The organism is Proteus vulgaris, assembly GCF_033708015.1.
Taxonomy (GTDB): domain Bacteria; phylum Pseudomonadota; class Gammaproteobacteria; order Enterobacterales; family Enterobacteriaceae; genus Proteus.
Genome location: NZ_CP137920.1, coordinates 2,709,588 through 2,762,214 on the forward strand (window position 1 = coordinate 2,709,588; position 52,627 = coordinate 2,762,214).

Genomic DNA, 52,627 nt, shown 5'->3' on the forward strand with positions numbered 1-52,627 from the left:
GAGATATTCACCTTTAGCTACTCGAGTAACCGTAGCGCCTTCGGATTCGTCGTTAGTGGTGAATGTGCCATCGGGATTGATGTCGATAATAGGGGATGCGCGTTTAATAAACCCGTTACTGTCTACCGTTGTATTTCTGTCAGTCCATAAATTATGAACATATTCAGATGTAGCATTACCCGCAACAACTCGGCACGAACCACCATTCCAAGAGGACACTAAAGCCTGATAAGTGTCCTTTGATTTAAAATAAGCGATTGGTGAACCACCAAGCCCATATTTTGTTGTTTGCTCATTTCTGATAATTTGCGTAACCGTATTTCTATTCATTAATACAGCACGAAGTTCAGCTTCTGAAATATTTGTTGATGGCGTCTCAGAGCCTCCCCAACCGTAATCACCCACCAGCATCATTTTGCCAGTCTTTCCAGGAAGCGTTGCCCTATAATATGTTCCATTTATTTTATATAAAAATGATGGTGAAGGGTCTAAGCTCAGAAATAAGTCATAGCTACTATTTCTTGAACCTACAGCACCCGCCGAAACAATACCCCCTTTAAAATCTTGAGGAGTCGTTTTTGTTAAGTCTGCCTTATTTTGTATATCCCCCTGCATCTTCTTAATACTATCGAGCGTAATGACTTCACCATTTGGCATCTCAATTTTTGTCTGCCCCGTTTGAGTCATCCATGTATTCATTGCATCAAGAAAATACTCAACGTAACTATTAATAGCGACCATGGTTCTTGCTGCATCACTATTATTATCTGGCTCAGTAATATGAATTGAGAATGTGGTGTTAGTTGCTGTGGCTAATGCCGGTTGTGCTAATACTAATTCAGTGTCGGAATTAACAGATTTAATCATATACGGAATATTTGTTGTTCCCGATTTAATTAAAATCGTCATTCCGATATTAATAGCTGGATTATTATTTTTAAATTTAGTGCCAGTGCCTTTGACAATAGCAGACCCTGACACTGTATTAACAGTGCCTGTTGTGTATATCATGATTTATTTCCTAGCTTAATTAATTAGAAATTCTTCGCTTGAATCAGGAAATGCAAAAACTCTCCCCCTGAGAATAAACTCCGTCCACTCTCCAGCAACCCCTCCGGTCGCATAAGGTATTTTTATACCAACACTACTAATTCCCTTTCCCGCTGGTATTTTTACGACAAATTCGTTGCAAACATATTCATCTTTTCTAGCATTCGATGTATTTCCTGACCAGACCGAGACTGTTTTGACATTAAAAATTCCATCAACATAAATTTCAGCAACCCCTCTACCATCTCCCATGAATGGAGCCATATACCCCATTAATGCCCCGTTTGGTGTTTTTGTTCCAAACCAGTCAGGGATATAATCTTCTTGATGTAGTGAACCGCTAACCCACAAATAACATGGGGTGTCTCGTTGTTTAAATTTAAACAACTCTTTTATTCCATCGCCTTTCCATCTATCATTTATATAAATCTCATCAGAAATTGAAACAATATTTCCTATTAGCTTTCCGGCCTTAACTGTTCCATTAAAATTTCCATCCGCACCATCGATAGTTCCCCGAAATGTCGCATTATTAAATTCAGCATTACCCGTATTAGCATCAATATTAAATCCCGTCTTACCTAATTCGTAATTCTTGGACTTTATAGCTTCAGATAACACCATTTCACGAACATTCGCTTTATCTAAAAACGCTTCTTTAATAAAGAGTTGCCCATTTTTGGCATACATGAATAATTCCATCTTGCCATTTGCAGGGTTATACCAAGCAAAGTTATTTGCGTTGTAACCAAAGAATGATTCCAGTTTTCCATTCTTAACCTGAGCACTAATTACTTGTCCTGCTGCATTGTATTTCCCGTTGTTATGAACAATCGTGATATTAATTGAGTGAGTGACAATACCGTCACCAGACTGCTCAAACGTAGCTTGCATCTTCTCCTGAATCATGCCCTCTTGCTCATCAAACTTAGCTTGAACTTGCGTTTTGTTTTCAGCAAATGCCTTGTTTGTGTTAGAGATGGCTTGAGAATTTGAAACAGTATCGGCCTCAGCCTGATCAACCTTAGTACGTATCTCAGTAAAGCGCTGACCGATAGCCTCATCAAGCTTGGTAATTGACGTTTGAGTCTCTTTAATTGCAGACTTGTTGTCACCAACAGCGGAGTAAATTTCTTTAACTTCCTGCGCCCATGCTTCGTTATCCGTCGCACGAACTTGCCATAGCTCTTTGATTCCAGCCTGTGATTGACCGTGTTTCGCTAACAAACTGCGTGATAGTTGAGAGTCAGCATTACCAAGAATAAGCGCGGTTTCTGCATTCCAATCCAAGCGTTCACTGAGTTGCTTACCAGCATCTGTTGTCATGAAATGACCGTCTAACTCATCGAGAATGGCTTCCGTATTGTCATCAGCCTGCCCCTTCACTTCCACAAAATGAGACTTCCCATATTCATTGACGCTTCGTATATAAAACCAGTAATCACGACCAGCTTTTAACTGACCTTTAGTCCAGAATTTAGCTCTACCTAAAAAGTCAGCCTTTGACTCTATCTCATTGATATTATCTATTCTGTATTCACCAGAAAACCAGAATTCAAACTCAGTATTTAAAGTGTGTGGTGTGGAGATATGAGGGATCAGTTTTATTTCAAAAAAACCAGACTCAACAGTTATTGAACTAGGTGCGCTGGGCGCACCAATAACCATCTGCACTTTTGATTCATCTCCAAGCATTCCATTAGCATCTTTACCTCGCACGCCAACAAGATATTCTCCAGATTCAAGCCCGTTGAAGTAGTATTCTAAATCTGTGGTGCTTCCAGTAGAGACAACCTTTCCGTCTCTATAAAGAGTGACGTTAAATGAGATGTTTCTATTAATGGTTGTTGTTACCCACATAGCTCTAGCTTGCACCTGTGAGCTATCATCAACGTAAGCAATAGAAAGACGCTCTATATTAGGAATGCGAATAACATTCTGTGTTGGCGGGTTTCCAGTAAAATCAACACCATTATCAACAATGCTTTCTTTTTTCGGCTCATGCTGAATGCAGTTGTATAGGTAGTTCCCTTCATTATCCTCAGCAATGGAAATTACACGAAATAGTCTAGTGGTTAACGTACTCTTGGAAACAGAAAATACACCATACTGTTTCAGCCCGTTCGGGATCTCACGCAAAGTAACAGCATCGTCATCAATAGATTGAATTTCTATTTTTTCAAATTTACCTGACGCCCCTAAAAATGAAAAAGTACCTTTATCGTCATATTTCCACTCAATAGGCGCATCGATAATAATAGTTCGTTCATTAACTGATAAAACTCGCCCGCCTACCTTCACTCCCGCAAAACTATCATCTGCAACTTCAATGATATCGCCAGAGATACAATTGATCCCCTCGCGCCCTGTTGAGAATGTAACGCTATCTTTCTCTAACTTCTCTGTCTGTAATATCCATTTACCCACTCTATGAGCCTGTCCACGACTAGTGCAACCAAAAGCAGTGACTTTCTTGACGTTTACACCACTGAAGCGCTGAATGAGATCATCATCTTGAATGAACTCTCTTTCTTCACTCCAACCATTACTAGGATTTATCCATGACACCTCAATAGCGTTGTGTCTTGCTGATTTCGCTGTTGATGTATATTTAAATTTCCCATCAATAACATTTGAGTTTGTGTACGTCCATACTGGGTCAGACGGTCTATCTTGAAAGCAAGTTAATTGTTGTCCATCCCATAAAGGCATGCCACGAAATACAGATGCTAAGTCATCAAGCACTTCTTTGGCTTTTCGCTGAGAGGTTATGTAGGCATTAAAAGTAAAACGAGGCTCTTTATTACCAAACCCATCATCAACTAGTTCGTCACAGTAACGAGCAATGGCATATAATGCGAATTTATCAACGCCAAACGAACCGATCATCTCTCCTATGCCGTATCGTTCATTGGTGACTAAATCGTAAAAAACCCATGCAGGGTTATTAGTCCACGCCGGCTTGAAGCGTCCAGTCCAAATTCCTGTGTAAGTACGCGTTTCTGGATCATAATTATCAGGAACTTGGATAATCATCCCTTTGATATGGTAGGTTCGATTGGGTGTATCACCGTATTGGGATTTATCGATTTTCATCCCGACGACAGCAGAATTAGGGTAAGAAAATTTAGCGTCGGTTATTTCTGTGTAACTCGCCCATACCGTTCCGTTTTTCAGCAAATCACTTTTACTATCGTCAGTGATACGGGAAACCCTGATTTGGAATGGTTTTTTTGTCGGCGCATTGATGATATGAGACTCAAGATATTGACCGCTTATTTTACCTGGCCCTATTGTTACCTTTTCCGCATGCATCCAACCAGAGCCATCATTAATTTCAATAAGCATTTCCACAGTAGCATCGTACTGATTCCCCTTATCGTCTTGACTAACAAGAGCAGAAACACCCAAAGTAAATCTAACGCGATCAGTTTCCTGATCTGAAATGGTGCGTAAGATTGGTGTGCTTTTTTTCACCTCTACATTGACAGGAATTTCTTTTTCTACAAAGGGAAAGTCCTCTAATGGCTCCTGTGTCGGTGTTCCTGCTCGCCACTGAACCTCAACACCATGAATATTCGGATTTCCCTCTTCATCTACAACAGGAGTACCATTCAATAAAAAACCTGACATACCACCTACAGGGCCTTCTATTGGCCCTTCTGAAACTAAATCGATGACATTAAGAAATTGTTTGTTTTTTAAGTTGTCATCGAGCAATCTTGGAGTGCTTCCTCCACCGCCACCTTTGCCCATTAAACAGTCTCCAAACCTTGTGATATTACATTTGAACCCACAACCATCTCGCCATAACAGATAGGAACCGGATAACCTTGTCCGACTCTATTTGATAACGAACTGAAATACTGGTTACTTTCTGAGTTTCGCCCCTCTATGCTTGGCGCTGGCGGTGTTTTAGTTAACATGGTTGCCAATCCCGCGGCGGCCACACCTACACCAGCGGCAAATAATGCGGTCGATGTCATCGTTGCCAAAAATCCGCCCGGTATTAAAAACGATGCGCCAATTAAAGCAGCTCCACCAATAATGCCTAGCCACCCGCCGGATTTAGCACCACCAACTATGGGGACGATCGTAATAACATCACCTTCATTTAATGGCGTACTTAATCCCGTGGAAATACTATCCTCGGTCATATCATTGCCTGCGATACGAACACGAAACTGACCTTGGTTAATCTCTTTTTTCAACCCATCAATTTGATAGCAAAGACAACGTAAGGCCTCACCTGCATTACTTACCTCAAGCTCGAACCTGCGTCCAAATCTGCGTAAATAGCCTGCAAACTGTAATTTGACCATTGTTTATGCCTCCAAATGCTGTGAGTGTATTTAAACCAGTAACCACCGTAAGTATCTCGCTTACTCAATCTGTCTGGCCTGTGATGTAATATTTCTTGATTACCTAAGTACAACGCAGCGTGACAAGGTTTTGATGTGCCTAGGCAAATCAATATCATGTCGCCTTCTTGAGCCTCTTCTACTTGATAAAATCCCTGCTTATCCGTGTTATCAAGATAGAGATTTTGTTCTGTGTACCACCATTCATCGGGACGAATAAAATCATCTAGCTGAATGCCTGACAGATGATAGGCATCACGTATAATGGAATAACAATCCTGCTCACCATGCTTAAACTCTCTACCTAACAGTGGCGCTATTGGTCTGAACTTATGGATCACCCCATCACATACCAACCACCAAGGCAGATTTGTTTTCCTTTGTATTGTTCTGTCGCCAGAACTCAGGAAAGGCTTTCCGTCAGGGTGACTATGAACAATAGCTTTGATTTCTGAATAGCACTCTGCCGTCATCCAATCGTCTGGGTTAATTTCAAAATAGTTTTGCGGATCGGGATGTATGTTTCTGCAAGGGAAATACCTGTCACCCGAAATTAAGCCGCAAGACTCCCTCACTACTTCCGCTTTCGCGTGAGCGATAATGTCTTTCTCAATCATGGATTAACCTAATTTATTTGAGCCTAAATACCCGCCGAATGGCATCTTTCCTTTGTGTCTTAATTTGCACCCGCTGTATTTATGAGAGCATTTGTCTTTTAAGGGATCGGTTGTTGGTTGGTCTTTTTCATCTGCAACAGGTGGCCCATCATAACCACAATCAAACCCTCGGTATCGCCACGAGCAGATATCAGCCTGAATAACCCGTCTAGGTATCAGGGCGTTATCTGTTTCTGTTGGAAGTGCTAATATGTACGTTACAAAGTCTGAATCTGAGCTTTCCCGTTGCTCAATAACATACTTTTGAACAACTTCTCTTGTTGGATCTGTTTGTGGGTTTCCGTTGGGAAAATTAACAACATCAAGATATTGCTCTAAAACCTGCCGGCGAGTAACGATAGCGCCTAGCGCATCATCGTAATCGCTATTAATAGCAGTCAGCATTCCATCAAAGTTGGCAAATGTCATTTTTGGTCTATCTGACGCGCCCTGTGCTGTTACGCTAAAACCGGTAACCTGAACTGGATAAGGCTCATAGCGCAATCCCTGCCAGATAATAGGTTTTAATAAGCCATTCATGCCGTCATGAAAGCGATAAATATCACCACCAAAACGGCTCAAATCGACCTCATACAGATCTAACATTGCATTTTGCTGTAAGTCTGTAACGTCTATACGCATCTCTTGAGGTATATCTCTCATGCAACAACCTCCTCAAATGTGCAATCTATCTGCCATACTGATGTTCTCGGTGTTACCTGCCAGCCTCGGCAAACAAATTTACGTTTAGAGTTATCATCACTGGTTAGCCATAAGAATGATTCAACCGCACCGCGCGCCTTAAGAAATTCATCAATCTGCTTACCAATATCAGCATGTTTAATAAATGAAAGCTGATAAGTCTTTAATTGGTTGTTGATCCCATCTTTAATTCGTTGTTCGTAACCGTTACCAAACCTGGCTACTTTCACCTTAGGATCATTACCTACCTGATAAGCCGTTTCTGGTCGCCATTCAAACTCTTCCATTGGTTACTCCAATAAAAAAGGCGACACAAAGCCGCCTGATCAAATATCAGGATATTAATAAATATCCATTAGGTTATTTTATATATTCAGCCCAGAGAAACTTGCCGAAGGAATGGCTGACTTACTTCGGTGTGAGGGAAAAAATGCCTGAAAATACTAAAGAGTCATATGAAAATTCAATGTTGCAGTATCTAACAGCTTTACGAGCAGAGACTGCATTCCATAAAACTGTGTTATTTGTATTAGCTAAAAAGAACCTAAATCAGGATGATAAAGAAATAATAAGGAGGTTAATTGATAGCTCGAAACAAAGAGAAAAAGCGGCAAACACTGAAATCCTTAGTAACATATACTCAGAAGAGATAGAAAAATGCTTTGAATTATTTATGGATAATATTTAATCGTTTATGGTGCTATTGAATTAAAAAAAGCTTCGTCAGCGCTAGTTTTACATTCATATAATTTGAGTAACTTCTCTTTTTCACAGCTCGTTGCCTTTTGCATATCCGCGAGCTGTTTTTCCAGTGATTCAATTCTTTTCACTAAATCTTCCATTGATGGTGCGGATGATATTACTGCGGATTTAATCACCATGCCTTTAGCCATTACATTGCCGTTACTATCTTTCATGATCCCATTACCATCCATCATTAATATATTTTCTTGATTACTCATAACTACCTCTCTTAATTACCAACTTCTTGATTTTTCCAAAGCACCACCGCTACGCATTTCAGTGCCAAGTACGTCATAAACTGTACCTCTTACCATTTGCTGTATCTGTTGTGCTTCCTTTTGAGTGATGCCATTAGGTGCTTGAACTTGGAATGTAAAGTTCATATCCCCCATGCTGACACCGTTACCGCCTTTGCCCATTTGTCGATTACTGATAACTCGACCATTATCACCTGGTATCATGTATTGATTACCGTTAGATGCTTTGAATATTTCTGGCTTGCCTCCTTCTCCAACCTGATACATTTTACCAGCACCAACCTGACCGCCATTTTTACGAGCACCCGCAAGCGCAATCATTGCTGGTATTGCTGCCGCCATCGCAGCCATTCCCCAAGTTGCAGCAGAGCCCATTGTAGCAATACTTGTTGTTGCTGCAGCTGGAGCCATAGCATTTGTAATTGCTGCGCCAGTAGTTGTAGCCTCCGCTACCGCTTTAGTATTTGACGCTTTACGTAGAGCCTCCTCAGTAACCATATTCTTAACTTGTTGCATACCCATTTGAACCAGAGCGCCAACGGCTTGGTCTACGATGGTTAAGGCAACATTACGGAAAACATCGTTAAGTGATTGAGTACCCGTTAATAGCCCTGTAATTACGTTAGCGGAACGTTGTCCTAATGCATCCAGTCCATCAGCTAAGAATTGATTTGCTTGACTCTGATTACGCCATATATCCCATTGAGCATTCATGCGGTCTTGCTCATATTGAGTATTAGCGGCATTCATTAACGCTAAACCTTGCTGAGTGATAGCACCTTTTTCAGTCTCAAACTCACGGATAAGCGCAAGTTTACGCTCGTGTTCGTTTTTGAGTTGCTGAACAGGGTCTACTTGTGCTTTTAAATTATCTTGAGGAGATACAGCGTTTTTAGCCTTTATTTCGGCTATCTGTTGCTGATATTCCGCTTCAATTTCAGCCTTACGCCTTGCTGCCTGTTCAGTGAGAGATACATCATCTTTTGTTATCCGCTCTAAGTCTGCCAACTGTTTATCGTGAGACTCTTTAGCCTTGGCGACTAAATCAAGCTCAAGCGCGGCTTTCTTATCAGCTAGATTACGCTCAATGTTGTATTTTTCTTCTGCTAGTTGCTCCGCTTTTTCAATCTGTTCAGGAGATGCCGTATCACCCAATGCTTTAACCGCGTCATACTTAGCCATTTCAAGAGATCCGTCTTTGTAACCTTTGTTTAAAAGCTCAATTTCTTCTCTCTGGCGTTTTAGTGCTTCGTATGCTGCATCTGTGGCTTTGGTTGATTCCTTTGTTGTTTTGTTACGTTCGGCTGCTGCATCTTGAGCCTCTTGAGTTGCTGTGGCTATTTGCTTTAATTGATTTATTTCTTTTTGGTCTGTTATTCCTTTGTCTTCAGCGTAAAACTCAACTTGAAGCTTTCTTTTATCGATTTCGCTTTTTGCGTTAGCTAGTTTCATATCACGCTCTAGTGACTTTCTTAAATCAAGCCCCTCCTTAGACCACTCGAAAGATACTTTTTCAGCATTAAAGTCTTTTATAGCTTGGGTGGATATGCCTAACTTTTTAGCAAAGAAGTCTTGCGCATCAGATAGCATTTGCACTTTCTGAACACCGTTTCCAAGTTCGTCGTGAAGCTTTCTTGCTTCCTCCATTTGATCAGCAACTACTTTGTTAATTTGACGATCTATTTGCAGTAACGCATTCTCAGAGTAAGAAAGCTCAGTAGTTTTACCATCAAGATTTGCCTTAGCAATTGCCAGATCGTTAGTTAGCTCTTTTTCTTTTTCTCTTGCAGAATCAGGCCTCCAAACTCCAGACTCATTAAGTTTTTTCTGTATGCTTAACTGTTTGGTTAATGATTCCACTTCTTCTTTTAAATCAGAGATATCTTCTTTTTTCTGCGCTATGTTTTGAGAGGTCTTAACCCTAGCCGCATCAAGTTGTACCCTATTTAGCTCCTTCAATCTTTCAATTAAGTCTGGTAATTCGTTACTGTAATCTCTAGCCGCTTGCTTGGCACTTTTCATTGCATCTACTACATAGTAAACAGCAGCACCAATAAGCATCAGCGCCCCCATCGGTCCACCAAGAGGCGCTGACGCTGCATTAAGAGCTTTCATTGCATTTGACATGGTCAAAGCTGTTGCTGCAACTCTTGCTTGTGATGCACTCAATGCCTGATTTGCTTGTGTTGATGCGATAGCGGCATTTGTATAAGCGGTTCTTAATCTAGTAACGTTAGCTAATGCCGTCGCCTCAGCATTAGTTCCGATAGTTAGCTGGTGCTGATCTCTCGCTCTTTTTAGCGCGAAGGCGGCTGCCTCTTTATCTGCTAAGGCTTTCCTTGCAAGAACTGCTGCCGCATCTCTTTCGGCTATGGTTGCCTGTCTAGTTGCCATGACCGCCGTTATTGTATCTCTGGCTTTTTTTATCTGCGCTACGCTAGCCATTGCTAATGCGCCAACATATCTTGATCCTATTACCGCAGCAACCGCCGTTAAAATAGTACCCATCTCTGATAAATTTTGACTAACGGTAATTACAGCATCACTGAATACGTTAATAGATGCCTTTATTGTTGTGTTCTCGCCAAGGAACTTAGTTAAGTTATTCCCTGCTTCTTGAAATGCCTGCGACATTGTTCGAGTGGTTTTAGCAAACTCTTTGCCTATCGAGTCCCCCTGAGACAGCAAACCATTCACAACAACATCAGTGGTTAGCTTGCCTTCTGCTGCCATTTTACGGAGTTGACCAATACCAACACCCATCGAGTCAGCAAGAGCAACCATCAAGCGACTACCTTGCTCCGCTACTGAGTTAAATTCCTCACCGCGCAGAACGCCAGACGCGATACCCTGCGATAACTGAATAATGGCGTTTTCTGCTTCCTGCGCAGTAGCACCTGATACGATAAAGCCTTGGTTGATGATGGATGTTAATTTTGCCAAGTCTGCTGCTGATGTATTGTATTCTCTCGTTCCTCGCTCTAATCGTGCGTAGAGTGTAGCAGTGGCATCAAGGCTAGATCGCGTTGCTTGAGAGATATCAAATACTCGCTGTGTGACATCAATCAGTGACTCACTTGCACGAACTGAGTTAGATAGTTTATTGTTTAATTCAGTCCACGCCTCAGAATAACTTGTAACCATTGATACCGATAAATAACCAGTCAGAGCCGCCGCAACTTTGGACAGAGACTGCATTGAACGCTCTGTGTTATTTACTGACTGAGACGTTCGGTTAAAGCTACTATCCATACGATTAAGGCGTTGCTCTAACTGTTGCTGAGATGTAAGCAATTGCCGAACATCCATTTGAACTTGATAAACGATTTCGCCTACATTTGCCATTTATCGGCTCCTTAAAATGAAAAACCCCGCCGATTGGCAGGGTTACTTTGATTAATTACTGTATAAAGTTAATACTTAACGCTTCGCACTTCTCGTAGCATATCGTCAGCTTCACTACATCTATCTTTTTGTTCTTCTGGTATTTTTTCTCCAGACTCGCGCATCAAATCACAAACCATGCTAATTCTACCTTGCTCAAATGCATGACCCATTGATGCGATAACGAAACCCTCGCACGACTCTTTATCTTTGTGGTTAATACAAGCTGCCTTTGCAACATCTGGTATCTTTATATTTTCTTTAGCAATAGAACCAGCGCTAAAGAAAATAGATAAGGTAGTCAATACCCAGAGTGGTGTAACTAATATCTTTCTCACAATGCCATCCTCTATGGTTAGTTTATTTTTAAACTACCTTCTTTTTAAGATTTCTTTTATTTTCTCGTGATTTGTTTCTTGAGTAGAGTCTGCATCTAAGATGTTTCTTTTTTCTGTTGATGAGATCGATTTACCTTCAATTGCATCAACAATTGATCCACAACCAAAGAAAACAGCCCCTATTAATGATGAGAAACATCCACCAAACACAAGTAGTGTTATATTTGGCATTTGTTCAGCTATCTTATAATTAGATGTGTTAACAAAAGATATTACCCCTAAAAATATAGACACGATACCAATTGCCAATAATACCCCGCCAGCATGCTTTAAATTCACAACACCATCCTCGTTAGTTAATGTTTGAACAATATTACCTTATTGAGTTTATTACAGAAAATACAATTCCTCTTCTTTCCCTGTATTCCAACCTTCTTTTAGTAATTTATCATTCATTTCATTTAATTTACTTAAATCACCATTCTTCTTGTATATTCCACTTAATATTGAATGCGCATAATGGTTTGGGTAATAAAATTTATTATTTGATAACGTTCCGGTTGTTCTTGAATACTCATCCATGCTCTCTACGTGCCTTTTCTTCATTGCTTGCATTACAATTGATGATATGGCTATCGACTTCTCGCACAGTAAAATAACATTTTCTTGGTTATTATCAGCTTTCTGTTTTTTTATTTCTTCTAGCAACGAAAAATGGAGCGCTACAATTTCATCTTTATCCAAAAAGGCAATTTTAGATAGTTGCTCTCTAATTGCATTAATCATAATAAATATCCTGTCTTATGCTAGTAAAACGGTTAAAAGATAAAAGTATTTATTATGTTATATAGATGGTGATGCAAAAGAAAGCAAACTAACTCATTTACGCTTCCTGCTAACCAATCGGCGCTTACCACTGATCAGTTCATCATTACGCTTATCATCTTGCTTCATGATGTTGTCGTATTCTTCTTTAGTGAAGCCTTTCTCATCAGGATATTTAGCTTTAAGCATCATCTGAAATTCAGTCATGGTTAACTGTTCGGCTTCATCTCTATTCATACCAAAATGAGCGCGAGCAGAGCTAATGTAGTCAATTGCCATAAACTCATCTGAGAATTCATTTTTGCCTTCGTTACGTTGAAGTTTGCGGATCTTCGCTTTACCGATAATTCCGTGAGTGAACAACTCTCTTGCAATGACGATAATGTCAGCAATTGGCATCTTGCCGTTTTTATAGACAATACCGCGTTTACCGGATTTCCATTCGCCAATAATTTCCGAACAATCATCATCACAGCACGCCTGCATAACCATCATTGCAGTTTGTAGGATATTGCGTCCGTATGTTGGTTTGCTAATGACCTTTATTAACCACTCAGGAATAACCCTGTAATTCATTACGGCACGAGTAATTAAATCTTGCACCTCAGCGCCATTTAATTGACCGTAGGCACTCACAATCTGTTTAGGCTCACCGATTTTTGTCATATTGATGAACGATGGTCTAAATAAGTAATCCTTTTTATCAGTAGAGATAACCATCTCCCCGATTTCTAAAATAGGTGTCATAATCCCTCCTGAATATTATCAAGGGCACTCGAAAGCACCCTTTGTAATATTATTCGGTGACAGTAACGACACACTTAGCTGTCTTTGCGCCGTCCTCTGAGGTGATGGTGACGTTAGCAACACCAGTAGCAACGCCGCGAGCCGTAACGACAGTACCTACCTGTGACACTGTCGCAAATGCTGGCTTGTCGCTAACTGCGGTGCAGGTTTTGTTGGTCGCATCACCCGGAGTGAATTTCACCATGATAGATTTAGTTTCCCCGACCTTTACTGTGGTAGCAGACGGGTCAACCGAGATACTTTCAACTGCGATTTCTTCTGTTAGCCATTCAACCGTAGTTGCAGTATGAACTTTTAATTCGCCTGAATAGGTGGCAAGTTCTCTGGTTGGAAACTCCATCGACCATGACGTGAAGTTGAAGTATCCTTGGAGGATTTCCTTCCCGTCACCGCGCATGTCCAATTGAACCCAGTAGCCAGTTTGTCGACGAGCTTGAATCTCTTCCAGCAATTCCTTAGCAAAGTTCATGGCAGAAGTAGAGCCTGGCAATGGAGTGACTCTCATTTCACCATCAACACTAATTGTTAAGTCGGCTCCGGTCACGATAGCTTCTGACAGACCAGGAGTATCATCAGCATTAGAGTTTACGGTCTCCATCCCATAATCGAGACTCTTGCTTGTAACCGCACCAAAGCGCATAAAAGAACTCTGATCTGGAACTTGTGATGGACAGCCTTTTGCAATACGCAAAATACCATGATCACCTAGCATATTACCTTTATCTTCTGGGCATTGTGCCATGTTATAACCTCTTTATTTTCTTTATTTGCAAATAAAAAAGGCCGCTTATGCGACCCGTTGAGATGTGTTTAATTTAAGATGTACAGCGGAAAGAAAGCTTGAGGATAAACCGACCTTCTTCTGTCGGGATAGGTCTTGGTAGACCGCCTAAGTTATAGATTGAATTGAGTTCGCAATCTAACGAGTTGCTAGCAACGTAATTTAGAATTTCATTAGCTCTTATCAGTGCAGGTTCAGGATCATACTGCGCAGATACTAGAACAAGCGTCACGAAATCATCAGCACCCAAATCAGCAAATCGTCCGCTACCATCATCAGGCTGAATAACAGCATATTGCTGAGTCTTTTCGTCTGGTTGCTCATTCCACGTCAGATATTGAACGATGAAACCATCGAGCAGATTACCTCTGTTTAAGTAGCGCTCAAACTTCTCATGTATCATATTTGAAGCTCCCGTCTCACCGCGTCATCAATAGCCTTGCGTTCATCTTCAAAACCACGAGATAAGAACTCTTTACGAGCACTTGAACGCCTAAAGTTTTGCTTGATTCTAGGATCATGAACATAAACCGCGTAGTTTGCTGTATATCCTACGCGACCGGTTACTCTAGTGCCATTAACAGTGACTTCCCTGAATTGAGAATTGATAAGTGTTGATGTGTCAATAGGTGTGTATATAGCCGCTTGAGCGCTACCAATCAATAACGCTGACTGAATAGCTCTCATCACTTTCTTACCTTGTATGTCACCAACAAGTGCTCTAAGGTTTGCGTTAGCCTGAGAAATACCCCTTACTTTTGCGCCCATATCACACCGCCGTTATCAGAGTGTAGTCATCTGCAATATGCTCGAATAAATCCTCATCACGCCCAATGAATTTGATTTCATCAGCGCCGACAGATAACGGATCGTCTGAGTGCTTACCGATAGCAATAAAGTCACCTTTCTTTGCATCGGCATACTCAGTCCAGAAAACTAACTTGATGGTGATTTCAGAGCCAATGTCCAACTTTCCAGATTTAAGCTCGCTACCATAACCACAAAGAAAATGAACCGGATCAGAGAATACTGGCTTACCGTTTTTGTCTTTCTTTGCTTTCCATAAAGTAGCCCATGAGGTGTAAGCCCAATTTGCAACTGAACTCATTACGCCCCCCTACACATACAACCGCCTTTCGCTATCCACAAACCAGCGTGAGCAGTTTGAGTTGGATCGGTTGGTATTAAATCATTAGCACAACCGTGCTTATCTAAACCACGCAGTAGTGACGCAGCCGCTTTCCATCTATCACCAAAAGATTGATATCGAAATGAGCGTGATGCGCCGTTAGGTGCTGCTTGTGAGCTGATATACTTATCGCCTTGACCAAGTGCCATAAGTGAAAGCAGATACATCTGGATTAATAGTGCGGTTGCTGATGGATAGTGTTTATCAAGGCATTCTTGAATACTACCTACCTGCTCAACAAGTGCGTCGAGAATAAAATCAGGTAATTCTATTCCCTGCCCTGTCAGGTACTCTTTGGCTTGCTCTTTTGTGATCATGATTACCTCACAAAGCAAAGCCCCCTTTCGAGGGCATAAAAAAACCGCTTTCGCGGCTATTCGTCTTTGTCTTTTTTAGACTTGGCTTTTGGTGTGGCTGGAACCAACTCAGCGGCATCATTAGATAATGCTCTAACATTAGCCTTAAAGGCTGGATGAAGATTTTCTAACTCAACCACCTGACCTTTTTCGACACCATGCCAAGGGATAATAACCTCGTACTTTGTCATTGCAGATCCTTAACTCAGTTTAGCACCGTAAACCACACCAGACTTTCCGTCACCGTCACGAGTAATTTGCAGACCTGCTGCGCTCATGATTTGGAAGTTATAGTTTTCCTGTGGCATAAAGCGAGGCTTAGGAACAACACCTGTTGCCATACCAACTAACGGAGTCACTACATCTTTACGACGTTGATAAGCGATAAACTCAGAGCCTTTAAGCGCATAAGTAGGACGAATTTCTTTCACGCCAGCATACGGTAGTAATGTATCGATAATGCGACCATTTACCACGCTATTACCAGCACCAGCACCGACAGAAACAACCACAGGCTTAATTAAGTTACCCCATGCTTCGTAACTCACCCACATTACATCGTAAGCATCCACTTTGTTGTTGAATGCAGTCTGACCGAACGCACCACCAAAACCAAAGAACGCTAACAATGCAGGCAAGTCAGCAGTGGTTAAATCGATATTAGCACCAGAAGCTCCTAAGTCGATTTTCGCTGTGTTGCGGTGATTTTTCAGGCCTTGACCTTTGTACCCCTCAACACTAATAGATGCATCACCATTTAAGAAGTAGTTAACTACTTTCTTATTAAATTGACGCATTTTTGCAGTTTGAGAATCAAGAACAAGGTCAATACCAACTGTACTTAAACCCGCCGCATGACGCCAGTTAACACCAAAGCCAGCGGTAAATACTGGGATTGGGTCGCCGTCAGAACCATAATCGGTGTGATCATGAGAGTATGGCGCTTGACCATCAATACTGATTGATACGTCATCAGCAATGTCGCCAACCACGTTATACAGTTTTGCAGTCTTGCCAATTGGTAGCACTGTTTGAAGACCCATTAAATCATTGACGATTTCCATGCCTGTTTCTTGGTCACGCAACTGAATAATGTTGTTATCAACTTCTTTCCAAAAATCCTTAGAGAAACCGCCTGACTGGTTTGCTGCTAAAGTCTCACCATCCATAACGCTTTGATATTGGTTAATCATCAGGTTATGTTGCGTGTTATAGATATTACGTGTAGCCCATAGGCTATCCCACTGACGTTGCAGTCGGCTATTTGTTGCTAAAGTTTCAGCAGTATAAAACATGTTTTTTCCTTTTTATTGATCAGTAGTTGCAGTAGCCACAGTGCCAACACGAAAGCGAACACGAATGAAATCATCAGCTTTTAGCGTCACTTCATCTTGAGAGTAGCCAATTACTGATTCTGTATCAGCAGATGCAAGAGCGCCTTTACCATCAACACCAAGTTTGATCGGAGAGTCTTTTTTATAAGTTCCAGCAGGAACCAATACAGCCAGCTCTCGACCTTCTTCTACATACTCACCAACTAGAGAATCACCAACCGGAACGCCATCACGAATAGATAGCCCTTGGTGATATGCTGGATTGGCTACATAAATGCGACCGGATAATGCGGTGGCTTGAGCGAACTCATTGTCTGCGTTAATAACAACAAAAGTGCCTGGCAACGTAACTGCTTTTGCTGCGCGAGTTTCTGTGATTGATTTACCGTCAAGGTTTACACGGCGGTAGCGACTAGTAGCCATTATTTAGCACCTCCAAAGTATGCCACTGGATCTGGTGCGCCAGTTTGCTCTTGTTGAGCGCCTGAGTTGCCAGCCAAACTTGCTGCGTCACCAATTTGTTTATGCATGTCGATCAGCGCCTGACCTTGCAGTGAGTTTGCAACCACTTCACCGTATTTTTCGGCAATTACTTTGCGCATTTCGGTTTCTTCTGCGCGTTGGTTTGCGGTTAAAGTTTCTTTTAACTGATCTTGGTTGGCTTGCAACGTATCAATTTTTGACGTAATGCCTTCCAATGCTTTTGTTACGTTCGTAGCAATTTGATTGCCGATTTCTGAATAAAGCTCTGTTTTTTCTTCTTGAGTTAAAGGCATGTCGCCCTCCGTGCTGTTATTGATTGCAGGGCTTGCCTGCGGTTTACTGAAAGCTGATTTAAGTTTGTTTGTTACAACCTTTACCCATGACTCTTGGCGCTCAACTTCTTCGCCTTGCACATCAAAGGTGATGTTGCCATTTTCATTTGTGTAGGAATGTAGTTTTGCATTACCGCCATCGATAACGATTACTGCATGAGTGTCTGTGAAATCAGATACCCACACATAACCATCACCAACAACGAACTGTTTCTTTGCAGCCATTTCAAGGCGATGTGATTTTTCACGATAAGTTTCACCAACTAGAGCGCCACTGTTAGTTTTAACCTCTGTGGCTTGGTCAGCATTAACCATCATTCCAACACCTTGATCTGGTGTTGCTGCGCCTGACTCATAAAGCAGAATTGCGTCATGATCCATGCGGTGTATCTTTGCAATCCAGTTATAGCCCTGCGCCTTTTGTTCTTCGCTTGCTTCAATCTGTTCAAGAAAGACAGCAACGCTCGTATGAATTGGCTCTGAGCTTTCACCGCTTTCAATCGCTTCAACGCGCTGAAGAACTTCCTTGCCACCTTCTGACTCTTTGGCCTTGTCTACATCTATCCACTTTTCTAAATAGATGCGATTACCGACCTTGGAAACATTTCTGTTTGCCGCACCGATATACCCAACATTAAGCCCCTCGAAAGAAAGCGCTGATACAAACTGACCATCAAGCGTGGGATGCCCTAAAGGCGCTGGAGTTCCTTCTAACTCTCGGTAATGAGCGTCAATCTCACTGGATGGATATAAGCCGCCATTCATAATGACGTTTGCTGGTAGCGTGTAACTTGGGATAATAATGTGTTCACGACCGTTGTATGTTTCACGCCGAATAGATGCGCTATTAACTTTTGTCGTGACGTTTACTTGAATTGGCATCAGTTATTCCTCCGCCCATTGATAACCACGTTCTTTCATGGCCTCTTTTTCCTCTAACAGTTTATTGATGAGAGTCTTGTTGTAAGGCTTGCCGTCTTTATCAACAAGAACGGTTACAGTTGAGCACTTGCAGTTAATTGAATTAGCGTCACGAGCCCACCAATCACGTTGCTCATCAGACGTAAACATTTTCCCATGCCTAGCTGCGTGATTAGGCCTTGTTGTTGGGCTCAGCGCGGAGATATGAATTTCACGAGTTTCAAGGTTAAGCATCTCCTTGGCTTCGTCCGCTTCATCTAATCGCGCCCTGCGTAATGCGCTAGTTATCTCTGTTCTTGCTATTCGATTAGCTCGACGAGTTTCAATGCCAGCCTGATTGGTTAGGTTTCTAGCCACTTCACGAGGATTTCGCCCTCTCGCGATCCCGTCAGTAAGAATCCGAGCCATGTCAGCTTTAACCTGACCTGATAGCCCTTTCATCTCCTCAAATATACGAGCACGAACTAGAGCCATTCTTAACTGGTATGGCTCACTCATCAGTATCGTTGCAACACTTTGTTGAGTTGCTGCGTAGACAGTTGATTGCTGCGCTAGGTTTGCGTACTGCTGCGCTGTTCCTCTTTCGTATGCTGTACTAACGTACTCAAGGAAAAGAAAGTTGCCAAACTCGCCACCATTCAAAAGCACCTCATCAACCATTAGCTCACCATCTCTCAAAAGTATTGAAAGGTAGTTAGGATCTAAATCGAATTGGTATTTTCTATTGACGACTGGCTCAGAGGGGATTCTGTTAAGAAGTTGAATATAGCCTTTTGATATTCTTCGAATACGTTTTGCAAACTCTCTCATTGCGCCACGCTCTAGCTTATCGACTGATGTTGGATCAGCTTTCGTTCCGGGTCTTATCGCCGTCCTTATTTTCTGTACCTTCATCAGTTTCACCTAATGGCTCTTCACTATCATTTTCATAGCCAGCCGCTTCCCTAATTTCTTCGACACTAAACACTGGCTCACCAGTAGCGAGAGCGGTTTGATTAATTCGACTCATTTTCTCGGAGCTATCCAGTTTTTCAGTAGATGACTGCTCATTTAAATCATCCCAAATAACCGTTTTCTCACCGATAGGATCTAGCACCTTGATGTTAATTAGGTGATCGATGAAGTCCTCTATCTCAAATGAGAGTTCGCTTTCTCTGCGTGATTGGCATCGTGCATTGAAATACTTCTGGTCTTCCGTGCTAGCCCTTTCACCAGTCTGCATGCCAACAAGTATTTTGGATGGAATATCCATTGCGGCTGATGCGGTTTGAAGATTGACGTTATAAGTTGGTGTCGGATCAGATACAGCCGTAACCATAGGACTAACATTTGCGCCCTTCGTAACAAGAACTGAATCATTACCTGCGTTGATTTCTCTTGCTACTTCATTATAAATTTCCTGCAACCCAGCAATGTCAACGCCATACATTCTTGCCATTTCATCAAGGCTGGCTTCCTTTTCGTAGTTAATATTTAGCTGTCTTGCTGCGTTTTTAAGGAATGACTCGCCAGAACCACCCTCAACCTTTTCAAGACTTACAAAGGCGTTATAGGCAGGTTCAAGAAAGCCGATGGCGTCAACTGAATAATCACCGAGAATAAAAACCCGATCCGGATGGATATTGATATTTCTAGTCCCACCATTCGGTAGCGTCTCCGTGTACTGCCACATGCTAGGTTGACCGTAATTAGGAGAGTTAATATCCGTCACCCAATCAGTAGGCTTAATTGCATTCGCCCATGCTGGCGTTGCTTTTTTAAGTAGCTTTGATTTCGTGACGGGCTCATGCCACTTCCCACTATCATTGATATGAAGGATCAAGCCTGCATAACGACCAACAAGTCGCTTCTGATCTGCCTCTTTGAACGCCTTCCAAATACGCTTATTTACGTACTTTTTAAATGAAGCTTCCCAAGTGGTTTCTTTCTTGTATTTATCTGCTTTGTCACCCTCAATCACTTGAGGTGATGTTTTCCAGCAATTACCTACGAGTTTTGTTACCCCACCAAAGGCAATACCACCACGGCGAAATAGCTTATATAAATCCTCAAAGGTTAAATCTTGTTTGAATCCGTACTCACACCAAGCAGATGATCGCTTCGCATCAAGCCCCATGGTTGGATTAACCAAAGCCATACGGGAACGAGCTATCGCATCACTCACCATGTGATTGACGGCTAGTTTCATGTTTTCTTGCATTATCGCCTCAGTAATCGTTTTGGAACCAATAGGCCTGCATTTGATTTTTGCGTGATATACCCATCAAGCCCATATCTAACCGCATCCCAGCAGTGGTTGTTCTTATCCTCAATAATGGGAAGAACCTCACCTGTGATCCGGTCTGTTTTATACGAGTAAAGACGGGCTTCTTTTGCTGTTTCTTTACAGCGAGGATGAATGATTATTTGCTTGAATCCGCGCAGATGTGTAATGCCATCTTCTACGCTACCCTGCCATTTTTTAGCTGCGGATATATTGAAACCTTGGCGTTTTAAGTAACTGATTGTTTCGGGTCGTGCTGAGTCTGCTTTAACTGGCCACTTGCGAGATTCAGGTATCTTGTCGTAAAACGCTGGCATGTGGTCAAGCTCAACACCTATTCCGTATGCCTCGTACTCAATGTACAGGCAGTCGTTTAGAATGAATTGGCGCAATAGCGTGTTAGGGTCTTTTGCAAAACCGAAGTCAGCACCGAATAGTAATCTGTCTGCTTTCTGCCATAAATCATCAGGGAACGATTTAACAACGTATTTATTCGCTAATACCTGCTTATCGGAGTTTTCAAGATAAGCGCCTTCCCAGATCCATGCGTAAGTAGCAGAGTCCAATCTTTCCTGATCGCTTAATCGCTCTTCTTCAAGTACTGATGGAAACCACGGGTTATCATCGTAATTCATCTCGACAACGATGGCATTATCAGGTGGATTCTTTCTAAAGCGTTTATCTGTCGCGCTACCGTCTCGTTCAGGGTTCCATGTTACCCATATTTCAGACCCAGCCTCACGAACAGTGGGCGTTAATTTAGTCCATGCTATTTCTGATACTGATTCAGCTTCATCAACCCAAGCGATTAATATTCTCGCCTTAGATTTAATGCTATCTAAGTTGTGTCGTAACCCTGCAAACACATAATTGACAGAGCGGCACTTTGTGCGGATATACTTCTCGCCAAGTTCATAGAAGTCATTCAACCAAGGCACAGACCTAATCGCCTGTTTTACCTCTTCCATTGATGATTCTTCTAACGAGTTCATGTACTCACGAGCACAAAGTATTACTCCAGATTGACCATTCATCGCAGCTATGTAGCCACGAATTGCCGTCATTAATGCAAATGTTCTTGTCTTTGCAGATCCTCGCCCACCATGCGAGCATCGATAGCGATAATTACCTTCAAAAACTGGAATTAATTTAGGTGGTATTTCAATCCTTGCTACCGTCATTGTTACCTCCGGCAACCAGAACTATTTTTGTTGGCGACATCGAATTATCAGATGAGGTGTGATCAACTTCTTGCTTCTCAGAGTACCCGTGATTAGCCAGCATTAGTTTTGTGATTGTTGCGTTAAAGTCACCAGCCAATCCGCTATTAATTAGCTTCATTTCCTGAAATGCCATAATCCCGTCTAACGTGTCCGAAAACTCACGACCTAGATCACTATCTTGCTTTCCGTACTCATAAACAGTTGAACGAGCTATTCCCAAATAACACGCCAAGCCTGCAATACTAGGTATAACCTGACCTTCATTTTCTTTGTAACCGCCGTACAGGTATTCCTTTGCCTTAGCGATTAGCTCATTAGTCAGCTTGCTAGGGCAACCAACCTGTTTAGATTGTTGTCCCATACCCTTTCCTTAATATTTACTGTTCAACTACTGGCACGTATTTAATATCACTAATCTCATCAGGTGATATGTATACCCATGAGCCGTCGAGTGATGCGATACCGATTAACCCGTTAGTTACGCGAGGCTCTTTAGTGGTCATCACGCCTTCGTATGTGGTTCCGTCTTTCTTAGTTGCTATTACGTGATATTTATTCACTACTCAACTCCACTTCTTGGCCTTTAAACACAATTTCTTTCTTAAAACAGAGCTTCATTAACCAAGTGCTGTTAATTAAAGCGCCGATAATAAACAATGGATACATATAACGGCGCAGTGTCATTTTGTAATGCAGTGTTCCTGTTTTCATATTCCACCCAATAAAAAAGGCCACTAGGGCCTATTTGGTTTTCTGTTTGTTGACTAGCTTGCCTAACTCTCGCTCGACGATTTCAGCAACTATCCACCCATCATCAACCCTGCCGCAATGTAAGTATTCAAGTGATTGCTGTAATTGACGATAGAGAATGGATAAGTTTGCTTTTTCTTGTTTGGTCATACTTTCTCCTTAGCAAACTTACTTGCCCACACCTTGGCAATATGTAAGCAGTCGTCAAACATTCGCCCTTTTCTACTTGCTTGAGAGCTTCGGCGATAATGATCTACCGCCATGTAGCTCGCTCTACGACAAACAGGTAAAGAAAAGCCGAGGTTTTTTAACTCGGCCAGTACGTTCTGCTCTATGAATTGTTCGTGGTTCATGCCGGCTCTTCTCCATCTGGAAATTCGCCCATATCAGGTAAGGTTAATTGTGATAGTTCTTTAATTGCCTTCTTCGCTTTGCGTATTTTCTTTAAGTGACGCTTGCGTAAATTCATTAAGTCACTACCTTTCCTGCCAAAGTTCTCGAACGACCAACTATCGGCTGCCACTAATCTATTTTGCATCTCATTGATAGTCAGGCTTTTAAGCTCATTCATATCAAGGTTTGCTAACCCCGTTTGTGGTTTTGACTCTTTTTCTGCTAGATCAAGCAACCATCGACGCAAGGCTTTCGCTACATCTGTCTTAGATAAGATCCCTACCAAGTGAGCGCCTCTAATCGAAAATATTCTTACCCTCTTATTTTGTATCTCGTTGTTTTTATTGCTAACGGTCAAGTTGACCGTCTGAGACATACCATCGGTAAATTCATCTTTGTTTCGATTAAAGATACGAGTCACAGATGATTCATCTTTATACTCAAGTAACTCTGAAAGCTGTTTGTTGGTAAACCAAACCTTTCCATCACCATTGTCAAATGGGATAACTTCATTGCCTTTAAAAACTAATTTATCTGACATGATACTGTCCTTACTTAGTAATGAACCCTTGCCACATAGGAAATCAGCCCATCGAAGCAGTATCAGCTATAACTGATCACCTCAAAGGCTCATTCCTAAATAACGGCTCGATGCTTTTAGATGTGTGTGCATGTGGTGCACATGGTGAAATGCGATTTAGCTCGCAGCTTAGCGATACACTGCTAAGCCACTTCTAGTCTGTTCCTAGCAGTCAAGATAGTGATCACTCTCCTTAATGGATAAACGATTTATCTAACCTTGTCGGGGTTGTTCTTTAGAATCGCTCAATGCGCTGAGATAAAGTTTCAGAGTAACTGCGCATATGACCTAATTGATTGCTCAATAACTCTTGGTCGCGATGCTCTAGCGTCTTGCAGATATCGCCATTAATGAAAGTTGTCAGCTTTGTGATTTTGTCGTCTAACTCAGATTTCTCATCTACTACTCGTTGTTGATGTGGTTGCATTTGATACTCCTGTAGGCATTAAAAAGCCCCGCTATTGGAGGCTCGTTGTTCTAGTTCATTTATCTTCTTATCCAATTTAGCTAACTGGGATTTCCAACTCGCTAGAGAGATAACATTTTCAGCAGGTGTCTCATCAATGAATTCAAGAACCTTATTTTTAGCTGACTTTAAGTAAGCCAATTCAGACTCTATGCTCATTTCATCACCTGTCTTTGTTGTTCAATTTCCCGTATTGCTTTCTTGTCTGAGTTACATTGCTCAATAACCGATAACAGGGAGATGTTTAACATTAACGATTCTCCCCATGTCATTTGCTCTGGTATGTAGGGCAATAGACAATCAGCGGTTAGGTGTGCCGGTATCGCTATGTGCTCCATTGGCACGTATTCTTTCTGAATAGTCGTGCATCCTGATAAGAGCGTCATTAGGAATAGCAGTATTGGCGCAATCATTATTGATAAGAACAGTTTTGATAACCGTTTTAACTTTTTCAGAATCCACGGCTGACCTATTCCGCTCTTCGCTATTAAGTGATGAGACATTATTGATAATCCTGAATGTGCGGCTGGCGTTTTCTGTGATTGAGTTTTGGCGAGATAACTGATTGGTTGCTGTGTTGTAATCTTTTCTCAGTTTGTCGTAATCATCTGTTACCCACCATAGCCAGAATGCGGATATTGCCAGTAGTCCAGCTAATACCTTAGTTAGCGTGTTCATATCATTTAACGCCATTGTGCTCTAACGAGTAGTGATTGCCGTCATTGAATCGACCTCCCCACGTACCACCAATAGATTCCCAGTATTCACCAAGTAATTTATGGTCACTTGATGCCGTTAGATATTTACCGTCTTTAAATAGGTTGAAATCCACAGCTAGGCGTTGGGTGTGTAAGCTATTTTTAATACCGGAACCTGATTTGGCATTTAACTGCGCCTGCTCTGGTGTTCGGTATGCTTCCGAGAATGTCAGCTCATATCCGTTGTTGTAGGCAAAAATAATTAAGTCCGCAATCATGCGAGTGAACTTGCGTTGTTTCTCACCGAGTGTCATTTTTACTAACCCCTCTAAATATTTGCATCACATTCCCACGACTAAGAATTATTAGTGCGCATAGCGTGATATTGATTCCAACCTCAAATGGATCTGCATGGGCGTAGTCATTCGTTAATATGCGTAGTGGGATAGAACCAAGCATAACAATGAGAACCCATGCTATAAGTGACGGAAAAAATTTGTATTTAGCGCCGTTACGCTCATAGTTAACAAGACGAATAACAGCGAATAAGCATGAGAAAAAATTGACGTAAATCCAAAACATTGAGATGGTCATCTTCCACCTCCTCTGAATTTATCTATCAGGTTGTTAATAACGTTGTTAATACTGTCGGTGAGAGCACCAGGTTTAGATATTGTTACCAACACACCAACCAAACCAGCCGATGAGAACATTGCACCAACAGAGCGATCGACTTCTCTATCTCCGACAATGCCACTCAGCAGTGACGACATGAAATCAGCGCCTAATATCCCGATAGCAAATGCAACCGTGAAATATGCCCATCGCTTTAACAGCCGGATATCATGAGCGGACAATACAAATATCACCGCCCCTGCGAACGCACCGATAACAACGCCTGCGTCCATACCTGAATAGAGACCTACAATAGAGACACCCGCTAACGAGGCGGTTGCTGTGCCTGTTAACGGCTCTTGCATATATGTAGTCCTGATTAGTTAATAGAACGCCGACTCACAGCTCTTATGTGAAGTGATTAGTGTGTGATTGATTCTGTGGTCGGCATATACGAAAAAAGACCGCCTAAGCGATCTTCTGAATGTGACTTACATCAAATATTAAATAAAATATAAAGTAAAACACTTTACATATAAAGTAAAACGCTTTACCATATATTCATACAAACAAGATTAAGGAATACAAAAATGATTATCACTCACGCATCAGCAACTAAAATCGACGAAGTTAAAGACTCTGTTCACTACGCGCCATTCTTCAAAGGGTGTCTTTTTTTTGGCAGTGAAGATAACGACTACAATTTAGCGGGTCGTTGTAATTTTCAATACAATCTAGATGTCAATAACGTTATCCGTGCAAGTCGTTTTTTCTATGAGCACGATACTGATGAAAATGCTGTTCAAGATGTTTTCAGTATGATGCGTGATGATTTTAGTATCGATGTTGATGATAGTGAGTTAGCTGATTTATTAGATGGAACGACAAACATTAGTGAATATGAACACAGCTACGAAGATGACGGACAGGCAAACTGGGCTATCCAACAGTTTCAAGGCATTTTAGCCCACAAACTAGGCTATGACTGTGCAGAGTCATTTGATGAGCAGGGTACTGTTTATATCGCATACTGCGTTAATCGTAAATTACAAGAAGTAGAGTGCTAATCATGCCACTACAAGAATATATAAAATTGCATTACAACGGGAATAACGCTGAATTTGCTAGAGCTTGCGAAGTAAAACCACAACAAATCACGCAATGGATAAATAAGGGATTTATTGTTGTTGGCGATCAACTATATAGCCCACGCAGGGGGTTGCCTTCAGTCAGTAGTTCGGAATAACCGAACATGTGAACTATCCGGTAATTCCGGAGAGTTGGATATCCACAATGCAAATAAGCACTCTGGATAAATATCAATAACTTAACCTATGTTACCCTCATCAATGAAGGTAACACCCTCGAATTAGGGGGGATTAAAATAGTGGAATTACACCAGATTGGAAAACGAAACGGGATTAATTGTTAATTTCTTCGGCATTTGTTTGGCGACAGACCGATGAAAAAACAATTAACCCCGCCCAAAAGCACGGATGACAAGTGTGCTTTGTTATTCTTTTTTGGTACATAGCAATAGCTAGGGACACCAGATATCCGTCGACCAAAACATCATCAGGTGTCCCTAATCACACAACTCTCCAAAATGAAGAGTGTGTATATTTTTTAACCCAGCCAATGACTGAGTTCAGATAACAAAAAACCCCGCCGTAGCGAGGTCTTGAATGAGGTAAGTAAACTTAAGAGTCACGTAAAGCAACTTACCTGATTAGTATTGCTAATTTGATATTATAAGTCAATAGCAAAGTTCAGTTATTTTCTTCACTTTAGCCACACGTTTGCGATTATTCATTGCATTTCGCAGAGGTTCGTATAACAACCACTGTGCAGCTTTGAGTTTTGCATCAACATCATTTCTGCAAGTTCCAAGTGATGGCTTTTTAAATCTATTTCCCCCTCTCGTTTGCATTTTGCGTGGTTTTGCAACTCGGTGATAGTAAGATGCAATCGACAACTTAGATGAACCGTGAGCGTAATAACTGAGTAATATTCCATAAGCCTGTGTGTCAGTGGCGATGACTGAATCTACGACCTGAGAAATCAACATTCCTTCATCGTCATTGCACATAGGTCTTGATGGGGCTGTATTCGGTTCGACCGTCTTCATAAACTTATAAATCATGTTTATCATGCGTCCAGACCGACCTGATTGAACCCATGCACCCCAAAGCTCTAACCATCCATCTAGCCAGCGAAATTGCTCATCCGTTAATTCCTTTTCTCCGATATAGCTCATCTCGCCTCCGGTAATACTGTGTGATAATCATCATTCGCAGTTGTATATAAAATCCTAACACCATCCATCAGCCCGCTTACCACTTCCATATAGTCCATAACCTGCATTACACAGAAGTTAACTCGACCGCCTGATCTGGATTTTAAATATCTTGCTTCTTCAATAGCTGTGATTAAGTCAGTGAACATCTTTCAGCTCCTTTACCGTTCTATACTTAGATGCGAATATGTAAGCTCTTCTTTTTGCTTTTGCTATCCGTATATTTCGCCTATACCTGAGGTAGTTGTAAGGAATCCAAACAAACAATAAAATCCCCCAAGTTATAACTGCAAACCATGCATCAGGAGTCATTCTTCAGCTCCTTTAACTTGGCTCGGTAGTGGGATATGCAGGACTCAACGTGGGCATTTTTATATTTAGGGGTGTAGCCACTTTCAGGGATAGTTGATATGTGCGTCTCTTTTTCTCCATAAATAGCGTCATACGGTGATGAGCCATTTTTTATTCTTCTGGAAATTGTTCCTCTTGAAACTTTAACATTGGGCATTCTGCTCCACTCTGTTGCCGTCAATGTTATTCCATTACATGTAATACCCACTCTCCTTTTCTTGGTGTATTCTTTCTGATGCTTTCTAGTTCTCATCACATTACATCCGTTACATAAGAACCTAAGATTTTCTGGCGAATTATCTTTAACATCTTCATTGATGTGGTCTACGTGCACCGTACTCCAATCAATCGTTTTCCCACACTTATTGCAATTCATTGGGTTATCACTATGTAACTGATGCATAACGACGCGGTGTTCATATACATATCCGTTTTTCATTGCCAATGGATGATCTGGCAGGTATAGCATCTGATACCCTTTCGCATTATGAGTTCTGAGCGACCGTATTTTCTTTTCGTAGCTTCCGGTTCTCATCATCCTGAAATAATGCATTTGGCAAACCATCTGCGATTTATACATGGCTTGGCGATCACATCCGGCAACCTTGCACTTACACATTTAGGTCTCCTTTTTTCTTCAGTTCCTTCACTTTGGCTCTGTACTTATCGCGGATTCGGATGTAATCCTCTCGTTTCCAGTGCGGTATCTCATGCGGACCACGTAACCAGTCAACTAACTCCAACCCAAACCTTTCAACCAGCCGCAGCTCGTATTTCTGAGTGACGGTGGCATTTTTATGCGAGAATTTACCGGCTCCTGCATTACATGATTTGCATTGTTTGTATGCGTTTTTCTCCTCAAATCGGAGTTCAGGGTGAGCACCAACAGACAAAAAATGACCGCAGTCCCATTGACCACCATGGAGATCAGGGGGGGTTGGTTTCACCACAGCTAATGCATGGCTCATTACGGTCTCGAAGTCGGATGAATTGATTAAATGCTGCTTGGGCTTGTTGTCTGAAATATGAGAGGGGTTTTACTTCTAACTTGCGGGCTTTGAGTTTGTCTTTTGCTTCTCGTTCTTTTTCCTGGTTCTCCTTTTTAAGTTTTGCTAATGCTTTTTCTCTATCTTTATTCCTTCGTTGCTCGGATAATTCAAATCCATGTTCCGGGCTACACCAATTTTGAAAGCTCTGCTTTGGAATAAACCATTCTCGGCATATTTTACAGCGCCGTCGCCTTAGCTTCTGCATCTCCCTCTCCTTTCACTATTTCCATAATCTCAAGATGTGGATATTCATTTACGCACTCGTCGCAAACGTAAATTTCATCATCTGTTAGCTGTCTATTGCATGACCGGCAATAAACACAAGAGTCTTTTCCAGTAACAACAAGCCCTCTGCTAATCCCAACTTTAGCGATTAAAAACCCCTTCTTAGTCAACGCTTCAATATGGGTTTGAGCTGCATTAGCCGACTTCCACTTAAAGTGCTCGGCTATTTCCCCTCTCGTTGGAGGATATTTATTTTCAGAGATGAAATTTTTAATAAATGACAGCACTCGTCTTTGTCCGGATGGTAACGGCTTATCACTTTGTTTCGCCTTTACCTCGTTTTCAGATTGCTTATTTTGTGGCTGTAAACATTGAGGGATAACCTCCATCCACTTTTTCATGTTCTCTAATGCGTTATTTCTCTTAGCCATTGCTTCCGCCCTCCATCTCACTAACCATCCGTTCCATATACCAACGAGCCTTTTTCAAATCTTCGACTGGGTTAATTTTCTTTTCGTATCGCCAGACATATTTTTGAATATTACCTTTTAGATAGCCTAGAAACGCCTCTTTGGTCATACTGGCTTTTATGGCATCTATGCACTCAATATCACCTGATGCATAGTGTGGTGGGTTATTTACGTTGTCTGTCATTCTTCTTGCTTCCTTTTCAATTTCATATACTCACTGTTATCAGGTATCGTCACGAAACAATTTATACCTACCGACCAGCGCTCAACCTGCTCCATGAAGTGGAACATTTCACCCGTATCAAGTTTTGATGTTTTCCGAAGTGTCCTTACGCGCTCTGTAAGCTGTGTAGTAACGTCAACCATATCGACAACCTCATAACCTAGGAATGTATGCTTAAGCATTTCCTTAACGGTTTCTGGTGTGTAATTGGCGTTGTTCTTACATAGGTATTTACTTATCTCTGAGCACCACAAATGAAAAGTGGAATTCTGAGATAGTGAACGCTTGTTTTTCCAAGGCTTGATAATGATTCGGTGTGGTTGGTTTGTTGCTAGAACTTCTTTGAGGTGTTGCCATGCGGTATTTTTGGTTGATTCGTGGAAGAGAAAATCTGCTTCCAAGTTAACCTCCTATATCACTCACTGTTAGCTCTCCTGTTCCATGCTGCTATGGCTTCCTGCTCTGATGGTTGCGCCATGTCTCGATATTCACAACAATGACAAATTACAAACCACATTGGGTATTTCAGTTTTTTGGCGACACCAACTTTTGTTGATTCACATTCAGGGCATTTCTTGAGTTCGTCCATAACTATCCTCGCCTATCAAAATCACGCAGCCAAACTGAAATGTTTGTATCAACAATTTCTGTTATTTCATCTTTTTTGCTTCGCTTGCAATTTATGTACGTTACTATGCTGTAGAATGGGTAAAGAAATGGCGTTGATAGCGCAATTGATAGCATGAAAAACAACGTCAATAGAGTCATAGGTAACTCTCTAATCTCACTATCTAGCCAAAACAACCAATCACGAGTTTTCATATATTCACTATATGAATCTGCAACATACGCCATACAGTCAATGAAATTAAAATCATATCCCGCTGTTGCCGCCCATGTTGGCCTGTGAAGAAAATGCTTGAACGTTACTGGATGTTGTTTGTAATACTTCATCATTCACCCTCTGGCATTGGTGGGAGTGGCGGAATACACCAATGTGTAATTTCATTTTCGATAGTGCGACCACAGCTATAAAATAACCCTGTTTTGTGGCTGTAGTGACCACTGTTAACTTCTTCAAGGTCGGCGTCCCAAAGAATTACTTGAGTGCGGTCATCAGGCAATCTCTCGCTCACCTTAACCCAATTAATTCCCTGCATTAGATGCCTCTCTCTATTAACGTTGTTGCTTTCATTTAAAAATCCTCTTGCGTGTTAAGCGACTTGTTTTCTGGTTCGGTAGCTATCCCATGTAAAAGCCAGCGTGCAACCACCGCCGTCATTCATCCTGTCAATAACTCGCTCTCCAATGAATGCGCCTAACTCCTCTCTAGTTTGGTTGCTGATTAGGATTGTTGGTTTCATCTTCTCGTAACGAGTGTTGATGATTTCAAATAGGATCAACTTTTCCGCCTCAGTGCCAAACTGCACACCAACTTCATCAATGATTAACAAATCTGGTTTTGTGTAAATCCGAATAACTTCAAACTCTGTTTCGGTAGAGTCCTTACTCCAAGTAGATTTAAACTTTCTTGCAATTCGTAAGGCCGTCGTGAATAGCGCAGAATTTTGATAATCCTCAACGACACTTTTCGCAATAGCTAATGCCAGATGATTTTTACCAGTACCAGGCTTTCCGCACATCACTAAACCACCGCCATTTTTTAGGCGATCTTCCCATTTTTTAACATAGGCTTTGCAGACATTGAGATTGTATTGAGCGTCCTTGTTCACAGCCTCGTAGTTATCCAATGTGCAAGATTTAAAGCGCTCTGGTACATGAAGTTCATCAAGGAGTTTCTCTGTAAGTTTCTTCTTGAAACGCATGTCATAATCACGCTGTTCGATCTTCAAGGCTTCCAGCTCCTCCACGAGACAGTGTGGGCAAGGTGTTGGTCGTGATGGAATTGATATCGCGGTTTTACTTGAGCGAGTTCTGGCTTGATATGCGCCATGCTTAGAGCAGGTTAATTCAACAATCGTTACTTCGGTGTTCGGTATTTCTGCTGGCGGTTTACTTAGGTTTTCAAGTTGCCTTTCGATTTGCTCGATTTTGTCTGATAGGTTCATGATTTAATTCATCCATGTTGGCGCATCCGTTTTACCGTAGTCCTTGGATGCAAAATTCTCGTTTACAGCTCGCTTAGGTGGCGTGGCTTTCCATGAATTACCTGAGTTCTTGTTTTGGTAATTTAACTTCTGGCTTGCAGTGATAAACCAGTTTTTAGGCTTAGCGGCTCTGAACTCGATATCCAGTCGTTTTAGCTCATGCACCAAGTCGATGTTTGAATACAGCGATTGCCATTCAGCAAAGTCTTTGTGGTTTAAGCGGATCACTTCTCCCTCGAATGCATACTTGCTCGACATTTGGTGAATACTTGCAGATTGATTTTCTGGCTCACTAGGACAAGCCGTGTTTTCGGCTTGGGTGTTATTAGGAATCAGGTTAAGGGAATCAGGAATCAGGTTAAGGGAATCAGCAGGATTTGTTGTGTGCTCTTCTGGTTCTTGTACTGTGCTTGTATGGTGCTCTTCTGGTGCTCCTTTGTTTTCAGTAGGTTGCATTACTTGTTCTGGTATTTCACTAGCCGCTTCTTTTACGTGAGGGTTCTGATGTTTCTTCCAGTTGTTAATCTGAATAAACTCATTTCCATCTACTGCATATCTGGTAATAAAGTTTTTACTGTGTAGTTGTGCGAGTAATTTTTCACAATCAACGTCATCGTATGGCAAAACCATTGCTTTAATTTTACGTGGCTTATCTTCTAAGCGACCTTCTCTATCTGCAATGGTCCATAAACCAACGAATAGGATTCGTGCAAATGGATCACATTCAGCAAGGTCATCATTAGTAAAAAAGCCTGGTTTAATATTTCTTGCTCTAGCCATTAGAAAGGCACCTCCGATCTGTTTGCTAATTCAGGGTTATGTTTCTTCCATTCCTCTAAGTTTTGACCTATTAAGCTTTGCATTAAATAAGCTGTATCCTCTTTGAAGTAGAGGGCATGAGAGGTGTTAAATCTCTTCGAGCAAAAGTGAACAGCAAGTCTTATTAATCTTTCTGCTGTGGCAACTTTGCAACCAAAAACACTAACGTTAAGAGAGTCAAATAACTCGCCAAGATGTAATTTATCTAGACTTTCAGTGCATATGATGTCGTATGAGTCAGCCAACACTTCAACTTTATCCCCGACTCTCGCAATGCAGACTTCCTCACAAGTTTCAATAATTTCTTCTAAATCACATTTAAAGAACTCTCGAGACTCATTTATTCTGTATTTGTCCAGATAGTCATGAACAGTGGACTCATCATTACTAGGAAATTCAGAGTAAAAAGATGCTTCAACTTTAAATTTGTCTGGAACGCCAGTTGCGGAGGATAGCTCTTTGGCTCTGTTTTCTGGCGAGATAGTTGTCATTCCGACTTTATATATGCCCGGCATATACTCATTGCTCAGAATATAAACCCAGCCCTCAACCCTGAAGTTAGTTGGAAGAGATTCGGTCTTGGATACTTCACGGTTGAATTTCATTTCACCTAAGTGACCAACGCTCATACCTAGCGACCTCCATATCTATTTGTTAAGTAAACAGAATTCATATATAATTACTCCATTAATTAGCTGTATAAGACAAGAGAAACCTAAATTTCTCTTGTCGTAATTACTGGTTATTGATACAGTGTATTTGTTAAGTTAAATGGTTAAGTCTATTTGTTGAGAAGCCTCACCATTCGCAGTGGTTGAGGTTTTTCTTTTTGGTGCTTTGACATGTTCAAGCATCTGAATTAATGCCCTAGCCTCATCACCTTGCAATATCACTGTGTCATCTGGTGTCTCATACCCAATAGCAACTAAAAGCCTTGCACAACGTTGTATGAAGCTTAATTGCGTTTTAGATTGTTGAGATTGCCAGCGAGATATTTGTGATTCGTGAATACCCGTCCTTTTCGCTACTTCTCTAGCGCCAGTAACAAGTATCCCTTTCATGATTTTTGATTCGATTTCTCGAAATTTGCGTTCGTTTGATAGTTCCATTTGTTAAATTCCTTCTTAGATTACTTCCCATACTGGGAACAGCAGTAATGATCCGTGGCTCATTCCATATGAGCGGATTGTTTGTTTGGTGGGTAAATCTGTCGCTTTATCAGCGACTCCGTAGCAGTCAAGAACTCTGCGATTGTTAAAGAACGTGGTGAAATCAAGCTACTTTGGGTGGAAATAAATCATCAATAGTGACTTTCACACCTTTTTGATTAAAGAAAACAACGAGCTTTCTACAAACGTCTAGGTCAGCTTTACGTCTACCATTTTCGTAATGACTGACATTTCCTTTTGTACATCCAAGCTCTTTAGCTAAGTCGTTTTGGGTGATTCCCAATTTTTTTCTGTATCGACTTAAATTGTTCATTAGAACCTCCTTATTATAATTAGGTTAGTATACATAAAGTAGTCGATAACTCAACATCAAAGTATACATTTTGTGTGTCTACATATATGTATACATAACGTATAATCTTGGTATGAAAATGAAATGGTATGAACTAGCCAAATCCTTAATGAAGGATAAAGGCATTACTTATGATGATTTAGCTGAGCGCTTTTCGGTTTCGAAGGGTGCCGTTGGCCATTGGATGACAGGAAAGAGAGAACCATCTCTGCATGATATAGCGGGAATACTGGCATTTGTTGGTGTAAATAACGCAGTTATTAATTCAGATGGTTCGATTAGTATCGAAAAAGAAGATATTAGCCATCAGCCGCCAACATATGAATACCCTCTCTTCACGAAGGTACAAGCTGGTGCTTTCTCAACAGAATTTAACTCATACACTCAGAAAGATGCTGTGTCGTGGATACCAACAGCTAAGAAAGCCAGTGAGCGTTCTTTCTGGTTAGAGGTTGAAGGTCAATCAATGACAGCTCCACCGGGAGGAAAGCCAAGTTTTCCAGAAGGTATGCTAATTCTGGTTGATCCTGAAGAAGAGGTTGAGTTCGGAGATTTCTGTGTCGCCCGTTTGCTAAATGATGAGTTCACATTCAAGCGTTTAATTAGAGAAGGCGGAGTTGAGTATCTAGAGCCATTAAACCCTCGTTTCGACCTGATCCCTATTAATGGGAACTGCACAATCATAGGTAAGGTAATCAAGTCACAATGGCCTGACGACACGTTTTAGGGTATGGGAAACGAGTATTCTTATATAAAACACTATGAATAATACTATACCTGAATGGAATGAATTAGGAATTATACCGCCTATAGGAGAAACATCTTCTGTAGATTTTAATCGTTCTCCATACAAAACAACATCTATAGAATTGGTCACTAGTTATGCATTTAATAAAAAAAGAGCTAATATTTTAACTGGATTTTTAAAGTTTAGATCTCGATTGTATAGTATTGGCATAACAAATGGTTTTCAATGGGTTGATGGCAGTTTTACTGAGAATGTAGAATTAACTGAATCAAGAAAGCCAAATGATATTGATTTAGTAACATTTTTTTTCGTTCCACAAAATGAAACTCAAACTTCCTTAATTAATAAGGATTTAGAGTTATTCACTAATAGAATGAAAGATCTATATCTTGTTGATTCTTACTGGCAGGTTCTTAACAGTGACCCAATAACCCTGGTAGAAATGACTGTATATTGGTACAGTATGTGGGCTCATAAAAGAGATATGTCATGGAAAGGTTTTTTGCAAATCCCGCTATCTGAAGAAGATGATCTACAGGCAAATATTCTACTACAAAATTTGATATCAGGAGGCTTCGATGAATAAAGATGAATACATCTATGTTCTTAGTGAACGTAGCCAAATAATATCCATGCTTGAATCAATGGATGAAACTGATGTCATCAGCAGAATGAGCCTGGAATATAGGTTATCGAAAATTGATGAAGAATTAAAAAATTCCAACATAAACAAGCATTCACCTGCCAAGGCAGTTATAACCTTTAAGGGAGATCCAGTTTTTGGCACTGTAGGAATATCATCCGTATTTGGAGCGAAAATACTAAAGGCATTTAATTCAGCAATAACTAATGTCTCAACATCATTGTTAACGATCACAGGGGCTCAAAAAATAGAACCCATGGTCATTACTGGTACAGCAAAGGGATCTTTTGGTTTCATTCTAGAAGAACCTTCTCGTGGAGGTGTTTTAGATTTTGATGAAAAATCAATAACAGCATCTTCACTTGAAAAAACATATAAAATATTAAAATCAGCAATAAATAGTGATGATGACACCCTGTCTTTTGAATTAGAAGACCTTGATGAAAATGCTATAAAAAAAATAAGAGAATTTATTGATATACTGGTAAAAGAAAAAACAATATTTACTATAAAAAACAATGATTTTTCTTTAGTTGTAAGAAATCCTCAGCAACTAGAAACTATTAGCTATAAGCTAAGTGTAGATAACATAAAAGAAGAAATTAAAACATTGGCTGTTATGTTTACTGGAGTGTTACCAAATAAAAGACGGTGTGAATTTAAATTAATTAGTGATGAGACCGACGTGGAGGTGGCGACAATAAGTTCCCACATAAAATCACCAGAGGTGATCAATACCCTGATTGGCAAGACAGTCCAAGCTAAATTTTTATGCACTACCGTAGGCAACGGTAAAACAAAATACTCCCTGAGAGATTTACCTTAACTTATCAATAACCACTTCAGCCCTCTCCGCGAGGGCTTTTTTGTGCCCTCTCCCCTCCAAAGAAGTGATCTGCATTCCAATCTGAGATTTATTTGAAAATAAATTATCTGAAAATACAGATAGTTGACTTTTATTTATCTCAAATGTCTACATTTAGTATTTACATGCGTCTACTTATCGTATACATTTAACTCATCAACGGAACACAGCGCGTTGATGTTCTTTAACAACGATGATGGCGAGCTGTGTATTAGCTATCAGAACGGTGACGCTGATAAAGCGTCAACCTTCTCAGAAGGTTTTGATGAGCGCAGGGTGTTCACTCACACCAGAGAGTCCCGCCCCGACATGGGGATTATTCCATGTATAAGCAGAAATAATATAGGGTTTCGATCCTTGCGCTCACCAAAGCCAACTGTTTGGAGGATATATGGCAACTATTACAGTTAAAAAGTCACGTAAGCCTGAGTTTTTACGCGGAGCATCTGCAAATAGACGTCACGCCAGACGGAAAGCAGAAGCTATTGCAAAAAAGAATATTGAATTGAAATTAGAATCAGTATTTCCTCAGGAGAAAAGACTTACATCAGTAGAAAAAACACTGTCATTAAGTCACATACCAGTTACTAGAAATATTGAACCTAAATACCAACCATCGGTAGATAACTGTTGCTTACCTAATGTAGCAGTATTTTCAGGAGTTAAAACAAAACAGCCGAGCAGTGAGTTCGGGGTGACGGCGAGATAGGAGATTAAATATGTACGATACATTTAAGTTAATTCAGAAACATTTTGTACCAAGACCTAATGATATGACAGTAGATATTGAGAGTGAAACATTCAATAGAGCCAAGGAGGATGTAATTAAAGAATTACAAAGCCAGATTAATCATATTAATAGAGTGGAATTACAAGAATATAAATTTCACCTTAACTATCAGTAAGTAAACTAATCCCAGCTCATCTCGGTGGGCTGTGGTGAGTTGATTAACAGATAGGAGATAGAGATGGAACGCATTCCAGAAGTTGATTTTGAAGATATGGAACATGGAAAGACATATCTCTGGTATCGAAATACAAACGATATTGATTTTGCTTGGTTGAGTGACGATGGAAAGCACTTAATTACACCTGAATATTTCAATGACAGCATTCCTGACTATTGGGAATTAAGCGCTGGTCTGGTTGGCGTATTGTATGGTCCGGTAAATATCGAAACAGCCGTCAAGCCAGATGAAACAGAGGAATAACGGAGGGAGTATGACAGACAAAACAGAAGTTAAAGAATTGATGTTGGCTGATATTTCTTTTAGAGATTATCTAGCCGCCGAAGCTATGAATGCAATGATTACAACAGCGGCTACACCAGTATTAACTTCAATGGCTGAGCTAGAGAATCATATCGCTAAAACAGCTTATGTCATGGCAGATGCAATGTTAAAGGCTAGGGGGTGATGTATGGAGTTTAAGCATAGTCCAGCGCCTTGGCATTTAAGGGGTGGGGTAATTAAAAACTCTCTTTTGATTGATGATAATCATAACGTTGTAGCATCCTTTCTTGCTGAAATTAAAGAAGAAGATGCCAATATAATTGCAACAGCACCAGAGTTATTAGAGGCTTTGCAGAAGTTACTAAAATATCATGATGACTTTTACGGTATCGAGAAAGATGAAGACCCTGAGCACCCATTATCAGTAGCCAATTTAGCAATCGCAAAATCCCTCGGTCAGCAGTAACCCACCGCACCAACACCAGAGAAACTAAATAACAATCGCTATCTCAATAGTGAGAATTTCGCATGAACATAGACACTATATTCAGCGCCCTGCTTCTATTCGCAGTCATTTCATTAAGTCTAATTATCGCAAGGTAAATTATGAAAATTAACCAAGATATTTTCCGTCTGGCTCAAGCTCAGGCGCAGGTAGCTATTCGCCAGAAATGTGAGGATATCTGGTGGTTAGCAATGGAATTACTCAAAGAAAGCTATCAGGAGGGTTTATGCAAATAGCCTTCAAAAATGCTCAAGGAATGAGGGTTAACACAGACGGCAAAACAGTCATGGAATTTGACGAAAGTAGCAAACTCAGTATTGAGACAGGAAGTTTCGCTGAGCTGGCTAAATTAACGGAAATTGACCCAGTGGAAGCCCTGCAATGGATTATGCAGTTCGACAAGGAAGAGTTTGACAGGATTGTCAATGAAGCAAGCAAGGACGCACCTATTTCTAAGATGGCTTTGCTAAGGAGGGTTGCGTGATTACCAACACCTACGGACTCAGAAACGACTGGTACGAACGCCAAATGGAACGAGAAGCGTTTATTAATTCTCAGGAAGAGAAAATATCAGTTGATGAGGTTATGGATAGCCTACCAGAAGAACTACTGTGCATGGATTTAGCAAGGAAGTTAAATCCAGTATTTGAAATTAGCCCCCAAGCGCTGGATGCTGTTTTGGACGGAATTAGAACAGCTATTCAGATCGGGATAGATAAGGAGATATTGTGAGCACGTCAATTATTGAGTTTGTGCAGCAACAAGAACCATTGTTTTGTAACGCACTAACAGACCAAACAATCACATGGGCTAAGGAAAGTCAGTTCGCAATCCAAGCGTTTCAACGGAATGACAGCCTAGCAAAAGTGGCAATGGAAAATCCTGCAAGTGCACAGAATGCAATTATTAATGTGGCTGCCATTGGAATTACATTAAACCCTGCAAGTAAGTTGGCGTACTTAGTTCCTCGTAATGGATTCGTATGTCTTGATATTAGCTATATGGGTCTCATGCACCTAGCTCAAGCCACTCAAGCTATCGAATGGGGTCAATGTAAATTAGTACATGAGAATGACGTTTATGAATCTAATGGTCTAGACACCCCGCCAACCCACAAATATAACGCATTTAGTGATAGAGGTAGTGTTATTGGTGGTTATTGCACAGTAAAAACAGCAAGTGGCGACTATCTCACGGAAGAGATGCGATTGGATGAGATAAAGGCTGTTGAGGCTACGAGCAAGTCAAGAAATGGCCCATGGAAAACATGGTGGGATGAGATGGCTCGTAAAACAATTGTGAAAAGAGCTAGCAAATACTGGCCTCGTCGTGAGAGGTTAGATCAAGCCATTGATTATGTGAATACGGAGGCAGGTGAAGGAAATTATTTTGATGCGCCTGAAAGTAAAGCAAAGGACATAACGCCAGCAAGCGAGGATCAACTAAAAGCTATCACGGACTTGATGCTTAAAGTTAATGGCGAGTGGAGTGATGCTTTTTTCACATTCATTAGTAAAAAATTCAACCATCAAATATCCCATCCAGAGCAATTAACCGCATTTGAAGCCAATACCATTATCGATATGCTAAGGAAAAAGGCAGAAGGAAAATGATTAGTAATGACATCATTCTAAGCAAAACAGGCATCGATTTAACCAAAGTAGAGCAAGGAAGCGAAGAATGGATGTCTATCAGGCTTGGCGTAGTAACTGCCTCTGAGGCATGGAAAGTTATCTCTAAGCCAAGATCAGGCACTAAATGGTCAGACACAAAGAAAACATATTTAAACACCCTTATTGGTGAAGTCTGCACGGGAGTTTACAAGGAGGTATCAGCAAGGACGCTGGAATGGGGTAAAAACTACGAATTAGAAGCAAGGATGACATTCGAGTTTTACACCGGATTAACGGCAAAGGAAGTGCCAATAATATTTAAAGATGAGCAACTACGGATAGCTTGCTCACCAGACGGCATTTGCAGTGATGGCTCTGGATTAGAGCTTAAATGCCCTAATAACACGGACGTATTTATTGACTTAGCATTGAACGGAATCGATGCAATGAAAAAGGAATATGTGGCTCAAGTTCAATATTCCATGTGGGTTACAGGTAAGGATATCTGGCATTTTGCAAATTTTGACCCACGAATGCCGGCAGGAAAAGAAATCGCATATTTCCCTGTCGAGCGTGACGAAAAAATGATGAAAGAATTCAACGAATTAGTGCCTGAGTTTATTGAAGCAATGGATCAGGGATTAAACAAGTTAGGCATTCAATTTGGCAATCAATGGAGTGTATATGGCAATTAACACAATAACGGCAAGTGGAAACTTAGGTAAAGATTGCGAACAACGATGGACGCCAAATGGTAAAGCGGTTGCATCTTTTAGTTTGCCAGTGAAACAAGGTTACGGAGAACACGAAAAAGTATCTTGGGTTATCTGTAAGATGTTCGGCCCTAAAGCTGAAAAGCTACCTCCGCACCTAACCAAAGGAACAAAGGTTACGGTTACTGGTGAGTTCGTCATGGAAGAATGGACAAGCCAGAACGGTGAGAAAAAATCAGCACCAGTAATTATCGTTAACCAATTAGATTTTGGCGGTAACGGTGGTAATCAGGCGGGAAGCCAGAAGACACAGCAATCAGCGCATCAACCGCAAGCACCACAAAACGAACCCCCTCAAGATTGGGATGATCAAATACCCTTCTAACTACCCTACCCGTTTAACCAAAGGATATAACCATGAAAAGTTTACACGGTCGTTGCATTCAGAGATGGAAGCAACGATTCAAGAGTGTTTGTGATTCTAAGGTTTCACCTTATTTCAGAAAACGCGACTTAAAGGGATTTTGTCGTGAATCTGGCGTGATTACTGCTGACATGATGATTCTAAACATAGCCGAGAATAATGCAATGTTTGACTTCAGTGGATGCTGGCAAGGATGGTCGCCTGAATTTTCAAAGTTCTTTGACAAGAACCGAGAAAAATATATTACCGAAGCTCGTTTGTTTCTCAACGAAGAAGCCACTAATGACGAAATAGATGACTTAATCGAAGAAGAAATCTCTAATTGGAATTAGGACTCAGTGCAAGGATGCGACAGGAGATAGATATGACAGATAAACTCAAAGAAGAAATTAACGCACTTCAAGGTAGAGCAGCAATGGCAAATATCGATGTATGCATCATGGTCAGGCTCTCCTTAACTATTCAAGCTGCATCTTATTTAATCGATAAGGGTAAACCAGAAGAAGCTAAAGATTGGCTGTTTGGTGCTCTAGAATGGGGAACTGATACAAATATCTTTGATGACCTGAAAGATAGCGACGGAAACTCAGAAGATATTCAAGCTTGGTTCGATAAGCGAGTGGAAGGCGAAATTAGTTTAGATGAGGCTTTTAAATTAATTCGCTCGCGTTACCCTGAAATCGAAAAGCTACGGACAGCTTAATTTAACTCGCAGGGATGCAATAAAGAGGAATGAATAATGGCAATAGTTCAGTTTTATATAGCAGGCGGTAAAGGCGAAGACCCATCAGGAATTAGTGAAGAAAACCTCTATGAATTACCAGATGATCATAACTTCAGTGCTGATGATGACCTCGATTCATGTATTGAAGCATGTGCAGAATATTATCACGCTGACTGTGATGGATGGGAGGATCAATGGCCGTTGTTATTCATGTTATGGATTGACGACCAATATCTTGGCACGTTTGAAGTTGAGCGTGAGTTTGACCCAGTGTTTTCAGCAAATAAGGTGGAATGAATGAGTAAGCAGATGGTTTTAGTTGCAAGGACAAACAAGGTTGGCTCTGACTCTGAATGTGGGTTGGGCATTACTGAGAACGAATGGGATAAATTAACCGAAGACGAACAATCAGAATATATCAATACTGCAATTGATAATCTTGTTGATTGGTATGTGAAGACAGAGGGATAAGGTGGAGTGATGGATAAATCAATACCAGATTTAGCAGCTGAGTTTCATTGTCTGCTAGCGAAAATGAAAGAAGTTCACGGCTCTGAAATAATATCATTAATAAACACCACTGAAGAAAACGTCAAAGCCGCGATTAGAACAAACCGAATGTTACTTCATAGTTACTCGTATGAATTAAATAAATTAAAAAAGCAGGTTAATGATAATGGATAAATCAAGACAGCAGTTTGAAGAGTTTATAAGTAAAGGTGATTATCCTTGGGTGAAAGGTATTATCCCTGTCATGTTGATGGTGTGGGAAGCATCACGCGAGAGTTTGGAAAAAGAACGTGACGAAGCCATTAAGCATTTAATTTTAGTTTTCCGGCAATATGCAAATAACGATCATTTATTTATGTCCGCCGGTGAGGATGCTTGCGAATTTTTAGATAATTTAGGTTACGGAATTGATACTGGTCGAAATCTCGAATTAACTGATAAAGGTAAGCAATTAATTAAAGAAGATTGGGAGTGAAAATAAAAGATGAATAAAAATGAACTTCAAGTATTAATCGATTATACCAAAGGCATGATTGCAGATAATAAAGAACCAGAAAAGAAAGTTATTATTGCATTGTGTGATGAGCTGGAGAGAATAACTAAATTAGAGCCTGTCGCTTGGATGTACCCTGTATTTCATGATGAGAAAATGCAATTCACTACTGACGCAGTTGCATCTGAAAATATAGATATTCATTTTCAATCCCATGGCTCACCATTTAAAGTAACACAACTCTACCACTTAGATTAAATAACCATGCAAATAATAGGATATGTATTACTCATGCTAATACATGGTTCTGCTGTACCTGTAACGGAAGATATATACACGCAATCGGGATGCAATAAACGTGCTGAATATTTAATGTCAGTGAGGAATGTTGAAGTTATTTGTGGTGAGGTAATGAGAAATGAGCAAATTAAAAGATAAAATAATTAGTCTACTTAAAAATAATCAGTTAACCATAGATGAATTATATTACTTATGTAGTCCTGAATACTCTAAAAGTCAGGTTAGTTGTGTAATTAGTCACTTGGAAGCAGGTGGAATTATTAAGAAAAATACTTGTGAATATTGGGAGTTAATTAATGAAACAAGTTCAAGCAATGACGACGTTAGTTTTAATTGATGGTGTTACATATCAAATAGCTCTACCTAAGCAATATGTCTCTCTTCAGGCAAAGCAGGCGTTAATGTTTGCGCAGGAGTTCGGTGGTGTAATTATCCCCTGTACGTTTACTCACATAAAGCCAATGGAAGCAGATGGATTGCCTTTTAATATAGGTGATAACAAGGATGAAAGCTGACTACGGAGGTAGCCACACACCAAAGGAATTGCGTGATAGATGGCAAACTCCCCTACCTTTATTCACAGCACTGGACGCTGAATTCGGTTTCTATTTAGATGCCGCCGCTAATAAAAATAATGCACTCTGCTCTCATTATCTCACCGAAAAAGACAACTCGTTAAATTGCGACTGGGAAAGCTACGGTGCTATTTGGATTAATCCTCCCTATTCAGATATTCAGCCTTGGATTAATAAAGCCGACGAACAATGCAAAAAGCAATTGCAGCCTGTCGTGATGTTAATTCCTGCTGATACTTCTGTCGGTTGGTTTAATTCTGCATTAGAAACAGTTGATGAAGTGAGACTAATTACAGGAGGAAGAATATCTTTTATCAATGCAGGAACAAACAAGCCCGTCAATGGAAATAATAAAGGATCAATGCTTTTAATATGGCGACCATACATCAAACCACGAAAGATAATTAATACTGTCGATAGAGACGAGTTAATTAATATCGGCAATAAAATACTAAATGAATGGAAAATAGCATAGGTGAATTATGAGATTAATAATTCGCGGTGAAGTCACGCCCACAGAAAGGATTGCTATTAATAAGGCACTGGAAGCTCATAAAAAGAAATATAATCGAACTGGAATAATCGTTAGCCACAAAATAAAGATAGGAAAGAATATTTATCCCGTCGAAATAGAAAACTGTCGTAAATCATATATGGTCACTTTGCGTAATAAAAGGCAAAGACTATGAATCAGCAGGCAATGGAAAACGCACGAAGGCAAATAGCAAAGGAATGCTTAATCGAACTCAGAAGCCACGGAATACCCAGCGACAAACTTACAACTCAGATCCTCGATAAATACACACCGAAGTTTAAGCCTCTAAATAACATGAACTATCAGGACAAGATGGTCCCATCGTATTACCTGCGGAAATTACAAAAGGAAGAGAAAGATGGATAGTTTACAGCCAGACTCATGGGTAGATTTAAAATTTATTATGTCTGACACTGGGTTTAAGAAAACATTTGTTTACGATCGAATAAAAGAAGGAAAACTACCGCAATCAACATTGATACACGGCAGAGCGAGGTGGCTATACTCAGATGTGCTAGAGCTTAAAAGAAAGTTGATGTCATCGTGATATCTCATCGATGTAATCAGCAAACCACTGCATCATCTCCCTTCTCTTATCCAGATACTCAGCATGATTATAAACACCTCGAATGGTGCTTTTATCAACGTGCGCCAACTGCCTTTCTATTAAATCACGGTTGAAACCATGCTCATTCAATATTGTACTGAACTGATGGCGGAAACCGTGTCCACTCGCCAACCCATCATAGCCGATTTGTTTGATAACCATTAGCACGGAGTTCTCGCTGATCGGCTTTCTTTTATCACTTCTTCCAGCAAAAACAAAATCTGATATATCACCAGTCATTGATTTCATCTTTAGCAAAAGAGACTCAACCTGCTTTGACATTGGAACAATATGAGGCTTTCTGCTTTTCATAACCTCCGGCCTAATGTTTATAGTTTTTCCATCAAAATCTATATCAGACCATAACAGGTTTCTCATTTCCTTTGTTCTTACTGCTGTATATTGTAAGAATTCGGTGGCTAGCTTGCTGATGATGCTACCAGTAAAAGATTGAAGTGATTTATTAAAGTCAGGGATCTGCTCTTTAGTTAAGAACGGGAAATGTTTCTTTCTGTATCCTTTTTCTGCATCAGCTAAATCAGGTGCTGGGTTGTACTTTGCTCTACCTGTAATAATTGCATATCTGAACACTTCGCCACATCTACGCCTAGCCTTACTAGCTCTCTCCATCGCCCCCCTTTCTTCGAACTTCCTTATTACCTTTAGAAGCAATGTTGGTGCTATATCATCCATCTTGTAATTGCCTAAAATTGGTAAGATGTCAGATGAAAACATAGATTGAAGTTCTTTTCTGTATTTTTCTGACCATGTATCTTTTTTATAATCAAACCACTCATTAAAAACATCAACAAACAAATCTTTATTACTTTCTTCTTTTTTGGCTTGATTGATATCAATTCCTTTTGATAGTTCTTTTTTTAACTCAAATACTTTTTCTCTTGCTTTTTGGAGAGACAGTTCTGACAATTTACCAAGAGAATATGTCTTTTCTTTACCCATAAACTGATATCTCATCTGCCAAGCTTTGACACCTGTTACTGGTATAAATAGATAAAGGCCGTTACCGTCGGAAACCCTATACGGTTTATCCTTTGCTTTAAATGATGATATCTGCTTTACAGTTAGCATTTTGGGTAAAATCTCACTGGGTAAAAAAATTTACCCAATATTTACCCAATAAAGATGGCGGTTGTCAACGAACTAATGCGAACTGTAACGGAAAGGAAATTGCTGTGTGTATTGGTTTTTGCGGGATTTTACGAACCAAGGCGAACTAATGCGGACTTGTAACTGGCGTTCCCTACAGGAATCGAACCTGTAACTAGCCCTTAGGAGGGGCTCGTTATATCCATTTAACTAAGGGAACATGCGTAGGTAGGTACTGTATAACTTATGGATGACCTGTATTTTACCCCCCTCACTCTCTATTAATCAAGTTTTAACGCACTGATATTGGAAGGAATTTTTTTGTTTCTTTTTTGAACAATGTGATTTAACTTAAAACTCTCAATTGTTTTAAAAAATATTTCGGTGAATATCCCATCTCTTTATTAAACATTGCACTAAAGGCGCTCGGATTTTCATAACCCAGTTCTAAAGCAATCTCAGTCACTGAATCACCTTTTTTTAAAGCCGTTAACGCATACATTAAACACGCTTTTTGTCGCCAATCTCGAAAAGAAAGCCCTGTTTCTTTATGAAAAAGACGAGTAAAAGTACGTAAGCTCTTATTTAATTTTTCAGCCCACATTTCTGGTGTCGTACGAATATTGGGTTGTGACATAAATTCAGTACACAATTCATCTAATAAAGCATGTTGTGGTAATGGCGTAAAATAAGGTAATGGCTTGGCCTGGGCTAATTCATGACAAAGCAAAGTCAATAATGCGCTATCTCGCCCACCTAAATCGTAAAGTAAAGGAAGTTCATTAGCTGAAAGTAATAACTGATGTAGCAAAGGGGAAACTTGTAAAACCTCACAATATTCTGAGTAACGAGGAATTTTGTTAGGCTCAATATAGAGACTATAAGTACAACTTCCTAACATTAGCACTTGATGTACTTTTTCTGCTGGGATCCACACACCACTGTAAGGTAATACAATCCATTGACCATCCTCCGTTTTAACTTTCATTACCCCATTAGGGGCATATAAAAATTGTGCTCGTCGATGATGGTGAGCTTCAAGTAATGTGTCATAAGGATAATCAGAGCCTAATGCTAAAATATCACGAGGAAGATTATCCACACTGTTGATATCGATATTACGCATAATATTTAAAATGTCCTAAATTCATATGAATTTGTCATTATCGCGTGGGTAAGCCATCACATTATTCTATATTGTTAATCTCCTGACTCAACAGGAGATTTAAAATGACACTCTGGCTGATTTCTTTTGGTTTAATTTCTGGCATCACAACATGGTTATTTGGCTTTGGTGGTGGCTTTGTCACAGTTCCCTTACTCTATACACTTATTCTGACAGTCTGGGGAATAGACAGTTTACCTGCTGAACATGCTATGCAAATCGCGGTTGCTACCTCTGCATTAATTATGTTGTTTTCTGCAACAGTCACAACGATCAAACACCATAAAGCCAAAAGGCTTGATTGGAACATCATGTCCATTTTATTTGTCGGTATCGCTTTTGGCGGGATCTTAGGTGCGCTTCTCGCTTTAACGGTTGAAGGTGAGTGGATAAAATGGATCTTTATTGGTTATCTTTTCGTCACTATTTTAGACTGCTATTTTCGCCCTGGTTTTATGGCTCCCGCTCATAATCCCCAAAAAGTGACCAACACAAAAGAAAGCATCAATGGTACTGTAATTGGAATTATTGCTGCTTTTTTAGGCGTTGGTGGAAGTGTAATGACAGTACCTTTATTGCGCCGTAGAGGAACGCCAATGGCACAATCGGCAGCAATGGCTAATGCATTAACTTTACCTTTAGCACTTACAGCGACATTCACTTATATCGCACTTTCTTTCACATCACCTTTAAATAGTGAATCTGGTTTTATTGGTTATATTTGGCTAAAAGCAGCATTTATTCTGATTTGTAGTACTTGGATTGGTTTGAAGATTTCTGAGCGCTTTTTATCTCGTATTCCCGACAAATGGCATGCGAGAATTTATCCTCTGTTACTGAGTCTTGTTTTAATTGTCATGCTGTTTTAAACCCTTTCTTCTATACAGAAACAGAAGATAAAAACACAATAATAATTGCATATAAAATGGTGATTTTGAGTATTCGGGAAAACGCCATTTTTTAACATTTTGCCCCATTTTTTTCCTATGCGTCTTCACTTACAATTAATGCGATTAAGACACATAAAACAAAAAAATATCTCTCTTTGACAATCATGATACAGTTCTATAACTATTAATATAATTAATTAATATTTAAACATAATGAATAATAATTTATAAATTGTCTCACGTTTAATCTCCATCTGAATACATTTAACTGAGTGTTTTTCATACTGCTTGCCACTAATTTATTTTTCTATTTTATTTGTATTTATTATTAAAATAATAAGTTAGCTATTTTTATAAGAAGATAGGTTAAGAAAAAAACAAAGTTAAATAATATAAAAATATTATTTAATCTGATTATTTAAATAACAATTTAATTACAATAAAATTAATTTTCGATATATAAATTATTATATATCGATGGTTTTTCTTGTCAATTTTTAATTATTATTAATCATATATTTTAAATACACTTTAATAGAATAAATTAATATCATAAGTTAGTGAATTTTAAAGAACAATCTATAACTGTTATATCCCTCAAAATTCCCCATTCCTTCTCTAAATTTTTATAATAGCCATTAATAGAAGAAAATAATTATCATTTGATTCTGTCTATTTTAGTTAAATTATTTAGTGATATTTATTAACTTCTCATTCTCTATTATTTATTATTTACAACGAACTCATCACTTATAGATTAATAAAATGGAGGCACCTTCAAATATTTATTTAACCGTCCGTATATAATATTTAGCTATAAGAAGAAACTGGAGGTTATATGAGTATTAGTCGTCGTTCTTTCATTAAGGGGATGGGGATCGGATGTGTGGGTTGTACCGTGGGTAGTTTACCACCGGGGGCACTTGCATTTAATCCTGTAGATTCTCTTAAGGGTCAGTCAAAATTAACACCTAGCCTGTGTGAAATGTGTTCTTATCGTTGTCCGATAGAAGCTCAGGTTGTTAACAACAAGACCGTTTTTATCCAAGGAAATAGAAATGCGGAGCACCAAAGTAGCCGAGTTTGTGCCAGAGGTGGAAGTGGTGTAAGCCTTGTCAACGATCCCAACCGTATTGTTAAACCCATGAAACGCAAGGGTCCAAGAGGTGCAGGTGAATGGGAAGTTATAAGCTGGGAACAAGCTTATAAAGAAATTGCAGAAAAGATGAATACCATAAAACAGAATTATGGTGCAGAAAGTATCTCTTTTTCATCTAAATCAGGTTCACTTTCTTCTCACCTTTTCCATTTGGCTGCTGCATTTGGCTCTCCAAATACGTTTACACACGCGAGCACTTGCCCTGCGGGTAAAGCCATTGCAGCATCCGTGATGATGGGTGGCGACCTTAAAATGGATTTAGCAAATTCTAAATATATTCTTTCTTTTGGTCATAACCTTTATGAAGGCATCGAAGTTGCAGAAACCCATGAATTAATGACTGCACAAGAGCGAGGTGCAAAACTAGTTAGTTTTGATCCTCGTTTATCGGTTGTTTCAAGTAAAGCAGATGAGTGGTTTGCTATTCGTCCTGGTGGTGATTTACCCGTGCTAATGGCTATGTGCCATATCATGCTGAAAGAAAATCTTTATGATAAAGATTTCGTTGAGAAATTTACTGTTGGTTTACCTCAATTAAAAGAAGTTCTACAAGATACAACGCCTGAATGGGCACAGGCACACTCAGATGTTCCGGCAAAAGACATTATTCGTATTACTCGTGAGATTGCCGCAAAAGCACCTCACGCATTGATTATGCCTGGTCACCGCGCAACCTTTAATAAAGAAGAAATTAATATGCGCAGAATGATCTTCACCTTCAATGCCTTACTTGGTAATTTTGAACGTGAAGGAGGTATGTATCAGAAAAAAGCAGCATCAAAATACAATAAACTTGCAGGTATTAATGTTGCCCCTGAATTGGCAAAACCAAGCGTTAAAGGAATGCCTGAAATTACCGCCAAACGTATCGATGCAACAGCACCTCAGTTTAAATATATCAATAAAGGTGGCGGTATCGTTCAATCAATTATTGATTCAACATTAAGCGGTGTACCTTATCAAACCAAAGCATGGATTATGTCTCGCCATAACCCATTCCAAACCGTAAGTTGTCGCCCTGATTTAGAAAAAACGGCACAAAAATTAGATTTAATTGTTAGTTGTGATGTGTATTTAAGTGAAAGTGCCGCTTATGCAGATTATCTATTACCTGAAACAACGTATTTAGAACGCGATGAAGAGATTTCTGATGTTTCGGGTCTCAATCCAGCTTATGCCCTCCGTCAGCAAGTTGTGGAACCCATTGGTGATACAAAACCCAGCTGGTTAATTTGGATGGAATTAGGGAAAGAACTAGGATTAGCTCAATATTTTCCATGGGAAAATATGGGGGTTCGCCAACTATATCAAGTCAATGGTGATGAAACGTTGTATAAGGAAATCCATAAAAAAGGCTACTTGTCCTATGGAATTCCGTTACTTTTACGTGAGCCTTCTTATGTAAAAGCCTTCGTTGAACAATATCCAGATGCTATCAAACATGTTGATGGCAACAATATGATGGAAAAATCACTGTCATTTAAATCACCCAGTGGCTTAATTGAAATCTATTCTGAAGAACTCGAAAGCCGTTTAGAAAATTATGGTATTCCTCGCTTCCATAACTTCCCATTAAAAGAAAAAGACGAGCTTTACTTTATCCAAGGCAAAGTCGCCGTTCACACTAATGGGGCAACACAATATGTACCATTATTAGCCGAATTAATGTGGAAAAATCCTGTTTGGCTCCACCCTGAAACGGCTAAAAATCATGGAATTAAACATGGTGATGAAATCATTTTAGAAAATAGTACAGGTAAAGAAAAAGCACATGCTTTGATCACTGAAGGCATTCGTCCTGATACCGTATTTGTTTATATGGGATCGGGGGCAAAAGCAGGTGCGAGAACAGCAGCGACTACAACAGGCGTTCACTGTGGCAACTTATTACCTCATGAAATTAGTCCTGTATCAGGTACTGATGTGCATACATCAGGTGTCAAAATTAGTCGTGCTTAAGGGAAAATAACGATGAACAATAATGATAAACAATTTGTCATGTTACATGATGAGAAACGTTGTATTGGCTGCCAAGCTTGTACTGTCGCGTGTAAAGTCATCAATGACATTCCAGAAGGATTTAGCCGACTTCAAGTCCAAATTCAAGGCCCTCATGATGATGAAGCAGGTAATCCACATTACCAATTTTTCCGTGTTTCTTGTCAACATTGTGAAGATGCACCTTGTGTTTCAGTGTGTCCTACTGGTGCCTCTTTTATTGATGAAAATGGTATCGTTCAGGTGAAAAAAGAGCTGTGTATCGGCTGTGATTACTGTGTCGGTGCATGCCCTTACCATGTTCGTTATATTAACCCAATAACGCATATCGCAGATAAATGTAACTTCTGTTCTGATACTCGATTAACGGAAGGTGAATTACCTGCGTGTGTCTCGGTGTGTCCAACGGATGCACTTGCTTTTGGTCGCATCGACTCACCTGAAATTCAGGCTTGGATCAAACAAAAATCGGTTTATCAATACCAATTAGATAATGTCGGAAAACCAAGTTTATTCCGTCGTAAAGAAATCCATCAGGGAGATAAAGCATGACTAGTATCTGGGGAGCCGAACTCTACTATACGCCAGATTATTGGCCTGTATGGTTAATGGCAGCTGGTTTATTAATCGTTGCTATGATAGCCGTATTAGTTATTCATGGCTTGCTACGCTATGCTCTTGCACCAAAACACGCAGGTCATTATGAAGAAGAACGAGTTTATTTATACTCTAAAGCAATACGTTTTTGGCACTGGGGTAATGCGTTACTGTTTATTCTATTACTATTGAGTGGATTTTTAGGGCATTTCTCTATCGGTAATGTCACTTCAATGGTGCTATTACATAAGATCTGTGGTTTTATTCTTATCGCGTTCTGGATTGGTTTTATTCTTATCAACTTAACAACCAGCAACGGCGTGCATTATAAAGTAAGGTTTAGCGGATTAATTGGTCGTTGTATCAAACAAGCTCGCTTTTATCTTTACGGTATAATGAAAGGCGAACCACACCCTTTCGCAGCAACTGAAACTGATAAATTTAATCCACTTCAACAACTCGCTTACTTAGGTGTAATGTTTGGCTTAGTACCGCTGCTACTTATTACTGGATTATTATGTTTATATCCTGAAGTACTGGGTGAAGGCTATTGGATGCTAAAAGCACACTTAGTGTTAGGGATCGTGGCATTAATGTTCATTTGTGCACATTTCTATTTATGTACACTGGGTGATACTTTTACTCAAACATTCC

The 52,627-nt window shown here is 40.1% G+C and carries 84 protein-coding genes, 1 tRNA gene and 1 pseudogene (2 of these 86 only partly in view); 32 read left to right on the forward strand and 54 right to left on the reverse strand.

From position 1 onward, the window contains the following. The 6 genes in view from SB028_RS12880 to SB028_RS12905 are tightly spaced (at most 15 nt apart) and all read right to left on the reverse strand, a layout consistent with a single transcriptional unit that may run on beyond the window. Positions 1–1,011, reverse strand: partial view of a hypothetical protein gene (locus tag SB028_RS12880; RefSeq protein WP_318859499.1) — the 5' portion only. Its footprint begins 372 nt before the window's first position; 1,011 of the gene's 1,383 nt are visible here — the first part of the coding sequence; it begins with the start codon at positions 1,009–1,011; the stop codon falls past the left edge of the window. A gap of 15 nt (positions 1,012–1,026) precedes the next feature. Continuing rightward, entirely contained in the window at positions 1,027–4,806 is a 3,780-nt protein-coding gene (locus SB028_RS12885) for a host specificity protein J (protein WP_318859501.1), read from the reverse strand. Next, on the reverse strand, positions 4,806–5,372 hold the full coding sequence (locus SB028_RS12890) for a MoaD/ThiS family protein (RefSeq protein WP_036935929.1): 567 nt from the start codon (positions 5,370–5,372) through the stop codon (positions 4,806–4,808). Before SB028_RS12890 ends, SB028_RS12885 begins: the two co-directional genes overlap by 1 nt. Beyond that, entirely contained in the window at positions 5,309–6,028 is a 720-nt protein-coding gene (locus tag SB028_RS12895; RefSeq protein WP_318859504.1) for a C40 family peptidase, read from the reverse strand. Before SB028_RS12895 ends, SB028_RS12890 begins: the two co-directional genes overlap by 64 nt. 3 nt (positions 6,029–6,031) lie before the next feature. Continuing rightward, a complete protein-coding gene (locus SB028_RS12900) occupies positions 6,032–6,730 on the reverse strand; it encodes a phage minor tail protein L (RefSeq protein ID WP_318859505.1) in 699 nt (232 codons plus the stop codon). Next, complete coding sequence (locus tag SB028_RS12905; protein WP_318859506.1) at positions 6,727–7,056, reverse strand: phage tail protein; 330 nt, start codon at positions 7,054–7,056, stop codon at positions 6,727–6,729. The genes SB028_RS12900 and SB028_RS12905 overlap by 4 nt, the downstream gene beginning before the upstream one ends. Before the next feature lie 143 nt (positions 7,057–7,199). On the opposite strand from SB028_RS12905, the gene SB028_RS12910 reads away from it, so the two are divergent. Continuing rightward, on the forward strand, positions 7,200–7,457 hold the full coding sequence (locus tag SB028_RS12910; RefSeq protein ID WP_318859507.1) for a hypothetical protein: 258 nt from the start codon (positions 7,200–7,202) through the stop codon (positions 7,455–7,457). Between the two features lie 4 nt (positions 7,458–7,461). Here the strand turns inward: SB028_RS12910 and SB028_RS12915 are convergent, their stop codons facing one another. The 30 genes from SB028_RS12915 to SB028_RS13060 form a co-directional block, all read right to left on the reverse strand. Then, positions 7,462–7,731 (reverse strand): hypothetical protein, encoded by a 270-nt coding sequence (locus SB028_RS12915; RefSeq protein ID WP_318859509.1) that lies wholly within the window; start codon positions 7,729–7,731, stop codon positions 7,462–7,464. A gap of 15 nt (positions 7,732–7,746) precedes the next feature. Then, complete coding sequence (locus SB028_RS12920; RefSeq protein ID WP_318859510.1) at positions 7,747–11,115, reverse strand: tape measure protein; 3,369 nt, start codon at positions 11,113–11,115, stop codon at positions 7,747–7,749. A gap of 68 nt (positions 11,116–11,183) precedes the next feature. Further along, positions 11,184–11,492, reverse strand: coding sequence for a hypothetical protein (locus SB028_RS12925; protein ID WP_318859512.1), 309 nt, complete (start codon positions 11,490–11,492; stop codon positions 11,184–11,186). A gap of 33 nt (positions 11,493–11,525) precedes the next feature. Beyond that, positions 11,526–11,831 carry a hypothetical protein gene (locus tag SB028_RS12930; RefSeq protein ID WP_318859513.1) on the reverse strand — a complete coding sequence of 102 codons (306 nt, stop codon included), beginning with the start codon at positions 11,829–11,831 and terminating at the stop codon, positions 11,526–11,528. A gap of 51 nt (positions 11,832–11,882) precedes the next feature. Continuing rightward, positions 11,883–12,278, reverse strand: coding sequence for a hypothetical protein (locus SB028_RS12935; protein ID WP_318859515.1), 396 nt, complete (start codon positions 12,276–12,278; stop codon positions 11,883–11,885). Positions 12,279–12,371: 93 nt separating this feature from the next. Then, positions 12,372–13,064: a DUF6246 family protein gene (locus SB028_RS12940; protein ID WP_318859517.1), complete on the reverse strand. Its 693-nt coding sequence runs from the start codon at positions 13,062–13,064 to the stop codon at positions 12,372–12,374. Between the two features lie 49 nt (positions 13,065–13,113). Further along, complete coding sequence (locus SB028_RS12945; protein ID WP_318859519.1) at positions 13,114–13,866, reverse strand: Ig-like domain-containing protein; 753 nt, start codon at positions 13,864–13,866, stop codon at positions 13,114–13,116. Positions 13,867–13,939: 73 nt separating this feature from the next. Beyond that, positions 13,940–14,308: a hypothetical protein gene (locus SB028_RS12950; RefSeq protein ID WP_318859521.1), complete on the reverse strand. Its 369-nt coding sequence runs from the start codon at positions 14,306–14,308 to the stop codon at positions 13,940–13,942. Beyond that, a complete protein-coding gene (locus SB028_RS12955) occupies positions 14,305–14,673 on the reverse strand; it encodes a hypothetical protein (RefSeq protein WP_049257616.1) in 369 nt (122 codons plus the stop codon). Before SB028_RS12955 ends, SB028_RS12950 begins: the two co-directional genes overlap by 4 nt. Position 14,674: 1 nt before the next feature. After that, on the reverse strand, positions 14,675–15,013 hold the full coding sequence (locus SB028_RS12960; protein WP_318859525.1) for a hypothetical protein: 339 nt from the start codon (positions 15,011–15,013) through the stop codon (positions 14,675–14,677). Continuing rightward, positions 15,013–15,411 (reverse strand): hypothetical protein, encoded by a 399-nt coding sequence (locus tag SB028_RS12965; RefSeq protein WP_318859526.1) that lies wholly within the window; start codon positions 15,409–15,411, stop codon positions 15,013–15,015. The genes SB028_RS12960 and SB028_RS12965 overlap by 1 nt, the downstream gene beginning before the upstream one ends. Before the next feature lie 56 nt (positions 15,412–15,467). After that, complete coding sequence (locus SB028_RS12970; RefSeq protein ID WP_004247764.1) at positions 15,468–15,641, reverse strand: hypothetical protein; 174 nt, start codon at positions 15,639–15,641, stop codon at positions 15,468–15,470. A gap of 9 nt (positions 15,642–15,650) precedes the next feature. Further along, positions 15,651–16,745 (reverse strand): major capsid protein, encoded by a 1,095-nt coding sequence (locus tag SB028_RS12975; RefSeq protein WP_185901955.1) that lies wholly within the window; start codon positions 16,743–16,745, stop codon positions 15,651–15,653. Between the two features lie 12 nt (positions 16,746–16,757). Beyond that, entirely contained in the window at positions 16,758–17,207 is a 450-nt protein-coding gene (locus tag SB028_RS12980) for a hypothetical protein (protein WP_318859531.1), read from the reverse strand. Next, positions 17,207–18,481, reverse strand: coding sequence for a hypothetical protein (locus SB028_RS12985; RefSeq protein ID WP_318859532.1), 1,275 nt, complete (start codon positions 18,479–18,481; stop codon positions 17,207–17,209). Before SB028_RS12985 ends, SB028_RS12980 begins: the two co-directional genes overlap by 1 nt. Before the next feature lie 3 nt (positions 18,482–18,484). After that, a complete protein-coding gene (locus SB028_RS12990) occupies positions 18,485–19,414 on the reverse strand; it encodes a phage minor head protein (protein ID WP_318859533.1) in 930 nt (309 codons plus the stop codon). Further along, positions 19,365–20,720: an anti-CBASS protein Acb1 family protein gene (locus tag SB028_RS12995; protein WP_318859535.1), complete on the reverse strand. Its 1,356-nt coding sequence runs from the start codon at positions 20,718–20,720 to the stop codon at positions 19,365–19,367. The genes SB028_RS12990 and SB028_RS12995 overlap by 50 nt, the downstream gene beginning before the upstream one ends. Further along, positions 20,720–21,964 (reverse strand): PBSX family phage terminase large subunit, encoded by a 1,245-nt coding sequence (locus tag SB028_RS13000; RefSeq protein ID WP_318859536.1) that lies wholly within the window; start codon positions 21,962–21,964, stop codon positions 20,720–20,722. The genes SB028_RS12995 and SB028_RS13000 overlap by 1 nt, the downstream gene beginning before the upstream one ends. Then, a complete protein-coding gene (locus tag SB028_RS13005; RefSeq protein ID WP_318859537.1) occupies positions 21,945–22,367 on the reverse strand; it encodes a DNA-packaging protein in 423 nt (140 codons plus the stop codon). The genes SB028_RS13000 and SB028_RS13005 overlap by 20 nt, the downstream gene beginning before the upstream one ends. A gap of 16 nt (positions 22,368–22,383) precedes the next feature. Next, a complete protein-coding gene (locus SB028_RS13010; RefSeq protein WP_049199098.1) occupies positions 22,384–22,566 on the reverse strand; it encodes a hypothetical protein in 183 nt (60 codons plus the stop codon). Next, a complete protein-coding gene (locus SB028_RS13015) occupies positions 22,559–22,717 on the reverse strand; it encodes a hypothetical protein (RefSeq protein WP_318859538.1) in 159 nt (52 codons plus the stop codon). The genes SB028_RS13010 and SB028_RS13015 overlap by 8 nt, the downstream gene beginning before the upstream one ends. 30 nt (positions 22,718–22,747) lie before the next feature. Further along, positions 22,748–22,906: a hypothetical protein gene (locus SB028_RS13020; RefSeq protein WP_318859539.1), complete on the reverse strand. Its 159-nt coding sequence runs from the start codon at positions 22,904–22,906 to the stop codon at positions 22,748–22,750. After that, entirely contained in the window at positions 22,903–23,109 is a 207-nt protein-coding gene (locus tag SB028_RS13025; protein WP_318859540.1) for a hypothetical protein, read from the reverse strand. Before SB028_RS13025 ends, SB028_RS13020 begins: the two co-directional genes overlap by 4 nt. Further along, positions 23,106–23,690: a hypothetical protein gene (locus tag SB028_RS13030; protein WP_318859541.1), complete on the reverse strand. Its 585-nt coding sequence runs from the start codon at positions 23,688–23,690 to the stop codon at positions 23,106–23,108. Before SB028_RS13030 ends, SB028_RS13025 begins: the two co-directional genes overlap by 4 nt. Before the next feature lie 274 nt (positions 23,691–23,964). Continuing rightward, positions 23,965–24,156 carry a crAss001_48 related protein gene (locus SB028_RS13035; protein ID WP_318859542.1) on the reverse strand — a complete coding sequence of 64 codons (192 nt, stop codon included), beginning with the start codon at positions 24,154–24,156 and terminating at the stop codon, positions 23,965–23,967. Positions 24,157–24,174: 18 nt separating this feature from the next. After that, on the reverse strand, positions 24,175–24,354 hold the full coding sequence (locus SB028_RS13040) for a hypothetical protein (RefSeq protein ID WP_318859543.1): 180 nt from the start codon (positions 24,352–24,354) through the stop codon (positions 24,175–24,177). A 141-nt stretch (positions 24,355–24,495) separates the two neighbouring features. After that, the gene (locus SB028_RS13045; RefSeq protein ID WP_318859544.1) at positions 24,496–24,888 is read right to left on the reverse strand and encodes a hypothetical protein; all 393 of its coding nucleotides are present in this window, start codon (positions 24,886–24,888) and stop codon (positions 24,496–24,498) included. After that, positions 24,875–25,207 carry a M15 family metallopeptidase gene (locus tag SB028_RS13050; protein WP_318619889.1) on the reverse strand — a complete coding sequence of 111 codons (333 nt, stop codon included), beginning with the start codon at positions 25,205–25,207 and terminating at the stop codon, positions 24,875–24,877. The genes SB028_RS13045 and SB028_RS13050 overlap by 14 nt, the downstream gene beginning before the upstream one ends. Then, positions 25,194–25,487 carry a phage holin family protein gene (locus SB028_RS13055; protein WP_004918415.1) on the reverse strand — a complete coding sequence of 98 codons (294 nt, stop codon included), beginning with the start codon at positions 25,485–25,487 and terminating at the stop codon, positions 25,194–25,196. Before SB028_RS13055 ends, SB028_RS13050 begins: the two co-directional genes overlap by 14 nt. After that, positions 25,484–25,873: a putative holin gene (locus SB028_RS13060; protein WP_004916901.1), complete on the reverse strand. Its 390-nt coding sequence runs from the start codon at positions 25,871–25,873 to the stop codon at positions 25,484–25,486. The genes SB028_RS13055 and SB028_RS13060 overlap by 4 nt, the downstream gene beginning before the upstream one ends. A gap of 225 nt (positions 25,874–26,098) precedes the next feature. Between SB028_RS13060 and SB028_RS13065 the strand changes: the two genes are divergently transcribed. Next, positions 26,099–26,575, forward strand: coding sequence for a hypothetical protein (locus SB028_RS13065; RefSeq protein ID WP_318859546.1), 477 nt, complete (start codon positions 26,099–26,101; stop codon positions 26,573–26,575). 2 nt (positions 26,576–26,577) lie between these two features. Further along, positions 26,578–26,754, forward strand: a complete 177-nt coding sequence (locus SB028_RS13070; protein WP_310989978.1) for a hypothetical protein — start codon at positions 26,578–26,580, stop codon at positions 26,752–26,754. Between the two features lie 510 nt (positions 26,755–27,264). Here SB028_RS13070 and SB028_RS13075 read toward each other — a convergent pair. The 15 genes and pseudogenes from SB028_RS13075 to SB028_RS13145 form a co-directional block, all read right to left on the reverse strand. Beyond that, positions 27,265–27,765 (reverse strand): antiterminator Q family protein, encoded by a 501-nt coding sequence (locus SB028_RS13075; RefSeq protein ID WP_161752100.1) that lies wholly within the window; start codon positions 27,763–27,765, stop codon positions 27,265–27,267. Continuing rightward, on the reverse strand, positions 27,762–27,953 hold the full coding sequence (locus SB028_RS13080) for a hypothetical protein (RefSeq protein ID WP_318859548.1): 192 nt from the start codon (positions 27,951–27,953) through the stop codon (positions 27,762–27,764). The genes SB028_RS13075 and SB028_RS13080 overlap by 4 nt, the downstream gene beginning before the upstream one ends. A gap of 152 nt (positions 27,954–28,105) precedes the next feature. After that, entirely contained in the window at positions 28,106–28,624 is a 519-nt protein-coding gene (locus tag SB028_RS13085; RefSeq protein WP_318859549.1) for an HNH endonuclease signature motif containing protein, read from the reverse strand. Positions 28,625–28,766: 142 nt separating this feature from the next. Next, a pseudogene (locus SB028_RS13090) lies at positions 28,767–29,409 on the reverse strand (recombination protein NinG). Next, on the reverse strand, positions 29,381–29,860 hold the full coding sequence (locus SB028_RS13095; RefSeq protein ID WP_318859550.1) for a hypothetical protein: 480 nt from the start codon (positions 29,858–29,860) through the stop codon (positions 29,381–29,383). Before SB028_RS13095 ends, SB028_RS13090 begins: the two are co-directional and overlap by 29 nt. Beyond that, a complete protein-coding gene (locus SB028_RS13100) occupies positions 29,853–30,083 on the reverse strand; it encodes a DUF3310 domain-containing protein (protein ID WP_318859551.1) in 231 nt (76 codons plus the stop codon). The genes SB028_RS13095 and SB028_RS13100 overlap by 8 nt, the downstream gene beginning before the upstream one ends. After that, positions 30,080–30,523 (reverse strand): YbcN family protein, encoded by a 444-nt coding sequence (locus SB028_RS13105; RefSeq protein WP_318859553.1) that lies wholly within the window; start codon positions 30,521–30,523, stop codon positions 30,080–30,082. Before SB028_RS13105 ends, SB028_RS13100 begins: the two co-directional genes overlap by 4 nt. A 14-nt stretch (positions 30,524–30,537) precedes the next feature. Next, entirely contained in the window at positions 30,538–30,711 is a 174-nt protein-coding gene (locus SB028_RS13110; RefSeq protein ID WP_318859554.1) for a Lar family restriction alleviation protein, read from the reverse strand. Between the two features lie 2 nt (positions 30,712–30,713). Beyond that, a complete protein-coding gene (locus tag SB028_RS13115; RefSeq protein ID WP_318859555.1) occupies positions 30,714–31,079 on the reverse strand; it encodes a hypothetical protein in 366 nt (121 codons plus the stop codon). Further along, positions 31,076–31,282, reverse strand: coding sequence for a DUF551 domain-containing protein (locus SB028_RS13120; protein WP_318859556.1), 207 nt, complete (start codon positions 31,280–31,282; stop codon positions 31,076–31,078). The genes SB028_RS13115 and SB028_RS13120 overlap by 4 nt, the downstream gene beginning before the upstream one ends. Positions 31,283–31,336: 54 nt before the next feature. Then, positions 31,337–32,191 (reverse strand): ATP-binding protein, encoded by an 855-nt coding sequence (locus tag SB028_RS13125; protein WP_318859557.1) that lies wholly within the window; start codon positions 32,189–32,191, stop codon positions 31,337–31,339. 3 nt (positions 32,192–32,194) lie between these two features. Beyond that, entirely contained in the window at positions 32,195–33,010 is an 816-nt protein-coding gene (locus SB028_RS13130; RefSeq protein ID WP_318859559.1) for a hypothetical protein, read from the reverse strand. Beyond that, a complete protein-coding gene (locus SB028_RS13135) occupies positions 33,010–33,678 on the reverse strand; it encodes a GIY-YIG nuclease family protein (protein ID WP_318859560.1) in 669 nt (222 codons plus the stop codon). Before SB028_RS13135 ends, SB028_RS13130 begins: the two co-directional genes overlap by 1 nt. Positions 33,679–33,816: 138 nt before the next feature. Further along, complete coding sequence (locus tag SB028_RS13140) at positions 33,817–34,158, reverse strand: lambda phage CII family protein (protein ID WP_260282495.1); 342 nt, start codon at positions 34,156–34,158, stop codon at positions 33,817–33,819. Positions 34,159–34,321: 163 nt separating this feature from the next. Further along, positions 34,322–34,531: a helix-turn-helix transcriptional regulator gene (locus tag SB028_RS13145; protein ID WP_049257589.1), complete on the reverse strand. Its 210-nt coding sequence runs from the start codon at positions 34,529–34,531 to the stop codon at positions 34,322–34,324. 118 nt (positions 34,532–34,649) lie between these two features. Between SB028_RS13145 and SB028_RS13150 the strand changes: the two genes are divergently transcribed. The 25 genes from SB028_RS13150 (at position 34,650) to SB028_RS13270 (ending at position 44,997) form a co-directional block, all read left to right on the forward strand. Next, positions 34,650–35,297: a LexA family transcriptional regulator gene (locus SB028_RS13150; RefSeq protein WP_318859561.1), complete on the forward strand. Its 648-nt coding sequence runs from the start codon at positions 34,650–34,652 to the stop codon at positions 35,295–35,297. A 34-nt stretch (positions 35,298–35,331) separates the two neighbouring features. Next, the gene (locus SB028_RS13155; RefSeq protein WP_318859562.1) at positions 35,332–35,904 is read left to right on the forward strand and encodes a DUF6932 family protein; all 573 of its coding nucleotides are present in this window, start codon (positions 35,332–35,334) and stop codon (positions 35,902–35,904) included. Next, positions 35,897–36,787 (forward strand): hypothetical protein, encoded by an 891-nt coding sequence (locus SB028_RS13160; RefSeq protein ID WP_318859563.1) that lies wholly within the window; start codon positions 35,897–35,899, stop codon positions 36,785–36,787. Before SB028_RS13155 ends, SB028_RS13160 begins: the two co-directional genes overlap by 8 nt. Positions 36,788–37,217: 430 nt before the next feature. Beyond that, a complete protein-coding gene (locus tag SB028_RS13165) occupies positions 37,218–37,535 on the forward strand; it encodes a hypothetical protein (RefSeq protein WP_049199136.1) in 318 nt (105 codons plus the stop codon). A gap of 10 nt (positions 37,536–37,545) precedes the next feature. Beyond that, positions 37,546–37,731: a hypothetical protein gene (locus SB028_RS13170; RefSeq protein ID WP_318859564.1), complete on the forward strand. Its 186-nt coding sequence runs from the start codon at positions 37,546–37,548 to the stop codon at positions 37,729–37,731. A 63-nt stretch (positions 37,732–37,794) separates the two neighbouring features. Next, a complete protein-coding gene (locus SB028_RS13175) occupies positions 37,795–38,037 on the forward strand; it encodes a hypothetical protein (protein ID WP_069367904.1) in 243 nt (80 codons plus the stop codon). Positions 38,038–38,047: 10 nt separating this feature from the next. Continuing rightward, positions 38,048–38,242: a hypothetical protein gene (locus SB028_RS13180; RefSeq protein WP_318859565.1), complete on the forward strand. Its 195-nt coding sequence runs from the start codon at positions 38,048–38,050 to the stop codon at positions 38,240–38,242. 3 nt (positions 38,243–38,245) lie between these two features. Next, the gene (locus SB028_RS13185) at positions 38,246–38,524 is read left to right on the forward strand and encodes a hypothetical protein (protein ID WP_318859566.1); all 279 of its coding nucleotides are present in this window, start codon (positions 38,246–38,248) and stop codon (positions 38,522–38,524) included. A 140-nt stretch (positions 38,525–38,664) separates the two neighbouring features. Next, on the forward strand, positions 38,665–38,799 hold the full coding sequence (locus SB028_RS13190) for a hypothetical protein (protein ID WP_255310961.1): 135 nt from the start codon (positions 38,665–38,667) through the stop codon (positions 38,797–38,799). Then, positions 38,790–39,047, forward strand: coding sequence for a hypothetical protein (locus SB028_RS13195; protein WP_318859567.1), 258 nt, complete (start codon positions 38,790–38,792; stop codon positions 39,045–39,047). Before SB028_RS13190 ends, SB028_RS13195 begins: the two co-directional genes overlap by 10 nt. Then, on the forward strand, positions 39,044–39,295 hold the full coding sequence (locus tag SB028_RS13200; protein ID WP_318859568.1) for a hypothetical protein: 252 nt from the start codon (positions 39,044–39,046) through the stop codon (positions 39,293–39,295). The genes SB028_RS13195 and SB028_RS13200 overlap by 4 nt, the downstream gene beginning before the upstream one ends. Beyond that, positions 39,292–40,176 (forward strand): RecT family recombinase, encoded by an 885-nt coding sequence (locus SB028_RS13205; RefSeq protein WP_286419649.1) that lies wholly within the window; start codon positions 39,292–39,294, stop codon positions 40,174–40,176. Before SB028_RS13200 ends, SB028_RS13205 begins: the two co-directional genes overlap by 4 nt. Beyond that, complete coding sequence (locus SB028_RS13210) at positions 40,173–40,871, forward strand: lambda exonuclease family protein (protein WP_413242926.1); 699 nt, start codon at positions 40,173–40,175, stop codon at positions 40,869–40,871. The genes SB028_RS13205 and SB028_RS13210 overlap by 4 nt, the downstream gene beginning before the upstream one ends. Next, a complete protein-coding gene (locus tag SB028_RS13215; protein ID WP_318859569.1) occupies positions 40,861–41,274 on the forward strand; it encodes a single-stranded DNA-binding protein in 414 nt (137 codons plus the stop codon). The genes SB028_RS13210 and SB028_RS13215 overlap by 11 nt, the downstream gene beginning before the upstream one ends. A 32-nt stretch (positions 41,275–41,306) precedes the next feature. Beyond that, entirely contained in the window at positions 41,307–41,645 is a 339-nt protein-coding gene (locus SB028_RS13220) for a hypothetical protein (protein WP_318859570.1), read from the forward strand. A gap of 32 nt (positions 41,646–41,677) precedes the next feature. Further along, complete coding sequence (locus SB028_RS13225) at positions 41,678–42,016, forward strand: hypothetical protein (protein WP_318859571.1); 339 nt, start codon at positions 41,678–41,680, stop codon at positions 42,014–42,016. Between the two features lie 36 nt (positions 42,017–42,052). Then, complete coding sequence (locus SB028_RS13230) at positions 42,053–42,334, forward strand: hypothetical protein (RefSeq protein WP_318859573.1); 282 nt, start codon at positions 42,053–42,055, stop codon at positions 42,332–42,334. After that, positions 42,335–42,508, forward strand: coding sequence for a hypothetical protein (locus SB028_RS13235; protein WP_318859574.1), 174 nt, complete (start codon positions 42,335–42,337; stop codon positions 42,506–42,508). It begins immediately after the preceding gene. 9 nt (positions 42,509–42,517) lie between these two features. Next, positions 42,518–42,721, forward strand: coding sequence for a hypothetical protein (locus SB028_RS13240; RefSeq protein ID WP_318859575.1), 204 nt, complete (start codon positions 42,518–42,520; stop codon positions 42,719–42,721). Next, entirely contained in the window at positions 42,714–43,022 is a 309-nt protein-coding gene (locus SB028_RS13245; protein ID WP_318859576.1) for a hypothetical protein, read from the forward strand. The genes SB028_RS13240 and SB028_RS13245 overlap by 8 nt, the downstream gene beginning before the upstream one ends. 9 nt (positions 43,023–43,031) lie before the next feature. Then, complete coding sequence (locus SB028_RS13250; protein WP_318859577.1) at positions 43,032–43,298, forward strand: hypothetical protein; 267 nt, start codon at positions 43,032–43,034, stop codon at positions 43,296–43,298. Positions 43,299–43,636: 338 nt separating this feature from the next. Further along, positions 43,637–43,855: a hypothetical protein gene (locus tag SB028_RS13255; RefSeq protein WP_069367893.1), complete on the forward strand. Its 219-nt coding sequence runs from the start codon at positions 43,637–43,639 to the stop codon at positions 43,853–43,855. Then, the gene (locus tag SB028_RS13260) at positions 43,845–44,390 is read left to right on the forward strand and encodes a phage N-6-adenine-methyltransferase (protein WP_069367892.1); all 546 of its coding nucleotides are present in this window, start codon (positions 43,845–43,847) and stop codon (positions 44,388–44,390) included. Before SB028_RS13255 ends, SB028_RS13260 begins: the two co-directional genes overlap by 11 nt. A 7-nt stretch (positions 44,391–44,397) precedes the next feature. Next, positions 44,398–44,604, forward strand: coding sequence for a DUF4060 family protein (locus SB028_RS13265; protein ID WP_318859579.1), 207 nt, complete (start codon positions 44,398–44,400; stop codon positions 44,602–44,604). A gap of 204 nt (positions 44,605–44,808) precedes the next feature. Continuing rightward, positions 44,809–44,997, forward strand: coding sequence for an excisionase (locus SB028_RS13270; protein ID WP_318859580.1), 189 nt, complete (start codon positions 44,809–44,811; stop codon positions 44,995–44,997). Here the strand turns inward: SB028_RS13270 and SB028_RS13275 are convergent. The 3 genes from SB028_RS13275 to SB028_RS13285 form a co-directional block, all read right to left on the reverse strand. Continuing rightward, positions 44,989–46,146 (reverse strand): tyrosine-type recombinase/integrase, encoded by a 1,158-nt coding sequence (locus SB028_RS13275; RefSeq protein WP_318859582.1) that lies wholly within the window; start codon positions 46,144–46,146, stop codon positions 44,989–44,991. The two genes, SB028_RS13270 and SB028_RS13275, sit on opposite strands and share 9 nt — an antisense overlap. 163 nt (positions 46,147–46,309) lie before the next feature. After that, positions 46,310–46,384: transfer RNA gene (locus tag SB028_RS13280), tRNA-Arg, on the reverse strand. Positions 46,385–46,510: 126 nt separating this feature from the next. Next, positions 46,511–47,290, reverse strand: coding sequence for an AraC family transcriptional regulator (locus tag SB028_RS13285; protein WP_069367887.1), 780 nt, complete (start codon positions 47,288–47,290; stop codon positions 46,511–46,513). Between the two features lie 104 nt (positions 47,291–47,394). Between SB028_RS13285 and SB028_RS13290 the strand changes: the two genes are divergently transcribed. The 4 genes from SB028_RS13290 to phsC all read left to right on the forward strand — a co-directional run. Next, the gene (locus SB028_RS13290; protein WP_069367886.1) at positions 47,395–48,198 is read left to right on the forward strand and encodes a sulfite exporter TauE/SafE family protein; all 804 of its coding nucleotides are present in this window, start codon (positions 47,395–47,397) and stop codon (positions 48,196–48,198) included. Between the two features lie 859 nt (positions 48,199–49,057). Then, entirely contained in the window at positions 49,058–51,337 is a 2,280-nt protein-coding gene (gene phsA / locus SB028_RS13295) for a thiosulfate reductase PhsA (RefSeq protein WP_069367885.1), read from the forward strand. A gap of 12 nt (positions 51,338–51,349) precedes the next feature. Beyond that, positions 51,350–51,928 carry a 4Fe-4S dicluster domain-containing protein gene (locus tag SB028_RS13300; protein WP_069367884.1) on the forward strand — a complete coding sequence of 193 codons (579 nt, stop codon included), beginning with the start codon at positions 51,350–51,352 and terminating at the stop codon, positions 51,926–51,928. Then, a protein-coding gene (gene phsC, locus SB028_RS13305) for a thiosulfate reductase cytochrome B subunit (RefSeq protein ID WP_069367883.1) crosses the window boundary here: on the forward strand, positions 51,925–52,627 show its 5' portion. 77 nt of this gene lie beyond the right edge of the window; 703 of the gene's 780 nt are visible here — the first part of the coding sequence; it begins with the start codon at positions 51,925–51,927; the stop codon falls past the right edge of the window. The genes SB028_RS13300 and phsC overlap by 4 nt, the downstream gene beginning before the upstream one ends.

Coding starts and splice junctions, on each gene's coding strand:
- SB028_RS12885 (WP_318859501.1), bottom strand. CDS start 4,806: ATGGGCAAAGGTGGCGGTGGAGGAAGCACTCCAAGATTGCTCGATGAC.
- SB028_RS12890 (WP_036935929.1), bottom strand. CDS start 5,372: ATGGTCAAATTACAGTTTGCAGGCTATTTACGCAGATTTGGACGCAGG.
- SB028_RS12895 (WP_318859504.1), bottom strand. CDS start 6,028: ATGATTGAGAAAGACATTATCGCTCACGCGAAAGCGGAAGTAGTGAGG.
- SB028_RS12900 (WP_318859505.1), bottom strand. CDS start 6,730: ATGAGAGATATACCTCAAGAGATGCGTATAGACGTTACAGACTTACAG.
- SB028_RS12905 (WP_318859506.1), bottom strand. CDS start 7,056: ATGGAAGAGTTTGAATGGCGACCAGAAACGGCTTATCAGGTAGGTAAT.
- SB028_RS12910 (WP_318859507.1), top strand. CDS start 7,200: ATGCCTGAAAATACTAAAGAGTCATATGAAAATTCAATGTTGCAGTAT.
- SB028_RS12915 (WP_318859509.1), bottom strand. CDS start 7,731: ATGAGTAATCAAGAAAATATATTAATGATGGATGGTAATGGGATCATG.
- SB028_RS12920 (WP_318859510.1), bottom strand. CDS start 11,115: ATGGCAAATGTAGGCGAAATCGTTTATCAAGTTCAAATGGATGTTCGG.
- SB028_RS12935 (WP_318859515.1), bottom strand. CDS start 12,278: ATGATTAATGCAATTAGAGAGCAACTATCTAAAATTGCCTTTTTGGAT.
- SB028_RS12940 (WP_318859517.1), bottom strand. CDS start 13,064: ATGACACCTATTTTAGAAATCGGGGAGATGGTTATCTCTACTGATAAA.
- SB028_RS12945 (WP_318859519.1), bottom strand. CDS start 13,866: ATGGCACAATGCCCAGAAGATAAAGGTAATATGCTAGGTGATCATGGT.
- SB028_RS12950 (WP_318859521.1), bottom strand. CDS start 14,308: ATGATACATGAGAAGTTTGAGCGCTACTTAAACAGAGGTAATCTGCTC.
- SB028_RS12955 (WP_049257616.1), bottom strand. CDS start 14,673: ATGGGCGCAAAAGTAAGGGGTATTTCTCAGGCTAACGCAAACCTTAGA.
- SB028_RS12960 (WP_318859525.1), bottom strand. CDS start 15,013: ATGAGTTCAGTTGCAAATTGGGCTTACACCTCATGGGCTACTTTATGG.
- SB028_RS12965 (WP_318859526.1), bottom strand. CDS start 15,411: ATGATCACAAAAGAGCAAGCCAAAGAGTACCTGACAGGGCAGGGAATA.
- SB028_RS12970 (WP_004247764.1), bottom strand. CDS start 15,641: ATGACAAAGTACGAGGTTATTATCCCTTGGCATGGTGTCGAAAAAGGT.
- SB028_RS12975 (WP_185901955.1), bottom strand. CDS start 16,745: ATGTTTTATACTGCTGAAACTTTAGCAACAAATAGCCGACTGCAACGT.
- SB028_RS12980 (WP_318859531.1), bottom strand. CDS start 17,207: ATGGCTACTAGTCGCTACCGCCGTGTAAACCTTGACGGTAAATCAATC.
- SB028_RS12985 (WP_318859532.1), bottom strand. CDS start 18,481: ATGCCAATTCAAGTAAACGTCACGACAAAAGTTAATAGCGCATCTATT.
- SB028_RS12990 (WP_318859533.1), bottom strand. CDS start 19,414: ATGAAGGTACAGAAAATAAGGACGGCGATAAGACCCGGAACGAAAGCT.
- SB028_RS12995 (WP_318859535.1), bottom strand. CDS start 20,720: ATGCAAGAAAACATGAAACTAGCCGTCAATCACATGGTGAGTGATGCG.
- SB028_RS13000 (WP_318859536.1), bottom strand. CDS start 21,964: ATGACGGTAGCAAGGATTGAAATACCACCTAAATTAATTCCAGTTTTT.
- SB028_RS13005 (WP_318859537.1), bottom strand. CDS start 22,367: ATGGGACAACAATCTAAACAGGTTGGTTGCCCTAGCAAGCTGACTAAT.
- SB028_RS13015 (WP_318859538.1), bottom strand. CDS start 22,717: ATGAAAACAGGAACACTGCATTACAAAATGACACTGCGCCGTTATATG.
- SB028_RS13020 (WP_318859539.1), bottom strand. CDS start 22,906: ATGACCAAACAAGAAAAAGCAAACTTATCCATTCTCTATCGTCAATTA.
- SB028_RS13025 (WP_318859540.1), bottom strand. CDS start 23,109: ATGAACCACGAACAATTCATAGAGCAGAACGTACTGGCCGAGTTAAAA.
- SB028_RS13030 (WP_318859541.1), bottom strand. CDS start 23,690: ATGTCAGATAAATTAGTTTTTAAAGGCAATGAAGTTATCCCATTTGAC.
- SB028_RS13035 (WP_318859542.1), bottom strand. CDS start 24,156: ATGCAACCACATCAACAACGAGTAGTAGATGAGAAATCTGAGTTAGAC.
- SB028_RS13040 (WP_318859543.1), bottom strand. CDS start 24,354: ATGAGCATAGAGTCTGAATTGGCTTACTTAAAGTCAGCTAAAAATAAG.
- SB028_RS13045 (WP_318859544.1), bottom strand. CDS start 24,888: ATGGCGTTAAATGATATGAACACGCTAACTAAGGTATTAGCTGGACTA.
- SB028_RS13050 (WP_318619889.1), bottom strand. CDS start 25,207: ATGACACTCGGTGAGAAACAACGCAAGTTCACTCGCATGATTGCGGAC.
- SB028_RS13055 (WP_004918415.1), bottom strand. CDS start 25,487: ATGACCATCTCAATGTTTTGGATTTACGTCAATTTTTTCTCATGCTTA.
- SB028_RS13060 (WP_004916901.1), bottom strand. CDS start 25,873: ATGCAAGAGCCGTTAACAGGCACAGCAACCGCCTCGTTAGCGGGTGTC.
- SB028_RS13065 (WP_318859546.1), top strand. CDS start 26,099: ATGATTATCACTCACGCATCAGCAACTAAAATCGACGAAGTTAAAGAC.
- SB028_RS13070 (WP_310989978.1), top strand. CDS start 26,578: ATGCCACTACAAGAATATATAAAATTGCATTACAACGGGAATAACGCT.
- SB028_RS13075 (WP_161752100.1), bottom strand. CDS start 27,765: ATGAGCTATATCGGAGAAAAGGAATTAACGGATGAGCAATTTCGCTGG.
- SB028_RS13080 (WP_318859548.1), bottom strand. CDS start 27,953: ATGTTCACTGACTTAATCACAGCTATTGAAGAAGCAAGATATTTAAAA.
- SB028_RS13085 (WP_318859549.1), bottom strand. CDS start 28,624: ATGCTATACCTGCCAGATCATCCATTGGCAATGAAAAACGGATATGTA.
- SB028_RS13095 (WP_318859550.1), bottom strand. CDS start 29,860: ATGGCTAAGAGAAATAACGCATTAGAGAACATGAAAAAGTGGATGGAG.
- SB028_RS13100 (WP_318859551.1), bottom strand. CDS start 30,083: ATGACAGACAACGTAAATAACCCACCACACTATGCATCAGGTGATATT.
- SB028_RS13110 (WP_318859554.1), bottom strand. CDS start 30,711: ATGGACGAACTCAAGAAATGCCCTGAATGTGAATCAACAAAAGTTGGT.
- SB028_RS13115 (WP_318859555.1), bottom strand. CDS start 31,079: ATGATGAAGTATTACAAACAACATCCAGTAACGTTCAAGCATTTTCTT.
- SB028_RS13120 (WP_318859556.1), bottom strand. CDS start 31,282: ATGCAGGGAATTAATTGGGTTAAGGTGAGCGAGAGATTGCCTGATGAC.
- SB028_RS13125 (WP_318859557.1), bottom strand. CDS start 32,191: ATGAACCTATCAGACAAAATCGAGCAAATCGAAAGGCAACTTGAAAAC.
- SB028_RS13130 (WP_318859559.1), bottom strand. CDS start 33,010: ATGGCTAGAGCAAGAAATATTAAACCAGGCTTTTTTACTAATGATGAC.
- SB028_RS13135 (WP_318859560.1), bottom strand. CDS start 33,678: ATGAGCGTTGGTCACTTAGGTGAAATGAAATTCAACCGTGAAGTATCC.
- SB028_RS13140 (WP_260282495.1), bottom strand. CDS start 34,158: ATGGAACTATCAAACGAACGCAAATTTCGAGAAATCGAATCAAAAATC.
- SB028_RS13145 (WP_049257589.1), bottom strand. CDS start 34,531: ATGAACAATTTAAGTCGATACAGAAAAAAATTGGGAATCACCCAAAAC.
- SB028_RS13150 (WP_318859561.1), top strand. CDS start 34,650: ATGAAATGGTATGAACTAGCCAAATCCTTAATGAAGGATAAAGGCATT.
- SB028_RS13155 (WP_318859562.1), top strand. CDS start 35,332: ATGAATAATACTATACCTGAATGGAATGAATTAGGAATTATACCGCCT.
- SB028_RS13160 (WP_318859563.1), top strand. CDS start 35,897: ATGAATAAAGATGAATACATCTATGTTCTTAGTGAACGTAGCCAAATA.
- SB028_RS13165 (WP_049199136.1), top strand. CDS start 37,218: ATGGCAACTATTACAGTTAAAAAGTCACGTAAGCCTGAGTTTTTACGC.
- SB028_RS13170 (WP_318859564.1), top strand. CDS start 37,546: ATGTACGATACATTTAAGTTAATTCAGAAACATTTTGTACCAAGACCT.
- SB028_RS13175 (WP_069367904.1), top strand. CDS start 37,795: ATGGAACGCATTCCAGAAGTTGATTTTGAAGATATGGAACATGGAAAG.
- SB028_RS13180 (WP_318859565.1), top strand. CDS start 38,048: ATGACAGACAAAACAGAAGTTAAAGAATTGATGTTGGCTGATATTTCT.
- SB028_RS13185 (WP_318859566.1), top strand. CDS start 38,246: ATGGAGTTTAAGCATAGTCCAGCGCCTTGGCATTTAAGGGGTGGGGTA.
- SB028_RS13190 (WP_255310961.1), top strand. CDS start 38,665: ATGAAAATTAACCAAGATATTTTCCGTCTGGCTCAAGCTCAGGCGCAG.
- SB028_RS13195 (WP_318859567.1), top strand. CDS start 38,790: ATGCAAATAGCCTTCAAAAATGCTCAAGGAATGAGGGTTAACACAGAC.
- SB028_RS13210 (WP_413242926.1), top strand. CDS start 40,173: ATGATTAGTAATGACATCATTCTAAGCAAAACAGGCATCGATTTAACC.
- SB028_RS13215 (WP_318859569.1), top strand. CDS start 40,861: ATGGCAATTAACACAATAACGGCAAGTGGAAACTTAGGTAAAGATTGC.
- SB028_RS13220 (WP_318859570.1), top strand. CDS start 41,307: ATGAAAAGTTTACACGGTCGTTGCATTCAGAGATGGAAGCAACGATTC.
- SB028_RS13225 (WP_318859571.1), top strand. CDS start 41,678: ATGACAGATAAACTCAAAGAAGAAATTAACGCACTTCAAGGTAGAGCA.
- SB028_RS13230 (WP_318859573.1), top strand. CDS start 42,053: ATGGCAATAGTTCAGTTTTATATAGCAGGCGGTAAAGGCGAAGACCCA.
- SB028_RS13235 (WP_318859574.1), top strand. CDS start 42,335: ATGAGTAAGCAGATGGTTTTAGTTGCAAGGACAAACAAGGTTGGCTCT.
- SB028_RS13240 (WP_318859575.1), top strand. CDS start 42,518: ATGGATAAATCAATACCAGATTTAGCAGCTGAGTTTCATTGTCTGCTA.
- SB028_RS13245 (WP_318859576.1), top strand. CDS start 42,714: ATGGATAAATCAAGACAGCAGTTTGAAGAGTTTATAAGTAAAGGTGAT.
- SB028_RS13250 (WP_318859577.1), top strand. CDS start 43,032: ATGAATAAAAATGAACTTCAAGTATTAATCGATTATACCAAAGGCATG.
- SB028_RS13255 (WP_069367893.1), top strand. CDS start 43,637: ATGAAACAAGTTCAAGCAATGACGACGTTAGTTTTAATTGATGGTGTT.
- SB028_RS13260 (WP_069367892.1), top strand. CDS start 43,845: ATGAAAGCTGACTACGGAGGTAGCCACACACCAAAGGAATTGCGTGAT.
- SB028_RS13265 (WP_318859579.1), top strand. CDS start 44,398: ATGAGATTAATAATTCGCGGTGAAGTCACGCCCACAGAAAGGATTGCT.
- SB028_RS13270 (WP_318859580.1), top strand. CDS start 44,809: ATGGATAGTTTACAGCCAGACTCATGGGTAGATTTAAAATTTATTATG.
- SB028_RS13275 (WP_318859582.1), bottom strand. CDS start 46,146: ATGCTAACTGTAAAGCAGATATCATCATTTAAAGCAAAGGATAAACCG.
- SB028_RS13285 (WP_069367887.1), bottom strand. CDS start 47,290: ATGCGTAATATCGATATCAACAGTGTGGATAATCTTCCTCGTGATATT.
- SB028_RS13290 (WP_069367886.1), top strand. CDS start 47,395: ATGACACTCTGGCTGATTTCTTTTGGTTTAATTTCTGGCATCACAACA.
- phsA (WP_069367885.1), top strand. CDS start 49,058: ATGAGTATTAGTCGTCGTTCTTTCATTAAGGGGATGGGGATCGGATGT.
- SB028_RS13300 (WP_069367884.1), top strand. CDS start 51,350: ATGAACAATAATGATAAACAATTTGTCATGTTACATGATGAGAAACGT.